Below are 56975 nucleotides of genomic sequence, written 5' to 3' on the forward strand. Positions count from 1 at the left end.
GGTCGACGCCGGTACCTTCGCGCAGCGCGTAGATCGAGCCGGCGACGTCGCCGTCGGAGATCAGCTTGATCCGCGCGCCGGCCTCCCGGATCTCCTGGATGATGCCCTCGTGCCGCGGCCGGTCCAGGATGACGACCGTCACGTCCTCGGGCGTGGAGCGCTTGGCCTTGGCGACGCGCTTGATGTTCACGGACACCGGCGCGTCGATGTCGACGAAGTCGGCCGCTTCCGGGCCGGTGACCAGCTTGTCCATGTAGAACACGGCGGAGGGGTCGAACATCGCGCCGCGCTCGGCGGCGGCGAGGACCGCGATCGCGTTCGGCATGCCCTTGGCGGTGAGCGTGGTGCCGTCGATCGGGTCGACCGCGATGTCCACCTCGGCGCCGGTGCCGTCGCCCACGCGCTCCCCGTTGAAGAGCATCGGGGCCTCGTCCTTCTCTCCCTCGCCGATGACGACCACGCCGTTCATCGAGACGGTGGAGACGAGGGTCCGCATGGCGCGCACCGCGGCACCGTCGGCGCCGTTCTTGTCGCCGCGACCGACCCAGCGGCCCGCGGCCATCGCCGCGGCTTCGGTCACCCGGACGAGCTCCAGGGCGAGGTTGCGGTCGGGGGCTTCGGAGGGAACGTCCAGCTCGGACGGCAAGTGATGATGCTCGGTCATCGGAGCGCACCTTTCTGATACGACGACGGCCGGATGAGGGTCCAAGGCCCGACTCTATCGCCGAGCAGACAAAATGAGCAGGGGACCCCACGGATGAGCGGGCCGGACACCTGCGACGATAGGGCGCGTGGCAGGTTCGAACGGCAAGCAGAAGACGGTCCGGGACATGATCCTCTCCCTGGGCCTCATCGGGATCGCGGCGGCGGTTATCTACGTCTTCGTCCCGCACGACGACCACGCTCCCGACGTCAAGAGGGTCGACTACCGCGTCGAGCTGCTCACGGCCCGCCGCGCCGCGTCCTACCCGGTGGCCGCGCCCGAGGGCCTGCCCGGCGGCTGGAGGGCGACCTCCGTCCGTTTCCAGGGCGACGAGAACGACGCCTGGCACCTGGGTTTCCAGGATCCCCACGGGGAGTACGTGGCGGTCGAGCAGTCCACTCAGAAGCGCTCGGTGTTCCTCCAGGAGGCCAGCCAGGGCGGGCACGCGTCCAGGACGACGCAGCGGATCGGCGGCCGCACCTGGACCCGGTACACCGGCGGCCGCTACGACGCGCTCGTGCTGGAGGGCACCAAGGGCTCGACGACGGTGGTGACCGGCACGGCGTCCTTCGCCCAGCTGACCACGATGGCCCAGGCACTGAAGACGGCGTGACCGCACGGGGCCGGCGGGCCCGGGCCGGACGCCCCGCACGTGGACGGCCGGGGCGCGGGGTGCGCCCGAGGGCCGACTCCGCGTCGCCGCGCGCGGCCCTACTCCGCGTGGCCGCGCTCCTCGCCGTCCGCCTCCTCGGCCAGTGCCGCGTCCAGCCGCGCCCGCGCCCCCTCCAGCCAGCGCCGGCACACCTTGGACAGCTCCTCGCCCCGCTCCCACAGCGCGAGGGACTCCTCCAGGCTGGTCCCGCCCGCCTCCAGACGCCGGACGACCTCGATCAGTTCGTCCCGCGCCTGCTCGTAGCCGAGCGCCTCGCCCGCCGGGGCCGTCCCGTTCACGTTGCTGGTCATGCGCCCACCCTATGCATCGGCTCGATCGGCATCGGGCCGATCGACGTCGGCTCGATCGACCCGTACGGAGAACTCCCCCTCGGCGACCCGCGCGCGCAGGGTCTCGTCCGGTGCCACCTCGGCCGGGTCGCGGACCACGTGGCCGTCGGACTTCTGCAGCACGGCGTACCCGCGGGCGAGGGTCGCGGCGGGGGAGAGGGCCACCACGCGCGCGTGCGTGTGCGCCAGCTCGGAGTCGGCGCGGTCCAGCAGGTGCCGCAGGGTGCGCCGGCCGCGGTCCGCCAGCGACGCCACGTGGTCCGCCCGCTCGTCGATCATGCGGTGCGGATCCTCCATGCACGGCCGGGACAGCGCGTGGGCCAGGCCCCGCTCCTCCCGCTCCACGTACGCCCGCACGCAGCGGCGGGCCCGGTCGCGCAACTGCCGTACCCGCTCGGCCTCCTCGCCGACGTCCGGTACGACCTTCTTTGCGGCGTCGGTCGGCGTGGAGGCGCGCAGGTCGGCGACGTAGTCGAGCAGCGGGGTGTCCGGCTCGTGGCCGATCGCGGACACCACCGGCGTACGGCAGGCGGCGACGGCGCGGATCAGCTGTTCGTCGGAGAACGGCAGCAGGTCCTCCACGCTGCCGCCGCCGCGCGCGACGATGATCACGTCCACCTCGGGGAGCGCGTCGAGCTCCTTCACGGCCTGCAGGACCTGCGGGACGGCGTGCACGCCCTGCACGGCGACATTGCGCACCTCGAAGCGGACGGCGGGCCAGCGGTGCCGGGCGTTCTCCAGCACGTCCCGCTCCGCGGCGGAGGCCCGGCCGCACACCAGCCCGACAAGCTGGGGCAGGAACGGCAGCGCCCGCTTCCGATCCGGCTCGAACAGCCCCTCCCCGGCGAGGGTCTTCTTCAGTTGCTCCAGCCGGGCCAGCAGCTCGCCGACCCCGACCGGCCTTATCTGGGCGGCGCGCAGCGACAGCTGCCCGCGCGGGGCGTACCACTCCGGCTTGGCGAGCACCACGACGCGGGCGCCCTCCCCGACGACGTCGGCGACCGCGTCGAACACCTGGCGGTAGCAGGTGACGCTGACCGAGATGTCGTACGAGGGGTCGCGCAGCGTCAGGAACACCACACCCGCGCCCGGCCGCCGCGACAGCTGGGTGATCTGGCCCTCCACCCACACGGCGCCGAGCCGGTCGATCCAGCCGCCGATCAGCCGCGAGACCTCGCCGACGGGCATGGGGGCTTCGGGGGACGTGGAGACAGCCATGACCGCGAGGGTAGCCGCCGCCACCGACAGCGCCGCCGCGCCCGGGCCGCCGCGCCCGGGCCACGCGTCCGGCGCGGGCGGTGATCGGGGCGGGGGTGTCGACGGGGGCGGGCGATCTTCGGCCCCCGTACCCGGCCTTACGATGGGTGGCATGACTGCTTCGCCTGGCCGCCGTGTCCTGCTCGCCGCCCCCCGTGGCTACTGCGCCGGTGTGGACCGCGCCGTGATCGCCGTCGAGAAAGCCCTGGAGCAGTACGGAGCTCCGATCTACGTCCGCCACGAGATCGTCCACAACAAGTACGTCGTGCAGACCCTGGAGAAGAAGGGTGCCGTCTTCGTCGAGCGGACGGAGGAGGTGCCGCCGGGCAACATCGTGATGTTCTCGGCGCACGGCGTGGCCCCCGTCGTCCACGAGGAGGCCGAGCGCGGCCGGCTCGCCACCATCGACGCGACCTGCCCGCTGGTGACCAAGGTCCACAAGGAGGCCGTCCGCTTCGCCAAGGAGGACTACGACATCCTCCTGATCGGGCACGAGGGCCACGAGGAGGTCATCGGCACCACCGGCGAGGCCCCCGAGCACATCCAGCTCGTCGACGGCCCCGGGGACGTCGCGGACGTCGAGGTGCGCGACCCCTCCAAGGTCGTCTGGCTGTCGCAGACCACGCTCTCGGTCGACGAGACCATGGAGACGGTGGACGCGCTGAAGGAGAAGTTCCCGCAGCTCATCTCCCCGCCCAGCGACGACATCTGCTACGCCACGCAGAACCGCCAGCTCGCCGTCAAGCAGATGGGCGCGCAGGCGGAGCTGGTGATCGTGGTCGGCTCCCGCAACTCCTCCAACTCCAAGCGGCTGGTCGAGGTCGCCAAGCTCGCGGGCTCCCGGCAGGCGTACCTCGTGGACTTCGCGGACGAGATCGAAGAGGCCTGGCTGGAGGGCGTGTCGACGGTCGGTGTGACCTCGGGCGCGTCGGTGCCGGACGTGCTGGTCGAGCAGGTGCTCGAGTGGCTCGGGCAGCGCGGCTTCGGGGACGTGGAGATCGTCAAGGCGGCCGAGGAGTCCATCACCTTCTCGCTGCCCAAGGAGCTGCGCCGGGACCTGCGCGACGAGGCGACGGCCCTGGTCGCGGAGCGCGGCGGGTCCGGTACGGCCGGGGCCTGAGCCCGCGCCGCCGGGGCGGGAGCGACCGGGCCCAGGCGTGACGTTCAGTCGTACGTCGTAACGTGGAGCCATGCAGATCTTCGGCGTGGACATCGGTGGATCCGGGATCAAGGGCGCCCCGGTGGACCTCGACAAGGGTGACCTGGCCCAGGAGCGCTTCAAGGTGCTCACCCCCCACCCGGCGACGCCCGACGGGGTGGCCGACGGGGTCAAGGAGGTCGTCGACCACTTCGGCTGGACGGGACCGGTCGGACTGACGTTCCCCGGTGTGGTCACCGGGGGCGCCACGGTCCGTACGGCGGCCAACGTCGACAAGAGCTGGGTGGACACCGACGCGCGCGCCCTGTTCGGTGAGCGGCTGGGCGGCCTGCCGGTGACGGTGGTCAACGACGCGGACGCGGCGGGCGTGGCGGAGATGAACTTCGGCGCCGGACGGGGCCGCCGGGGCACGGTCGTCCTGCTGACCTTCGGCACCGGGATCGGCAGCGCGGTCTTCGCCGACGGGGTCCTCGTCCCCAACACCGAGCTGGGCCACCTGGAGCTGGGCGGGCACGAGGCGGAGAAGCGCGCCTCCAGCAAGGCCAAGGAGGACCACGGCCTGACGTGGGAGCACTGGGCGCGCCGGGTGACGAAGTACCTGGCCCACGTCGAGATGCTGTTCTCCCCCGAGCTGTTCATCATCGGCGGCGGTGTCAGCCGCAAGTCGCAGAAGTTCCTCCACCTGATCGAGGGCATCAGGGCGGAGATCGTCCCCGCGCAGCTGCAGAACGACGCGGGGATCGTCGGCGCGGCGATGCGGGCGGCCAAGGAGAGCTGAGCGGAGCCGCAGCCGCCGGCTAGAGCGGGACGTGGGCGCGGCGGCGGGCGCGTACGAGGGCGACTCTGCGGACCAGGGCGATCACTCCGGCGATCAGTGTGCCCCCGTAGAGCCAGCCCGCCTGGGTGGCGAGCGCGGTGACCAGCCCCATGATCCTTCCGCCCAGGCCGTCGCCCTCGGCCACCGGCAGGAGGCCCACCGCGAAACCGATCGGCACCACGACGGGCGAGGTCAGCAGGTCCCCCCTGCGCACCCACGCCGCCGTCAGCACGCACACCGGCAGGAACAGCACGCCGTACGCCGTCAGCGAGCCGCCGAGGATCAGCCGGACCAGCCAGCCCAGGGCCACCATGACCGTCACGCAGAACAGCCCCCCGCCGAGCCCGGTCAGCCGCGGCTCGGGCAGACGCCGCAGGGGGGCCGCGCCCGGGGGCCGCGCTCCGGGGCGTGGCGACGCCCGCGGTCCCGGCCGAGCGGGACGGCCGCCTGCCGCCTGTTCCCTGTGCCCCTGGGCCCCCTGCGAGGGCAGCGGGGGCCTGCCGCGTCGCGGTCCGTGCTGCTGAGGTCGCATCCTGTGGTGCTCCATTGGACCAACCTAGGTCTGCTTATGTGTCGATTAGCCCATCAGACACGCCGTCGGGCCAGGCTTGGCCATGCGTTCGATCCGCCGCCGGAGCGGGTCCCGGCACGCCGTAGACTGGTGGATCGGCCCGCGCACCACCCAGAAGGACCCGGGCGCGCAGCCCACACCCCCTTCAGTCCTCATCCTCACGTACGGGAAGTCGCAACGTGTCGCTCACGATCGGAATCGTCGGTCTGCCGAACGTCGGCAAGTCGACCCTGTTCAACGCCCTGACCAAGAACGACGTGCTCGCGGCCAACTACCCGTTCGCCACGATCGAGCCGAACGTCGGAGTCGTGGGCGTTCCGGACGGCCGGCTCGCCAAGCTCGCCTCGATCTTCAAGTCGGAGCGGATCCTCCCGGCCACCGTCGACTTCGTCGACATCGCCGGCATCGTGCGCGGCGCCAGCGAGGGCGAGGGCCTGGGCAACAAGTTCCTCGCCCACATCCGCGAGTCCGACGCCATCTGCCAGGTCATCCGCGCCTTCAAGGACGAGAACGTCGTGCATGTCGACGGCGAGGTCTCGCCCACGAACGACATCGAGACGATCAACACCGAGCTGATCCTCGCCGACCTGCAGACCATCGAGAAGGTCCTGCCGCGCCTGCAGAAGGAGTCGCGGATCAAGAAGGACGTGGCGCCGAAGGTGAAGGCCGTCGAGGAGGCCAAGGAGATCCTGGAGAAGGGCGACACGCTCTTCGCGCACGGCCTCGTCCAGGGCAGCGAGCGCGCCGAGCTCCTCCACGACCTGCACCTGCTGACCACCAAGCCCTTCCTCTACGTCTTCAACGTCGACGAGGAGGAACTGGTCGACGAGGACTTCAAGAACGCACAGCGCACCCTGGTCGCCCCCGCCGAGGCGATCTTCCTCAACGCCAAGCTGGAGGCGGACCTCGCCGAGCTGGACGAGGAGGAGGCGCTGGAACTGCTCCAGTCCGTCGGCCAGGACGAGCCGGGCCTCGCCACCCTCGCCCGCGTCGGCTTCGACACTCTCGGCCTGCAGACCTACCTGACGGCCGGCCCCAAGGAGTCCCGCGCCTGGACCATCAAGAAGGGCGCCACCGCCCCCGAGGCCGCGGGGGTCATCCACACCGACTTCCAGAAGGGCTTCATCAAGGCGGAGGTCATCTCCTTCGACGACCTCGTCGCGACCGGCTCGGTCGCCGAGGCCCGCGCCAAGGGCAAGGCGCGGATGGAGGGCAAGGACTACGTGATGAAGGACGGGGACGTGGTGGAGTTCCGCTTCAACGTGTGACCGCTCTTCCGAGGGGCCGGGCTCTGGTGAGCCCGGCCCCTTCGCTTGCGCTTCCTCTCGTCCCCGTGTACCCGTCAGATGCCGGTCAGCCAGGCCACGGTGAACGGCGCCCCGGGGGTGCCCGGCCCCATCGGGCCGCCCTTGTCGAACTGGGAGCGGACGACCAGCAGGCGGCCGTGCCGGCGGGCCAGCGTGGTCGGGATCTGCAGCGCGGGGTCGGTGACCTGCCGCTCCCGCCGGGCCGTGGTGGCGTCCGGGCCGAGCCGCCAGCGGCTGACGGTGTCGACGGCGTTGTGGGCGGCCCACAGCGTGCCGTGCGCCAACTCCAGTCCGTCGCCGTGCTTCAGGTCGCCCCCGTGCAGGGCGACCCGGCGCACGACGCCGCTGGTCAAACCGATCCGGTACAGACCGCCGCCGGTCATGTCGACGACGAGCAGGTAACGGCCCGCCGGGTCGGCGACGATGCCGTTGAGGGTGAACGCCTCCGGCGCCCGCGGGTCTCTCACCGCGCCCAGGTCGAACCGTGCCGTCAGCGGCGCGCTTCCGCTGCGGGCGCGGGCGCGGGCCAGGTCGGCAGGCGTGACCGCGTAGACCACCGCGCGGGTGCTGTCGGTGAGGTAGGCGGTGCCGTCGGGGGCGATGGCCAGGTCGTTGACGAAGCGGGGCGCGTCGTCCGGCACCCGGAAGCGGGCGAGCAGGGCGCGGTCGCGCAGGTCGTAGACATCGACCCCGACGGTGGAGTCGATCACCCAGAGCCGGGCGGCTGCGTCGACCTTCAGACCGTTGGCGGTGTGGCGGCCGTCCGTGCCCGCCGGGAGGAAGACCTCGGCCGTACGTCGGCCGGGCGCGGCCCGGAGGACGGCGCCGGTGGCATACGAACCGACGTAGGCGTCGCCGGTGCGCGGGTCGAGGGCGATCCCCTCGGGGTACACGCGGTCCCCGGGGAGCGTGAAGGCGGTGGTGACGCGGGACGCCTCGGCCGCCCGCGCGGCGGGGACGGCCGTCGCGACGGCCAGGGTGGCCACGCTGGTCAGGAAGGTACGGCGGTGGATCGAACGGGACACGACAGGTGCCTCTCGGTTCGGCTACTCACTGACTGATGCATACGAACATAAATTAGAGCTCTAATGCTCGTCAATGAATTAATGGTCAGGTGAGGGCTCATCGAAGGGAGGCCGATATCATGCGGAGATGACGTCCATGCCCGCGTCCGAGCGCCTCGGCTCGCACATCAAGCGGGCCGAGCAGGCCCTCAACGCCACGAAGACCGCGGTTCTCAGGCCGGCGGGCCTGACTGTCGCGCAGTATGCGGCGCTGCTCCACCTCTCGGACAATCCGGGCATCTCCGCCGCGGCCCTTGCGCGGCTGTGCGGGGTCACCCCGCCGACCATGAACACGGTCCTGAAGAACCTCCAGGACCGCGCCCTGATCGAGCGCACCCCGCACGAATGGCACCGGAACGTCCTCGAGACCCGCCTCACGGACGAGGGCCGCGTCGTGATGGCCGACGCCGACGCGCGCGCGGTGCGGGTGGAACGCGCGCTCGCCGCCGAATTCACGGACGGGGAGCGCGAGACGCTGACCCGTCTGCTGGGACGCTGCGTGGGTCTGCTGGAGAAGGAGCGCTCCTGAGGCGGGGCGGCTCTGAGGCGGGGCGACTCAACGGTGAAGGCGCCCCCTGGGCCGGGCGGTGGCCGTGCGCCGTGAAGGGCCCCCGCTACGCGCGCGCCAGGCCCGACTTCAGGCCCGCCCCGCACAGCGGTACCACCGCCGACTTGGCGCCGAGGGCTCCCTCGCGGACCGCCGCCCAGCAGACCACGCCCGTGGACTCCACGTAGAGACCGCGGGAGGCGAGGTCGAGCTGGGCGTGGCGGATCCGGTCCTCGGTGACGGTCAGGAAGGTGCCGCCCGAGTCCCGTACCGCGCGCAGGATCTGGCGTGCCCGGGGCGGCCGGGGGATGGCGATGCCCTCGGCGTACGTCGGCGCCACCACCGTCGTCCCCGGCAGTTCCTCCGCGCCCTCCTCCCAGGCCTTCGCCAGCGGGGCGACCGCCGCCGACTGCACCGCCCACAGCGCCGGTCGGCGGTCCAGCAGCCCGGCGCCGTACAGCTCGGCGACCGCTAGGGCCGCGCCCAGCAGCAGCGTGCCGTTGCCCACCGGCAGTACGAGGACCTCGGGCAGGCGCCCGCCGAGGTCCTCCCACAGTTCGTGGACGTAGGTCTTGGTGCCGTGCAGGAAGTACGGGTTGTAGACGTGCGAGGCGTAGAAGGTGTCCGGCTCGTCGGCCGCGGCCCGCGCGGCCGCACCCGCCGCCTCGCGGTCGCCGTCGACCACCTCCAGCCGCGCCCCGTGGGCCCCGATCTGCTCCAGCTTCTTCGCGGAGGTGCCCAGCGGGACGTACACCGTGCACGGCAGCCGCCCCCGGGCGCAGTACGCGGCGATCGCGGTGCCCGCGTTGCCGCTGCTGTCCGCGACCACCCGGCGCGGCCCGGTGCGCAGCGCCAGTTCGGCCAGCAGCACCGCGCCGCGGTCCTTGAACGACAGCGTCGGCATCAGGTAGTCCAGCTTGGCCGAGACGCCGTCGGTGAGCGGCACGAGCGGGGTGCGGCCCTCGCCGAGGGACACCGTGGGCGAGGCCAGCGGCAGGGTCTCCGCGTACCGCCACAGTGAGTTCACCCGTCCGGTCAGGGACTTCAGCGGGGCCGGGGTGGGGACGAAGTCGAGTTCGAGGGGGCCGTGGCAGGAGGGACAGCACCAGGCGAGGGAGTCGCTCGGGATGCGGATGCCGTCGGTCGGGCAGTAACGGTCCGGCAAAGGTGTCATGAGCGCAGGTTAGAGCGGCACCACCGGTTCACCGGTCATTGCGGGCCGGGGGCTGCCCCGGGCCGCCGCCGGTCGTGTGCGTTCGCGCGCAGGGCAGGGACGGCCGTCACGTCGGGGGCCGTCACCTCGGGCCGAAGGGCGACCTGTCCGGGTACGGAGCCGGGTCCGTGACCCAGCCGGCCACCAGGACCAGCCCCGTCCCGCGGTTCACGGCGAGGAAGCCGAAGGGCCGGTCGAAGACCGCCCGGACGACCGTGGTGGTGTGCCGGAACTGGGGGATGCCCCCGGCGGCGGCAGCGACGGCCGTCACCGCGGCGGCCCGGAACCCGAGCGGGCCGAACCGGGCCACGACGGACTGCCCGGCCGAGCCGACGGCCAGCGGGAAGGCGCTCACGCCGGGGAAGTGGCCGCGCCCGGTGTCCTTGGCCGTGCTCAGGCCGAACAGTCGGTCCAGGTCCAGCAGATCGTGGTCCGCCCGCACCTCGAACCCGACCGTCCTGACGTCCAGCACGGGCGGCTGCGGCGCGGTGCAGTGCTCCTCCTCGACGCGCAGCCCGGGACCGGGGTTCCCGTGCGGCAGCCCGGTGCCGAGGACGAGCCGGTGCGCGCCGCCCAGCAGCCCGACGCCCGCCTCCAGAACCTGACCGCGCGTCATGCGCTCCTCGCCGAGCAGCAGATGGACGTCGATGCCGTTGTCGCCGGTCACCACGAGGCGGGTGACGGGCCCGGCGGGCGTGTCCGCCACGCCCACCCGCTCGACCCGGGGGCTCCTGCGGTGCAGGCCGGCCAGGGTGCGGTCCCGCCATGGCCCGGCATCGGGCCGCACCGGGACCTCGGAGAAGGGATGCTGCCAGTCGGTGCGCAGGGCCAGCGCGCTCGCCAGGACCATCTGGGTGTCCGGGGTCAGCGTGACCGGCATCCGGTCGACCAGCCCGCCGCTCAGCCGCCGCGCCCACGCGTCCAGGGCGTCCCTGTCGTCGTCCGGGTCGCCGGTGAGCACGCCGTGCGCCTGGGTCGGCAGGCCCGCGCGCCATTCCGGCCGCAGTTCCAGGGTGCGCTTCGTCCACAGCCCGAGGGCGGCGTCCAGTCCGCTCACACCGTCCGCCAGGACGAGCAACTCCCGTGCCCTGGCAGCCGCTTCCTCCGCGGGTGTGCCGAGGGCCTGCGCGAGTTCGGTCCGGGCGGCGCCCGCCGCGCCGTCCGCGAGGAACGCCAGCAGCGGCCAGACGCCGAGCGCCGAGAAGGCCGTACCCTCCGTGGCGCCGTGCGCCCAGCGGACCGTCAGCTCGCCCACGGCGCGCACCGCACCGCCCACGGCGCGCCCCGCATCGTCCAGGGCGCGCACTCCGCCACCCGCCGCCTGGGCCGTGCCGTCCGTCCCCCGGGCCGTGCCGTCGGCCGTTCCCATCCCGCCCCCAATGTCCGCTGCTTCGGATCACCGCAGGTGAAGGCTATCGTCGGCGCCGTCCCGGGGCACTACGATGCGCGCAGTTCGTGCCCCAGTTCCCCGACCGAAACGCGGTGCCCGTGACCCTGCCCCCGCCTCCCGGGCCCGCGCCGTCCCCGCAGCACCCACAGGGGCCGCCCGAGTCGCCCTACCGCCCCTGGGGGCAGGGCTACAGCCCGCAGTTGCGGCCCTGGCCCGTCGACGGGTTCGCCGTCGCCTCGCTCGTGTGCGGCATCCTCTGCTTCGTGCCCGGTGTGGGACTCGTCCTCGGGTTCGTCGCGCTGCGCCGGATCCGGCGGCGACGCGAGCGGGGGAGGGGCATGGCGATCACCGGGGCCGTGCTGTCCTGTGTCGGCCTCGCCCTGTGGGGCCTCGTGATCGCGACGGGCGGGGACGGACCGGACTTCGGACTCCGGGACGGAGCGGCCGGGGGCGCGGGGGCGGGTTCCCTGGTCAAGGGGGAGTGCTTCGACGTGCCCGGCGACTCGCTGAGCGGCGTGATGACCCACGACGTCGAGCGGGTGCCCTGCGGGAAGCGGCACGACGGCGAGGTCTTCGGCGTCCTGCGGATGACCGGCAGGTACTACCCGGGCCCCATCCAGCTGCGGATGACCGCCGAGGCCAAGTGCCCGGCCCTGCTGGACCGTTACGCCCTGGACCGCTGGGCCGTCCCGGCCGGTGTGCAGCCGTACCACCTCACCCCGACCCCGCGGGGCTGGGACCTCGGCGACCGCGGGATCGCCTGCGTCTTCGGCCACGCGGGCGTGGGCCTGACCGGCTCGCTGCGCAGCGACGCCACCACCCTCGACGCGGACCAGCTGGCGTTCCTGAAAGCCGCTCACGTCCTCGACCTGGCCCTCGACGCGCGGCCCGCGCGGGGCTCCGGCCGGGACCTGCCGGGTGCCCGGCGCTGGGCGGTGCGGGTGGCGGCCGCGCTCGGCCGGGAGGCCGGGCAGTTGCGCGCGCACCGGTGGCCCGCGGCCGCCGGGAAGCCGGTGGCCGGCCTGCGCGCCGATCTCGAACGTGCCGAGGACGCCTGGGCGTTGGCCGCCGCGTCCCCCGACGCCGGTACCTTCGCGGTGCGCCGCTCCCGCGCCTCGGCCCTGATCGACCCCTTCCGGTCCGTCACCGCGCGCAAGGCTCTGGGCCTTGCTGCCGTTCCGCCGACGCCCGGAGACGGCGCCGTCGACGCCGGCGGTGGCGGAACCGACCCCGCCTTCGAGGTGTGAGGGCGGCTATAGCGGGGAGAAAGTGCCTGCGTAAAGCCATCGGCCCCCACAAGTAATCACATCGAGTGATTTTCTGGCCTTTACTTGCCTCGCACAACCCACGGTTGCCAGGCTGTTGCTGTCTGTACAATCTGATGGGAGCGGCCAGTGACTTTCGGTGAGCAGCCGGCGTACCTGCGCGTCGCGGGTGATCTCCGCAAGAAGATCGTCGACGGTCAGCTGCCGCCGCACACTCGGCTGCCCTCCCAGGCCAGAATCCGCGAGGAGTACGGCGTCTCGGACACGGTCGCGCTGGAGGCGCGCAAGGTGCTGATGGCGGAGGGCCTGGTCGAGGGCCGCTCCGGCTCGGGGACCTATGTGCGCGAGCGGCCCGTGCCGCGCCGGGTCGCCCGCTCCGGCTTCCGCCCGGCCGGCGGTGCCACGCCGTTCCGGCAGGAGCAGACGGACGTCGAGGCGCGCGGCACCTGGGAGTCGAGCAGCGAGCAGACGGACGCGGGCGGCGCCATCGCCGAGCGGCTCGGCCTCAAGCCCGGAGACCGCGTGATGCGCACCAAGTACGTGTTCCGGGACGCCGGCGAGGCGATGATGCTCTCCACCTCCTGGGAGCCGCTCGCCGTCACCGGCCGGACGCCGGTGATGCTCCCCGAGGAGGGCCCGCTCGGCGGCATGGGGGTGGTCGAGCGGATGCGCGCCATCGACGTCATCGTGGACAACGTCACCGAGGAGGTCGGCGCCCGTCCCGGCCTCGCCGAGGAGCTGCTCGCCCTGGGGGGCGTTCCCGGTCATGTCGTCCTCGTCGTGCAGCGCACGTTCTACGCCTCCGGCCGCCCCGTCGAGACGGCGGACGTGGTCGTGCCCGCCGACCGCTACCGCGTGGCGTACCACCTGCCGGTGAAGTGACCCCGCCCGAACCGGCCCCAGCCCGTTGGGAGCGGCCGGGGACCCCGGGGAGTGACCGGTGACGTAACCGGGGCGTAGCGCTGCCCGTGGGGTGGTGCACGCCCCTGGGGCGGTCGTCCGGGCCGCCGCCGCGTCCGGCGCCCGCGCGGGGGCGCCGGGTTCCGGCCGTTCTCCCAGGTCGCCCCGTGGGTCGCCTGACGTCCCCGACCGGATGCGGCGGGCTCCGCCGACGGCGCGTTCGCCTCAGTGCGCCCCCTTGCTACTGGCTGGTTGCATACCTCTTTGTGAAAAGCCGGATTCGCTGCGTGAAGGTAAGGCGTAGGCTCGGGCATATGCGGATTGCGGTTTCCTTAGCGGGCGGGGCGCGGCGGCAGCCGGACACGGGAAGCGGAGGGGCGCGATGAACGACAGCACGGTCACTCTTCCCTGGCTCGTCATACGGCAGGACGACAACGGCAATCGCTACCGCGTCGGCCGGTACGCCACCCGCGCGGAGGCCCAGAGGATCGCGGACAGCCTCGACGACCGGGGCCACAAACAGCTGTACTGGGTCGAGCGCATCGGGCAGGCCGGCGGCACCGGGAGCGCCGCCGGCTGACCCCTTCGCCGGTTCCCACCGTGCTCCCGTAGGCTCCGGCGCATGACCCGACGGATCGTGGTGGTGGGTGCCGCCCTCCTGGACGACGGCCGCCTGCTCGCCGCGCGCCGCAGCGCGCCCCCGGACCTGGCGGGCCGCTGGGAGTTGCCCGGCGGCAAGGTGGAGCCGGGAGAGAAGCCCGAGGCCGCCCTCGTCCGCGAACTGCGCGAGGAACTCGGCGTCGACGCCGAGGCCGTGGAGCGTGTCCCCGGCAGCTGGCCGCTGCGCACCCCCTACGAGCTCCAGGTGTGGACGGCGCGCCTGTGCCCCGGCTCGGCCGCCCCCGAACCGCTCCAGGACCACGACGCGCTGCGTTGGCTCACCCCGGCCGAGATCTGGGACGTGCCCTGGCTGGACCAGGACGTTCCCGCGGTCCGGCAGGCCCTGGCCCACCTCGCGGACGGCTTCGCGGACCCGTGCGTGGATCCGTGCGTGGACGCCCCGGACGCGTGAACGCGACAGGTCTCGCCCGGACGCCGCACCGAGTCGTACGCCCGTACGCCGTCCGCCCCACTGTGCGCCGTCGCGAGGTACTGGGCCCCGGATATCGGGTATGTGCCCATTAACCCCATGAAACCGGACATGGGTGGGCTCACTGGCCTGGGAAGTGATCGGCGTGATCGACACCGAAGGTGACCGCGCCGAGTGGACCTTCGCCGCCGACCCCGGCGTGGTGCGTACTGCCCGCGCCGCCGTCCGCCGCCAGTTGCGCACCTGGGACCTCGACAGCGTCGGTGACACAGCGGCCCTGCTGGTCAGCGAACTGGTCACCAACTCCCTGCGCCACGCCACCGGTCCCATCGGCGTTCGGCTGGTGCGGCCAGCCGGACTGTCGAAGGTGCTGCTCGTCGAGGTCTCCGACACCCTGCCGGTTCCGCCCCGCGAACGCCCTGCCCGGCCCGACGACGAGAGCGGCCGCGGGCTGCAGTTGGTGGCCTCCTCCTCCCGTCGCTGGGGTACCCGTCCCGACGGGGCGGGCAAAACGGTCTGGTTCGAGTTGGCGCTACCGGGGTGAACAGGGCTGTCTGAGCCCGTAATCGCCGTCGAACGACCGGACACGGCCGGCGGTGGTTGTCCGTGCGCGTGATTCGACGGGGTGTTGCCTGGTTAGAAGACTGATGGTGTTGTCGCAGGCCGGACCGAAAAGCATCGGGATGGTCCTGTGATCGTGAACACCGTGTTGCGCGGCGCCGTAGTGCTGGATACTGCGGGCAGCCGCCCCCGGTGACCGGTGCCGGACGCGGTGAGCTGGAGGGGACGGTTCGCGTGAGCGAGATACCAGCGAAGGCCACGGAGTCCGAGGACCCGTCGGGCGGCGCGAGGGCGGCGGCCGCGGGCGGTTCCGCGGCCGGCGAGGCGGCGCGCGCGGACGCGATGTGGCAGAGCAGTCCGCCCGGCTCCATGTACGACTACATCAAGGTGGCCTCGTTCTCCATCGGCCCGGACGGCCTCATCGACCAGTGGAGCCTGCGCGCCGAACACCTCTTCGGCATCCCCGCGTCCCGCGCGGTCGGCATGGACCCCATCGAGGCCTTCGTCGACCCCGATCTGCGCGACCGCGGCCAGCGCAAGATGGCCGAGATCCTCGACGGACGGGAGTGGACCGGCGTGGTCCCCTTCCGCATGCCGGCCGATGGCGACAGTGATTACGAAGAGTGCGAAAGGGGCGAAGGCGGCGAAACGCACGGCGGACGAGGCGGACGGGGCGAGGAGGCCCTCGCCGAGGTCTACGTGATGCCGACGCGGACGGCCGAGGGCGAGAAGGCCGCCGTCTGCATCGTCGTCGACGTCCGTATCCTGCGCCGCATCGAGACCGACCTCGCCGCCTCTCAGGCGATATTCGGACAATCTCCGTTCGGGTTCCTGCTGATCGACGCCGAGTTGCGGGTCCGGCGCGCCAACCAGCGGTTCGCGTCCACCTTCGGCGGCACCGTGGACGACCACCGCGGCAAGGGGGTCCACGACTACCTGCCCCGGGGCGAGGCCGAGCGCGTCGCCGCCACCCTGCGCCGGGTGCTGGAGACCGGCGAGTCCATCACGGACATGCACGTCACGGGCTTCGTGCCGGACTCGGAGGAGCGCCGTCACTGGTCCATCAACCTCTACCGGGTGCACAGCGGCAGCGGCCGCCCCATCGGCATCGCCTGGCTCGGAACCGACATCACCGCCCGTCGCGCCGCCGCCCGCGAGGCCGCCGCCGCGCGGCGCAACCTCGCCCTGCTCAACGACGCCGGCGCCCGCATCGGCAACTCCCTCGATCTGGAGACCACCGCGCGCGAACTCCTCGACGTCGTCGTCCCCGGCTTCTGCGACCTCGCCACCGTCGACCTCTACCAGGGGCTGCTGGCCGGCGACGAGACGCCGCCCGGGCTCGCCGACGGCAGCGCCGAACTGCGCCGGGTCGCCTTCTCCAGCGCCGTCTCCGACGCCCCCTTCACCGGGGCCGGCGCGCCCGTCGCGGTGGGGGCCGTCCACCACTTCCCCTTCAACTCGCCCTGTGCGGACGCCCTGCGCACCGCCCGGCCGCAGAGCGTCCCCGGCGAGGACGGCGGCCTGGTGCAGTCCACGCTGGCCGTCCCGATGGTCGCCCACGACACCGTCGTAGGACTGGCGCAGTTCGCCCGCACCAAGGGCAGCGAGCCGTTCGGCGACCGCGACCGCGCCCTCGCCGTCGAACTCGCCGCGCGCGCCGCCGTCTGCATCGACAACGCCCGCCTGTACCGGCGCGAGCACGAGCGCGCCCTGATACTGCAACGGTCCCTGCTCCCGCCCGGCGACCCGGAGGCCTCCGGCCTCGACATCGCCTGCCGCTACCTGCCCGGCAACGCGGCCACCGGCCGGCCCAGCGAGGTCGGCGGCGACTGGTTCGACGTCATCGAACTGCCCGGCCACCGCACCGCGCTGGTCGTCGGCGACGTGATGGGCCGCGGTCTGCGGGCCGCCGTCGCGATGGGCGAACTCCGCACCGCGGTGCGGACGCTGGCGCTGCTCGACCTCGAACCGGCCGAGGTCCTGTCCCAGCTGGACGAGATCGCCCGCGGCCTCGGCGCCCCGGGCGGCGTGCAACAGGCGACCCGGGCCGCCCGCCGCCCCCGCGAGGCCGACCTCTCCGAGGTCTATCTGGCGACCTGCGTCTACGCGGTCTACGACTCGGTCACCAGGAGGTGCACCTTCGCCAACGCGGGCCACCTGCCGCCCGTCCTCGTCGAACCCGGCGAGGCGGCGCTGATGCTGGACGTGCCGCCGGGGATGCCGCTCGGCGTCGGCGGGGAGCCGTTCGAGGAGGTGGAGGTGGAACTGCCCGAAGGGGCCCTGCTCGCCCTCTACACCGACGGCCTGGTCGAGTCCCGCGACCACCCGCTGGACGAGGGGCTGCAGGCCTTCGTGGGCGCCCTCACCGACCCCTCGCGCCCCCTCGAGGACGTCTGCGACCAGGTCCTCAACACCCTCGACACCCACCACGGCGAGGACGACATCGCGCTGCTGATGGCCCGCGTCCAGGGTCTGCCCACCGAGTCCGTCGGCGACTGGACCCTGCCCCGCGAGCCGCGCAGCGTCGGCCGCGCCCGCGAGTACGCCCGCTCCCAGCTGCTCGCCTGGGACCTGGAGCCGCTGGTCGACACCACCGAACTCCTCGTCAGCGAGCTGGTCACCAACGCCCTGCGCTACGGCGAGGGCGAGATCAGACTCCGCCTGCTGCTGGACCGCACGCTGGTGTGCGAGGTGTGGGACTCCGGGCTCGTCCAGCCGCGCCGCCGCCGCGCCCGCGACACCGACGAGGGCGGCCGCGGCCTCCAGCTCGTCGGCCTGCTGAGCGCGGCCTGGGGCTCCCGCCGGACCCCGCGCGGCAAGACGGTCTGGTTCGAACTCCCGCTGCCCGACGGGGAGAACGGGCTGGCCGACCCCGCGGAGGCGCTGCTCAGCCTGTTCTGACGGCAGCCCGTGCCCCGGCGCAACCGCGGCCCCGCGGTTGATCGTCGTTCCCTGAAGCGACTGCGACTGCGACTGCGACTGCGAACGCGACTGCTACGGCGACGGCGACTGCGGCACGGGAGGGGACGGGCGTGGGCTCGGATGCGGACACGGGCACGGACAGGAACGCGGACACGGGCACGGACCGGAACGCGGACACGGGCACGGAGGAGCCGCAGGCCGGAGCGGAGCGGGAGGGCACCCCGTCCCGCCGGCGGCGGCGCCTCCGCCTGGCCCGGCGCCTCGCCCTCGCCGTCGTGCTCGCCGTGCTCCTGCCCCTCCTCGCCGCCGAGGCCGCCCTGCGGGTGAACTACACCGGCGACCCGGCCGAGGGGACGCGCACCCGGAGCCGGGACGCGATCTGGCTCGGGCACGCCTGGGTGGACGGGCGGAAGAAGGACGCCGACGTCGCCGCGCTCGCGCGGCGGCTGCGCGGGACCGGGATCCGCGACCTCTACGTGCACGCGGGCCCACTGGAGCACGACGGGACGCTGCCCGAATCCGCCTATCGCAACGCCCCTTGGCTCCTCCGCTCCGTGCACCGCGCGCTGCCCGGCGTCCGCGTGCAGGCCTGGCTCGGCGACAAGCTCGCCAGTGAGGGCCCGGACGGCCTGCGCCTGGAGCGGGCCGGGACCCGGGCGGCCGTGGTCCGCTCCACCCGGGAGGTCCTCTCCACGGGCTTCGACGGCGCCCACTTCGACCTGGAGCCCCTGCACTCGGGCGACCGCGACTACCTCTCCCTCCTCGGCGGCCTGCGCCGCGTCACCCGCGCCCACGACGCCCTCCTCTCGGTCGCCGCCCACCAGATCGACCCGCTGCCCGCCTTCCACTCCTTCTGGGGCACGACCACCGGCCACCCCAAGTGGTGGTCGCAGGCGTACTTCGGCGAGGTCGCCCGCCGCGTCGACCAGATCGCCGTCATGTCGTACGACACCATGCAGCCGCTGGAGAGCCTGTACGGCGGCTATGTCGCCCAGCAGACCAGCCTCGCCCTGGAGGTCACCCCGCACTCCACCGACCTGCTCATGGGCCTGCCCTTCTACCAAGAGAACCGCTTCGGCCACTGGGCGCACGCCGAGACCGTCCCGGCCGCCGTCCGGGGCGTACGCCTGGGCCTGTCCCGCACGGACGCCGACCGCGCCCGCTTCGGCGTCGCCCTGTACGTGGACTTCGCGGCCACGGAGGGCGACTGGAGGGCCTACGAGGAGGACTGGGTGCGGTGACCCGCAGGCGAAAGCACCTCACCGTCGCCGAACTCGCCCCGCTCGCCCGTGCCGCGTCCGGCCCGGGCCGCACGCTGCGCGCCGTCACCCGGCTGCGCGGCGGCTCCAGGAAGGGCGTGTACCGCCTGACCTTCGACGACTCGACCACGGCCGTCGCCTACGTCTGGTCCCCGGACGAGGACTACTGGGACCAGCCGGACAGCGATCCCGGAGACCCGTTCTCGCACGCCGGCGGCCTCGGCCTGTTCACGGCCGCGCACACCCGCCTGTCCGCCCTCGGCGTCCGCACGCCCCGCCTGCTCCACGTGGACACCACCGCGCACGCGGCCGTCGTCGAGGACGTCCCCGGCGGCAGCCTGGAGGAGGCGCTCGCCCGGGACCCGGACGCGGCCCGCCCCACCCTGGAGCGCCTGGCCGAGGCGCTGGAGGCCCTGCGCGACTGCACGGCAGCCGCCCACGGCAAGGTCGCGCTCGTCGACAACGGCGGCTCCTCGTACGGCGGTTCGTGTGCGCGGCTCGTCACCGACCGTGCGCTGGCCGACATCGCCGAGACCGCCGTACGAGACCGGAGGGTCGCCGGGGCCCGCGACGCGCTGGAGGAGGCCGTGCGCTCCCTGGCCGCCGAGGTCCGCCCGCGCACCCGGCACACCCTGGTCCACGGCGAACTCGGCCCGGACCACGTCCTCGTGGACGCCGGCGGCGCACCGGTGCTCATCGACATCGAGGGTCTCATGTACTTCGACGCCGAGTGGGAGCACGTGTTCCTGCGGTTCCGCTTCGGCCCGCACTACGACACGCTCCGCGCCCCCAACCTCGACGAGGCCCGCCTGCGTCTGTACCGGCTGGCCATGCACCTCGACCTCGTCGCCGGGCCCCTGCGGCTGCTCGACGGGGACTTCCCGGAGCCGGAGGTGATGCGGGCGATCGCGGAACACAATCTGGCGCGGGCGCTGGACCTGGTGGGAGCATGAGGCGTGCAGACGACGGCGGTTCTGGTGGCTCTGTTCGTGTCCGGTCTCGCGGCCATGGGCGTCGCGGCGATCAGGACCGGTTGGGTGCTGCCGTGGGACGCTTACAAGATCCTGCGCCCGAGGCTGTGGGGGTACGGCTGGCTGGTCGCCGCGGTCGGAGCGGCGCTGTTCATGTCTCCGGTGGCCTGCCCGGGCCTCGCGGACCGGTTCGCCGTGCTGCCCGTGATCGGCTGGGCCGTCTTTCTGGTGGGCCTGGTGATCCAGATGGCGGCCCGGGGTCCGGGCCGCCTCTGAACCGCCCTTACCTCGACCGCTTCCCGATCTTCGACCCCAGCCACACCAGCGGGTCGTACTTGCGGTCAACCGCCCGTTCCTTGAGCGGGATCAGCGCGTTGTCCGTGATTCTGATGCCCTCGGGACACACCTCCGTGCAGCACTTGGTGATGTTGCAGTAGCCGAGGCCGTGCGCGTCCTGGGCCGTGCGCTTGCGGTCCAGGCCGGTCTCCTCCGCCGCGTCCAGCGGGTGCATGTCCAGCTCCGCCACCCGCATCAGGAAGCGCGGGCCGGCGAACGCCGTCTTGTTCTCCTCGTGGTCGCGGACCACATGGCAGACGTCCTGGCACAGGAAGCACTCGATGCACTTGCGGAACTCCTGCGACCGGTCCACGTCCTCCTGGAACATGCGGTACTCGCCCGGTCCCAGGCCCTCGGGCGGCACGAAGGCCGGGACCTGACGCGCCTTGGCGTAGTTGAAGCCGACGTCGGTCACCAGGTCGCGGATCACCGGGAAGGCGCGCAGGGGCGTGACGGTGACGGTCTCGTCGCGGTCGAACACCGACATGCGGGTCATGCACAGCAGCCGGGGCCGTCCGTTGATCTCGGCGGAGCACGAACCGCACTTGCCCGCCTTGCAGTTCCAGCGCACGGCCAGGTCCGGCGCCTGAGTGGCCTGGAGCCGGTGGACGATGTCCAGCACCACCTCGCCGTCGTTGACCTCGACCGTGAAGTCCGCCAGGCCGCCGCCCTGCGCGTCGCCCCGCCACACCTTGAAGCGGGCCTCGTAGCTGCTCACTCGTAGAGCTCCTCTTCGGCGAGGTACTTGACCAGCTCCTCCTTCTCGAAGAGGGCGAGCAGGTCGGGGCGGACGGGTTCGGTGGTCTCCCGGTGCAGGGTGATCTGGCCGCGTACCGGGTCGGTGGCCGCCAGGCCGCCCGTGGGGTCGGCGAGCCGGCACAGCAGGTTGATGCGGCGCCAGGCGCGGTCCATGGCCGGGAAGTCCTCGCGGGTGTGCCCGCCGCGCGACTCCGTGCGTTCCAGCGCGGCCCGCGCCACGCACTCGCTGACGAGCAGCATGTTCCGCAGGTCCAGGGCGAGGTGCCAGCCCGGGTTGAACTGGCGGTGGCCCTCCACCCCGGCCCGCCGGGCCCGCGTCCGCAGCTCCGCCAGCTTCCGCAGCGCCTGCTCCATCTCCTCCTCCCGGCGGATGATGCCGACCAGGTCGTTCATGGTCTGCTGGAGCTCCTGGTGCAGGGTGTACGGGTTCTCCGGCGGCCCGCCGACAGGTTCCTCGCTCTCCGCCGAGAACGGCCGCAGCGCCTCCGCGGCCGCCGCGTCGACCTGGGTGTCGTCGACGGGCGGGCGGTCCGCCGCGACCCGGGCCGCGTGCTCCGCCGCGTGCCGGCCGGCCCGGCGCCCGAACACCAGCAGGTCGGACAGCGAGTTGCCGCCGAGCCGGTTCGAGCCGTGCATACCGCCGGCCGCCTCACCGGCCGCGTACAGCCCCGGCACCCCGCGCGCGGCGGCCGTGTCCGAGTCCACCGCGATGCCGCCCATCACGTAGTGGCAGGTCGGCCCGACCTCCATCGCCTCCGCCGTGATGTCGACGTCCGCGAGCTCCTTGAACTGGTGGTACATCGACGGCAGCCGGCGCCGGACGACCTCGGCGGGCATCCGCGTCGAGACGTCCAGGAAGACCCCGCCGTGCGGGGAGCCCCGGCCAGCCTTCACCTCGGAGTTGATCGCGCGGGCCACCTCGTCGCGGGGGAGCAGCTCGGGGGGACGGCGGTTGTGGTCCGGGTCGTCGTACCAGCGGTCCGCCTCCTCCTCCGACTCGGCGTACTTCTCCTTGAAGACGTCGGGGACGTAGTCGAACATGAACCGCTTGTCCTCGGAGTTGCGCAGCACCCCGCCGTCGCCGCGCACCGACTCGGTGACGAGGATGCCCTTCACCGACGGCGGCCAGACCATGCCGGTGGGATGGAACTGCACGAACTCCATGTTCAGCAGCGGCGCCCCGGCGAGCAGGGCGAGCGCGTGGCCGTCGCCGGTGTACTCCCACGAGTTCGACGTCACCTTGAACGACTTGCCGATGCCGCCGGTGGCGATCACCACGGCAGGGGCCTGGAGGACGAAGAAACGGCCGGTCTCCCGCTCGTAGGCGAAGACCCCGGACACCCGGCCCGTCTCGTCCTTGAGGACCCGGGTGACCGTGCACTCCTGGAAGACCCGCAGCCGGGACTCGTGGTCCCCGGTCTCCCGGTGGTCCTGCTGCTGGAGCGCGACGATCTTCTGCTGGAGGGTGCGGATCAGCTCCAGGCCCGTACGGTCGCCGACGTGCGCCAGACGCGGGTACTCGTGGCCGCCGAAGTTGCGCTGCGAGATCCGCCCGTCCTTGGTCCGGTCGAACAGCGCGCCCCAGGTCTCCAGCTCCCACACCCGCTCGGGCGCCTCCCGGGCGTGCAGCTCGGCCATCCGCCACTGGTTGAGGAACTTCCCGCCGCGCAGGGTGTCGCGGAAGTGGACCTGCCAGTTGTCGTGCTCGTTGACGTTGGCCATCGCCGCCGCGATGCCGCCCTCGGCCATCACCGTGTGCGCCTTGCCGAACAGCGACTTGCAGATCACCGCCGTCCGCGCCCCGCGCTCGCGCGCCTCGATCGCGGCGCGCAGTCCGGCGCCGCCCGCGCCGACCACGACGACGTCCCACTCCTGCCGATCCACCACGGACATCAGAAGGCCTCACTCACCGAAACTCGTCAGAAGAAGCGCGGATCGTCGAAGACGCCGGACGCGAGCAGATACACGTAGAAGTCGGCGACCGCCACGCTCAGCAGCGACGCCCAGGCGAGCTGCATGTGACGGGCGTTGAGCCGGCCGACGAACCGCCACATCCGGTAGCGCACCGGGTGCCGGGAGAAGTGCTTGAGCTTGCCGCCCACGATGTGCCGGCAGGAGTGACAGGAGAGGGTGTACAACCAGATCAGCACGATGTTGACCAGGAAGACCACCGTGCCGAGGCCCATGTGGCCCCACGCGTAGTGCTCGTCGCGGAAGGACAGCACGGTGTCGTAGGTCAGCACGCCGGCGACCAGGATCGCCGCGTAGAAGAAGTACCGGTGGACGTTCTGCAGGATCAGCGGGAAGCGCGTCTCGCCCGTGTACGTCCGGTGCGGCTCGGCGACCGCGCAGGCCGGCGGGGACGCCCAGAAGCCCCGGTAGTAGGCCTTGCGGTAGTAGTAGCAGGTCAGGCGGAAGCCCAGCGGGAAGATCAGAATGATGATCGCCGGGGAGAGCGCCCACCAGCTGCCGAAGAGATCCGCGTTGGGTCCCGCGTGCATGGTGGCGCAGTTGCTCGCCAGGCACGGCGAGTAGAACGGCGAGACGTACGGCGCCGCGTAGTAGTCCGCGTCGGCGAAGGCCCGCCAGGTCGAGTACACGATGAACGCGAGCAGGCCGGCCGCGGTGGCGGCGGGTGCCAGCCACCACCGGTCGGTCCTCAGGTGCGGGGCGTCGATCGCGGCGCGCGCCGGGGACCGGACGCCGCCGAGGTGCGGATGGGGGTCGGTGTCGGGGGGTTCCGTACCAGTGGCCAAGTCGAGGACTCCGGTCGGGTCAGGGGGCGTGGCGGTCGCGGGCGCCGAGTCCCTCGTCGTCCGTGTCCGTCCACAGGGAGATGTCGTAGGGCGCGTCGGAGATGGTGACGAGCGCGGGCCGCTTCGCCGTGGCGGGGCCTTCGGAGACCTCGCGCAGCAGGGCGACGCTCTCGCGCAGGTGGTCGGCGTCGGCGCGCACGCGGCGCATCTCCAGACCGCCGCCCAGCTGCTGTTCCAGTCGTCCCACCGACCGCAGCAGCTCGTCGAGGGTGCGCTGGACCGACGTCAGGTCGTCGTGCACGGACATGACGTGACCTCACTTCCACGGGCCGTCGGGGCCCAAGCGGCAACGTTCATGCGCCTGCGAGTGTTGCGCGTCACACCGCTCGGTGGGAAGGCATGTGCAGCGATTGGCGGATTGCACACCCCTCGCGCGCGCCCGCACGCGCTCTGCGTGCGCCGGGGGCGTGATTCCTCCGCACGGGTGAGCTTGCGGCCTCCCGTCGCCGTGTCGCCCTCGGCGGGCGAACCCTTTCCTCTTCAGTGGGGCCATAGATCTGATCAGCACCAAAATACCGCCAAACGTGATCAGAACCCACCCGTGACCACCGGCGGGAGCGGCTCTCCTCGGAGGTAGCACAGATGTCCCACGACGGTGTCGGACCCCGCGCTCTCACGCGCGCGCTCGCCTTCCTGACCGCTGGGGCCCTCGCGGTGCCCCTCCTCGCCGGCTGTGGCTCCGACGACAAGCCCAGCAAGCCGCTGGCCGGACAGGACATCGGGTCCGCCGCCCGGAACCTGGTCGCCGACGGAGGAACCCTGCGCTGGGCCGTGGACGCGGTGCCGCAGACGCTGAACACCTTCCAGGCGGACGCCGACGCGGGCACCACCCGGGTGGCCCAGGCCGTCCTGCCCACCATGTTCCGCCTCGACGCGAACGGGCGGCCGCAGCTCGACCCCGCGTATCTGGAGACCGCCCGGATCGTGGAGACCGAGCCCAAGCAGGTCGTCGTCTACCGGCTCAACCAGCAGGCGGTCTGGAGCGACGGCCGGGAGATCGGCGCCGCGGACTTCGCCGCCCAGTGGCGCGCCCTGTCCGGCAAGGACACCGCCTACTGGACCGCCCGCAACGCCGGGTACGACCGCATCGAGAAGGTCGAGCGCGGCGCCGGCGACCTGGAGGTCAAGGTCACCTTCAGCCGGCCCTACGCCGACTGGAGGTCGCTGTTCTCGCCGCTGTACCCGAAGGACGTCACCGGCACCCCGGACACCTTCAACGACGGGGCGCGAACGAAGCTCACGGTCACCGCCGGCCCGTTCACCGTCCAGCGGATCGACACCAAGAACAAGGACGTCGTCCTCGCCCGCAACCCGCGCTGGTGGGGCCGCCCGGCCAAGCTGTCCGGGATCGTGCTGCACGCCGTGCCCCGCGACCAGCGCGTGTCCGCGCTCGCCGCCGGCACGGTGGACGTCGCCGACGTCGACCCCGGCGACGCCGCCGGCATCGCCACCGCCGCAAGGGCCCGGGGCGGGTCCCCCCTGCCGGGCCCGGTCGGCGGCCGTACCGCCGTCCAGGCGCTGCACGAGGTGCGGCTGCGCAAGTCGCTGGAGCCCGCCTACACCCAGCTCGCCCTGAACGGCGCCGACGGCCCCCTCGCGGACGAGCGGGTGCGGCACGCGGTGGCGCGGGCCCTCGACCGCGGGCAGCTCGCCGGGCTGGTCCTGAAACCGCTGGGCCTGCCCGCCGTCCCGGTCGGCAGTCACCTCGCCCTGGCCGGCCAGGACGCCTACGCCGACAACAGCGACGCGCTCGGCGGGCAGGACACCGCCCAGGCGCGGGCGCTGCTCGCGGACGCCGGCTGGGTGCCCGGCCCGGTGAAGAAGGAGAAGAAGGGCGAGAAGGCGGCCGGAGCCACGGGCCGGCCCGCCGGGGAACGGTCCCAGGGCGGCGACGACGGCACGTACATCGTCGGCCGGAACGACAACGTCGAGGACCACAAGGCGGGCGACCCGGCCGACAGGAACAGGGACGGCGACCACAAGGACCGTGAGGCGCCCGCCCGGGACCGGCAGGGCCCCCTGGAGAGCGAGGACGGACACGCGGGGGAGGGCGGCGGCGCCCGGCAGCTCGCGCAGGACGGCCGGCAGTACGCCCAGGAGCACCTGAAGAGGGGCGGAGCGCCCGGCGCCTACGCCCCCCGTGGCACCGCCGTTCCTCGTGGCACCGCCGCCCCGGCGAGCCCCGCCCCCGGGCCGCTGGCCAAGAACGGCAAGCCGCTCACGCTCCGCTTCGTGCTCCCCTCCGGGCCGGGCTCCGGCACCCTGCGCAAGGTCGCCGACCGGATCTCCGCCATGCTCGACAAGGTCGGCATCGGCACCGAGATCACCAAGGTCCCGGACGAGAGCTACTTCAAGGACCACATCGCCGCCGGCCAGTACGACCTGGCGCTGTACTCGTGGCCCGCGTCCGCCTTCCCGGCGACCGACGCCCGCCCGATCTACGCCAAGCCGGTGCCGGCCGCCGACGGCTCCCTGAACGTCCAGCAGAACTACACCCGCGTCGGCACCGACCAGGTCGACCAGCTCTTCGACCAGGCCGTCGCCACCCTGGACGAGGACGAGATGCGCGCCCTGGTCCGCAGGGCCGACGCCCGCATCTGGGCGGCGGCCGGCTCCATCCCCCTCTACCAGCGCCCCCAGCTCGTCGCCGTCCGCGGGAACCTCGCCAACATCGGCGCCTTCGGCTTCCGGACCCCGGTCTACGAGGACATGGGCTTCCTGAAGAAGGGTGCCGTCCCGAAGGCCGGACCACCGGCCAAGAACTGAGGCGCCGGCCCCCGCGCCGGGGGTGTGCGGCGCACGCCGGGGGACCCCCGAGGGCCCCGGCCGGGCCCCCCGGCACGGGCCGCGAGGGCCGCCTCCGGCCGGGGCCCGTACCATGGGGTGAGGCCGTGGCATGTTCAGCCCGGCAGGGTCCGCGTAACACCGATGTACGCGCAGGCCTTCCTCACACTCCGGGAGTACGCCGCAATATGGCTGTGACTGCTACGCGTCACGACATCCGTAACGTCGCCATCGTCGCCCACGTCGACCACGGCAAGACGACCATCGTCGACGGCATGCTGAAGCAGGCCGGTGCCTTCGCCGCCCACCAGCTCGACTCGGTCGACGACCGCATGATGGACTCGAACGACCTGGAGCGTGAGAAGGGCATCACGATCCTCGCCAAGAACACGGCGGTGAAGTATCACCCCAAGGACGGCGGGGATCCCATCACGATCAACATCATCGACACCCCCGGCCACGCCGACTTCGGCGGCGAGGTCGAGCGCGGTCTGTCGATGGTCGACGGTGTCGTCCTGCTCGTGGACGCCTCCGAGGGCCCGCTGCCGCAGACCCGCTTCGTGCTGCGCAAGGCGCTCCAGCAGCGCCTGCCCGTCATCCTCTGCATCAACAAGACGGACCGCCCGGACTCCCGGATCGACGAGGTCGTCAACGAGACCTACGACCTCTTCCTCGACCTGGACGCCGACGAGGAGCAGATCGAGTTCCCGATCGTCTACGCCTGCGGCCGTGACGGCATCGCCTCGCTGACCAAGCCGGACAACGGCACCGTCCCGTCCGACTCCACCAGCCTGGAGCCGTTCTTCTCCACCATCCTGGAGCACATCCCGGCCCCGACCTACGAGGAGGAGGCCCCGCTCCAGGCCCACGTCACCAACCTGGACGCCGACAACTTCCTCGGCCGTATCGCGCTGCTCCGCGTCGAGCACGGCGAGCTGCGCAAGGGCCAGACGGTCGCGTGGATCAGGCGCGACGGCTCGATCAGCAATGTCCGCATCAGCGAGCTGATGATGACCGAGGCGCTCACCCGCAAGCCGGCCGAGAAGGCCGGCCCCGGTGACATCTGCGCCGTCGCCGGCATCCCCGACATCATGATCGGCGAGACCCTCGCCGACCCGGAGAACCCGGTCGCGCTGCCTCTGATCACGGTCGACGAGCCCGCGATCTCCATGACCATCGGCACCAACACCTCGCCGCTGGTCGGCCGCGGCGGCACCGGCAAGGGCGCCGACGCGAAGGCGGCCGTCAAGGACCGCAAGGTCACCGCCCGCCAGGTGAAGGACCGCCTGGACCGCGAGCTGATCGGCAACGTCTCGCTGCGCGTCCTCGAGACCGAGCGCCCGGACGCCTGGGAGGTCCAGGGCCGCGGCGAGCTGGCGCTGGCCATCCTCGTCGAGACCATGCGCCGCGAGGGCTACGAGCTGACCGTCGGCAAGCCGCAGGTCGTCACCAAGGACGTCGACGGCAAGGTCTACGAGCCGGTCGAGCGCATGACGATCGACGTGCCCGAGGAGCACATGGGCGCCGTGACCCAGCTGATGGGTGTGCGCAAGGGCCGTATGGACAACATGTCGAACCACGGCTCCGGCTGGGTCCGCATGGAGTTCGTGGTCCCCTCCCGTGGTCTGATCGGCTTCCGCACCGAGTTCCTGACCCAGACCCGCGGCACCGGCATCGGGCACTCCATCCACGAGGGCTTCGAGCCGTGGTTCGGCACGCTGCAGACCCGCAACAACGGCTCGCTGGTCGCCGACCGCGCGGGTGCGGTCACCGCGTTCGCGATGACCAACCTCCAGGAGCGCGGCGTGCTCTTCGTCGAGCCGGGCACCGAGGTGTACGAGGGCATGATCGTCGGTGAGAACTCCCGCTCCGACGACATGGACGTCAACATCACCAAGGAGAAGAAGCTCACCAACATGCGGTCGTCGACGGCCGACGTGGCCGAGTCGATCGTGCCGCCGCGCAAGCTCTCCCTGGAGCAGTCGCTGGAGTTCTGCCGGGACGACGAGTGCGTCGAGGTGACCCCGGAGGCGGTCCGCATCCGCAAGGTGAACCTGGACGCCCGCGAGCGCGCCCGCGCCGCGAGCCGCGCCAAGCACGGCTGACGCGCCGGCTTCGCACAAGCGACAGGGCCGGGCACCCCGCGGGGGCGGGGTGCCCGGCCCTCACGTTCCGCGTGATGTCGCGCTGCGTGACGAAAAAGCGAGGGTAGGGAAAACCCTTCACCTTGGCGCGGAATCGATCCGGAGCGGCTGGTTCGCACTACCCTGCTCGGCACATGCACCCAGAACACATCAACCGGAGGCTGGATTCAACAGCCTTTGTCCGGGAGGCCGTTGACGGGGGCGGGACGGCAGGTGCACGGTGCGCGTCGGAGCGTGGGCATGCCGAGGGAACCCCACATGGGACAACCGTAAACCGCAACAGGTTTTTTCCTGCCAGTCGTCCGCTATGCGGACACTCGGAACCGGCAGATGTGTAACAAGTCCGTTTCGCAGGGATCTTTCGCCAAACCCTTTGTCCGTTTTTCGGAAGAAGTAGGCGTCAGGTGTGATCGAACCGAGACCTAATGGGTGTGGTCGGCCGAATGGTCGATAGCAGATAGTTAGGCGCGTAGAGCTCGGATGAGCGCATCACCACTTTGCAGTGGGCGACGGCGAGCGTGCAGGGCACCTGACCTTCTCCGGACCTCGTGTCGGTGGAATGTCGTGTGCCCAGTCTTGCGGTGAACTAAAGGACTCATGAGGAGGAACCCATGCGCGGTGCCAAGAGTGCCAAGTGGGTGGCGATAGCCGCGGTTGTGGCGCTGGGAGCGACCGCCTGTGGTGGTGGCAGCGACAAGGGCAGCGAGGGGAAGGCTGCGGTCGACCCGAACGGCAAGTTCTCGATCGAGGTCGGCGAGCCGCAGAACCCGCTGCAGCCGGCGAACACCATGGAGTCCAACGGCAGCATCGTCACGCGTGCCCTGTTCACCGGCCTGGTGGACTACGACGCCAGCGGCAAGATCGTCATGATGAACGCCCAGTCGGTGGACACCCAGGACAGCAAGACCTTCACGGTCAAGCTGAAGCCGGGCTGGAAGTTCCACGACGGCACCCCGGTGACCGCCGAGTCCTACGTCAAGGCCTGGAACTGGGCCGCGAACCCGGCGAACAAGCAGACCAACAGCTTCTGGTTCGCGGACATCCAGGGCTACGACGAGGTCGCTCCCGCCAAGGGCAAGCCGAAGGCCACCGAGATGTCCGGCCTCAAGGTCGTCGACGACAACACCTTCACCATCACGCTCAGCAAGTCCCTGCCCTACTTCGTCTACAAGCTGGGCTACGAGGTCTTCTCGCCGCTGCCCGAGTCCTTCTACAAGGACCCGAAGGCCGCGGGCGAGCACCCGATCGGCAACGGCCCCTACAAGTTCGTCAGCTGGCAGCACAAGAAGCAGATCGAGGTCACCCGCTACGACGGCTACCAGGGTCCGAACAAGGCCAAGAACGGCGGCGTTCTCTTCAAGAACTACTCCAAGCTGGAGACCGCCTACCAGGACCTGAAGTCCGGCAACCTGGACGTGATGCGCCAGATCGCCCCGCGCGACCTGCCCGTCTACAAGGCCGACCTGGGCGACCGTGCGGTGGACCAGGCGTACTCGGGCATCCAGACCATCGCCGTGGCCTTCTACACCAAGCAGTGGAAGGGCATCGACCCCAAGGTCCTGCAGGGCCTGTCGATGGGAATCGACCGGGACACCATCACCAAGACCGTGCTGCAGGGCACCCGTGAGCCCGCCACCGGCTGGGTCGCCAAGGGCGTTCTCGGCTACCAGCCGAACGCCGCCGGCGACATCACCAAGTACGACCCGGCCAAGGCCAAGGAGCTCATCAAGGCCGGCGGCGGCGTCCCGGGCAACAAGATCTCCATCCAGTACAACGCCGACGGCGGTCACAAGGAGTGGGTGGAGGCCGTCTGCGGCTCCATCACCAAGGCCACCGGCGTGCAGTGCACGGGCGACTCCAAGGCCGACTTCCAGGCGGACCTCAACGCCCGCGACAACAAGGAAGTCAAGTCGCTCTACCGCTCCGGCTGGGTGCTCGACTACCCGTTCAACGCCAACTTCATCCGTGACCTGTACGGCAGCAAGTCCGACGGCAACCAGGGCGGCTTCTCCAGCAAGGAGATCGACGGCCTGATCGCCAAGGCCGACGCCGCCAAGTCGCTGGACGAGTCGGAGAAGCTGTACCAGGAGATCGAGAAGAAGCTCCCGAACTACATGCCGAGCATCCCGCTCTGGTACTACAAGGTCAACGCGGGCTTCTCGGAGAAGGTCACCGGCGTGAAGTACGCCCAGGACGGCGACCCGATCCTGACCGGCGTTCAGGTCAAGAAGTAACCGCTGACGATCAGCGAACGCCGTGCCGCCCCGGTTCCCGGGTGCGGCACGGCGTCGGCCGGACAGGCCGGGGGGCCCTTTTCGCCGGTGTACGTACGAAAAACCGACTCGGGGGAGTCGTTCGTACGCGGCGAAGGGGGCCCTTGCTGTGACTGACATGGAGGCACCATGGGGCGCTATGTCGCACGACGACTGCTCCAGATGATCCCGGTCTTCATCGGGACCACCCTGCTGATTTTCTTGATGGTCTACGCCCTGCCCGGCGATCCCGTGCGAGGGCTCTTCGGTGACAAGGGCACCAGCCCGGCCGTTCTGGCCTCGCTGCGGCACCAGTACGGCCTCGACAAGCCCGTCCTGGTCCAGTACTGGGACTACATGCAGAACATCGTTCTGCACTTCGACTTCGGGACGCAGGTCGCCAGCGGCCGCCCGGTCACCGACATCCTCGGTGAGGCCTTCCCGGTGACGCTGCGCCTGGCCGGCCTGGCCTTCGTCATCGAGGCCGTCCTCGGCATCGTGCTCGGTGTCCTCTCGGGCATGCGCGCGGGCAAGGCCGTCGACACCGTCATCCTCTTCGTGACGCTCCTGCTGATCTCGGTGCCGGTCTTCGTGCTCGGCTACATCCTGCAGACGGTGTTCGCCTTCCAGCTCGACCTGCTGGAACCCTCGGTGAACGACGACACCCAGATCAGCCAGCTGATGCTGCCGGCCATCGTGCTGGCCAGCGCCTCGCTGGCCTACGTGGCCCGGCTGACCCGCACCTCCGTCGCGGAGAACCTGCGGGCCGACTACATGCGCACGGCCATCGCCAAGGGCCTGCCGCGCCGCCGCGTGGTCGGCGTGCACCTGATGCGCAACTCGCTCATCCCCGTCGTCACTTTCCTGGGCACCGACCTCGGCGCCCTGATGGGCGGCGCGATCGTGACCGAGAGCATCTTCAACATCCACGGCGTCGGCGGCACGATCGCCGATTCGATCGTGCGTCGCGAGGGCACCACGCTGGTCGGCCTGGTCACCATCCTCGTCCTCGTCTACCTCGTCACCAGCCTGATCGTCGACCTGCTCTACGCGGTCCTGGACCCGAGGATCCGTTATGCCTGAGCTGACCACTTCCGCCGACGAGGCCGCGACGGCGGTCCCGAGTGCCGCCGCGGGCGCCAAGCTGCCCGAGCCCAAGCCGGAGAAGACCCGCAGCCTGTGGGGCGACGCCTGGCGGGACCTGCGCAGCAACTGGGTGTTCGTCGTCTCCGCGGTGCTGATCCTGCTGCTGCTGGTGATGGCCGCCTGGCCCAGTCTGTTCACCAGCGCCGATCCGAACAACAAGGACCTGGCCGCCCACTACCTGCAGCACCCGCACTACGGCAACGTCTTCGCGGCCGACTGGCTGGGCTACGACGCCCAGGGCCGCAGCGTGTTCGCCCGCGCCATCTACGGCACCCGCGCCTCGCTGCTCGTCGGCGCCGGCACCACCCTGGTGGTGACGATCCTCGGCGGTCTGATCGGCATGCTCGCCGGCTACTTCGGCGGCTGGCTCGACGCCATCCTGTCGCGTGTGACGGACATGTTCTTCGGCATCCCGTTCCTGCTCGGCACGATGGTGATGCTGAACTCCTTCACCGAGCGCTCGATTCCGGTCGTGATCGGCGCCCTGGCCTTCCTGGGCTGGACGCAGACGGCCCGCGTGATGCGCGGCTCGGTCATCACCGTGAAGTCGACGGACTACGTGCAGGCCGCCAAGGCACTGGGCGCGGGCACGAACCGCATCCTCTTCCGCCACGTGCTGCCCAACGCGGTGGCCCCGGTGATCGTCGTCGCCACCATCTCGCTCGGCGTCTACATCGGCGCCGAGGCGACGCTGTCGTTCCTCGGTCTCGGCCTGAACGGCGTGTCGTGGGGCAACGACATCTCCGACGGCGGCAACTCGATCCGGGTCGCGCAGTACATCATGCTCTACCCGTCGATCATGCTCAGCATCACGGTGCTGGCGTTCATCATGCTCGGTGAGGCCGTACGCAACGCCCTCGACCCGAAAACGCGCTGAGGGAGGCGTACGTGACCACCATCGAAGAAGTCGCTCCTGTGCCGTCGCCCCGCGACGCCGGGGCGGACGGCGGGCCACTGCTCGAAGTCCGCGACCTGCACGTCGAGTTCCACACCCGTGACGGGATCGTCCGGGCCGTCAACGGTGTCAACTACAGCGTGAACGCGGGGGAGACGCTCGCCGTGCTCGGCGAGTCCGGCTCCGGCAAGTCCGTCACCGCGCAGGCCGTCATGGGCATCCTCGACATGCCGCCGGCGAAGATCCCCCAGGGCCAGATCCTCTTCCGCGGCCAGGACATGCTCACCATGTCCCCCGAGGAGCGCCGCAAGATCCGCGGCCGCCGGATCGCCATGATCTTCCAGGACGCGCTCAGCTCGCTGAACCCGGTGCTGACCGTGGGCTACCAGCTCGGCGAGATGTTCCGGGTCCACCAGGGCCTGTCCAAGAAGGAGGCCAAGGCCAGGGCCATCGAGCTCATGGACCGGGTGAAGATCCCGGCGGCCGCGGCCCGCGTCAACGACTACCCGCACCAGTTCTCGGGCGGTATGCGCCAGCGCATCATGATCGCGATGGCGCTCGCCCTGGAACCGGACCTGATCATCGCCGACGAGCCCACCACCGCGCTCGACGTGACGGTCCAGGCCCAGGTGATGGACCTGCTCGCGGAGCTCCAGCGCGAGTTCAACATGGGCCTGATCCTCATCACCCACGACCTGGGAGTCGTCGCCGACGTCGCGGACAAGATCGCGGTGATGTACGCCGGCCGGATCGTGGAGCGTGCCCCGGTCCACGAGCTGTACAAGCGCCCGGCGCACCCGTACACGCGGGGTCTGCTGGACTCGATCCCGCGCCTGGACCAGAAGGGCCAGGAGTTGTACGCGATCAAGGGTCTGCCGCCCAACCTGCTGCGCATCCCGACGGGTTGCGCCTTCAACCCCCGCTGTCCGATGGCCCAGGACATCTGCCGCACGGAGGTCCCGGCTCTGCTGCCGGTCACGGAGCAGGACGGCACCGAGCTGGTGGGCCGTGCCTCGGCGTGCCACTTCCGGAAGGAGACGCTCCATGGCTGAGCTGAGCAAGAAGGACGTGCCGGCCGACGCCACGCCGAACGTCTCCGACGTGGACGTCGTCGACGCGCACTCCGAGGCGGAGGCGGTCGCCGCCATCGAGGCCCCCGTGGAGCGCGGCGAGCCCATCCTGCAGGTGCGCAACCTGGTCAAGCACTTCCCGCTGACCCAGGGCATCCTGTTCAAGAAGCACATCGGCGCGGTCAAGGCCGTCGACGGCATCTCCTTCGACCTGTACCAGGGCGAGACCCTGGGCATCGTGGGAGAGTCCGGCTGCGGCAAGTCGACGGTGGCCAAGCTCCTGATGAACCTGGAGCGGGCGACCGCCGGCGAGATCTTCTACAAGGGCCAGGACATCACCACGCTGTCCGGACGCGCCCTGAAGGCCGTGCGCCGCAACATCCAGATGGTCTTCCAGGACCCGTACACCTCGCTCAACCCGCGGATGACGGTGGGCGACATCATCGGCGAGCCCTTCGACATCCACCCCGAGGTGGCCCCCAAGGGCGACCGGCGCCGCAAGGTGCAGGAGCTGCTGGACGTCGTCGGTCTCAACCCGGAGTACATCAACCGCTACCCGCACCAGTTCTCCGGCGGTCAGCGGCAGCGCATCGGCATCGCCCGCGGCCTCGCGCTCAACCCCGAGGTCATCATCTGCGACGAGCCGGTGTCCGCGCTGGACGTGTCGGTCCAGGCGCAGGTCATCAACCTGATGGAGCGACTGCAGGACGAGTTCAACCTGTCCTACATCTTCATCGCGCACGACCTGTCCATCGTCCGGCACATCTCCGACCGCGTGGGCGTGATGTACCTCGGCAAGATGGCCGAGATCGGCACCGACGAGCAGATCTACGACCACCCGACGCACCCCTACACCCAGGCGCTGCTGTCGGCGGTCCCGGTCCCGGACCCGGAGGCCCGCGAGCACCGCGAGCGGATCATCCTCACCGGCGACGTGCCCTCCCCGGCCAACCCGCCCTCGGGCTGCCGCTTCCGCACCCGCTGCTGGAAAGCCCAGGACAAGTGCGCCGAGGAGGTCCCGCTGCTCGCGATCCCCGAGCGTTTCAAGGGCGAGGACACCCCGGCGGCCCACGAGTCGGCCTGCCACTTCGCCGAGGAGAAGGACGTCGTCCACGCGGCCTGACCCGCGCCTCCTCGCGGTGACCACCCCGGTTCCCGGCACCTGATCCAGGTGCCGGGAACCGGCGTTTTCCGGGCTTTCACGCGGGCCTCGGCAGGCCGAACGGCCGCGCTCCTGCCGGGTAGTCCATCCGGCTGGTGTCCGGCGCCGACCCGCGAGGCGCGGGGGCGATGTGACGTTCATGTGCTGATATGTGCGGGACCTCTCCGCGCCCCGGCGCAGGCGGCACAGCGCACTCTCGAGGAGGCACCCCATGCGCGGAGCCCGGCACGCCCGATGGACCGCGTGCGCGGTGGCCGCGGTGCTCGCGCCCGCCGCCTGCGGGACCGGTGTCGGTGTCGGCGGCGGCGCCGGAGTGCTCACCTCGTCCTGGGGCGACCCGCAGAACCCGCTGGAGCCCGCCAACACCAACGAGGTGCAGGGCGGCAAGGTCCTCGACATGATCTTCCGCGGGCTGAAGCGGTACGACCCGAGGACCGGCAAGGCCGAGAACATGCTCGCCGAGAGGATCGAGACCCGCGACTCGCGGAACTTCACCATCACCGTCAAGGACGGCTGGAAGTTCAGCAACGGCGAGCCGGTCACCGCCCGCTCCTTCGTCGACGCCTGGAACTACGGCGCGAGCCTGCGGAACAACCAGAAGAACGCGTACTTCTTCGGCTACATCGAGGGCTACGGCAAGGTCCACCCCGACCGCGGCGCGCAGCGCGCCGACACCCTCTCCGGGCTGAAGGTCACCGGCCCGAGGACCTTCACCGTCCGGCTGGGCCAGAAGTTCTCCACCTTCCCGGACACCCTCGGCTACCCGGCCTTCGCCCCGCTCCCCAGGGCGTTCTTCACCGACCACGCGGCCTGGCTGAGCAAGCCGGTCGGCAACGGGCCGTACCGGATCGAGTCGTACACCAAGGGCTCCGCGATGGCCCTGCGCAAGTGGGACGCCTACCCCGGCGAAGACAAGGCCCGCAACGACGGTGTGACCCTCATGGTCTACACCGACAGCAACACCGCGTACACCGACGTGCTGGCCGGCAATCTCGACCTCGTCGACGACGTGCCCGCCACCCAGCTCAAGAACGTCAGGACCGACCTGGACGGCCGCTACATCAACACCCCGGCCGGGATTCTCCAGACGCTGGCCTTCCCCTACTACGACAAGAGGTGGGACACCGGCGGGGCGCGGAAGGTGCGCACGGGCCTGTCCATGGCCATCAACCGCAGGCAGATCACCGAGACCCTCTTCCGCAACACCCGTACCCCGGCCACCGACTGGACCTCGCCGGTGCTCGGAGCGGACGGCGGCTACAAGGCCGGTCTGTGCGGAAGCGCCTGCGACTACGACCCCGCGCGGGCCAGGCAGCTGATCCGGGAGGGCGGCGGCATCCCCGGCGGCCAGGTGAAGATCACGTACAACGCCGACACGGGCTCGCACAAGCAGTGGGTGGACGCCGTGTGCAACTCCATCAACAACGCCCTCGGCAACGACACGGCCTGCGTGGGCAATCCGATCGGCACCTTCGCCGACTTCCGCAACCAGATCGGCCGGCACAAGATGGCGGGCCCGTTCCGGGCCGGCTGGCAGATGGACTACCCGCTCATCCAGAACTTCCTCCAGCCGCTGTACTACACGGGCGCCTCCTCCAACGACGGCCAGTGGTCGAACAAGGACTTCGACCGCCTCGTCGACCGGGCCAACGCCGAGACCGACCGGGCGAAGGCCGTCCGGCTCTTCCAGCAGGCCGAGGGTGTGGTCCGGGACAACATGGCGGCGATCCCGCTCTGGTACCAGAACGGCAGCGCGGGCTACTCGCAGCGACTGTCGAACGTGGCGCTCAACCCCTTCAGCGTCCCGGTCTACGACGAGATCAAGGTCGGCTGAGCGGCCGTGGGACGCTATGTGATCAGGCGCCTGCTGCAGATGATCCCGGTGTTCGTCGGGGCGACGCTGCTCATCTTCGTGATGGTGAACGTGATGGGCGACCCCGTCGCGGGCCTGTGCGGCGAGCGGCAGTGCGACCCGGCGACAGCCGCCCAGCTGAGGCGGGAGTTCGGCCTCGACCGGCCGCTGTGGCAGCAGTACGCGACCTACATGGGGAACGTCTTCACCGGCGATTTCGGGACGGCCTTCAACGGCCAGCCGGTGACCGAGCTGATGGCGGCCTCGTTCCCCGTCACCGTCCGGCTGACCGTGGTCGCGATCCTCTTCGAGATCGTCATCGGCATCGTCCTGGGCGTCCTCACCGGGCTGCGGCGCGGGACGCCCCTCGACACCAGCGTCCTCGTCCTCACCCTCGTGGTCATCTCCGTCCCCACCTTCGTCACCGGGCTGCTGCTCCAGCTCCTGCTCGGCGTCCAGTGGGGCTGGATCAAACCGTCGGTCTCCCCGCAGGCGACGTTCGGCGAGCTGATCGTGCCCGGCCTGGTCCTCGCCTCCGTCTCCCTGGCGTACGTGACCCGGCTGACCCGCACCTCCCTCGCGGAGAACCGCCGGTCGGACTACGTCCGCACGGCGATCGCCAAGGGCCTGCCACGGCGCCGGGTCGTGGGCCGGCACCTGCTGCGCAACTCGCTCATCCCCGTCGTCACCTTCATCGGCGCCGACATCGGCGCGCTGATGGGCGGCGCGATCGTCACCGAGCGCATCTTCAACATCCACGGCGTGGGCTACCAGCTCTACCAGGGCATCCTCCGCCAGAACACCCAGACCGTGGTCGGCTTCGTGACGGTCCTCGTCCTGGTCTTCCTGATCGCCAACCTCCTCGTCGACCTGCTCTACGCCGTACTCGACCCGAGGATCCGCTATGCCTGAGCAGCCCCACCCGTCCGAGGGCGCCATCGCCGGGACCGGCATGGGCGGCGCGATGGACCTCGCGGCCGGCGAGGCGACGACCCTGGAGGGGCCCCCGCGGGGCCGGGGCGGGCCGGAACGGCGGGGCAGGCCGCGCAGCCTGTGGTCCGACGCCTGGCACGACCTGCGCCGCAACCCGGTCTTCGTCGTGTCGGCGCTGGTGATCTGCTTCCTGGTCGTCATCTCCCTGTGGCCGTCCCTGATCGCCCCCGGCAACCCCCTCCAGTGCGATCTGGCCAAGGCGCAGGAGGGCTCCCGGCCCGGCCATCCGTTCGGCTTCGACGGCCAGGGCTGCGACGTGTACACCCGCACCGTCCACGGCGCCCGGGCGTCCGTCACGGTCGGCATGTGCGCCACGCTCGGTGTCACGCTCCTCGGGTCGGTGCTGGGCGGCCTCGCGGGCTTCTTCGGCGGGGCCTGGGACGGGTTCCTGTCCCGGGCGACCGACGTCTTCTTCGCGATCCCGGTCGTCCTCGGCGGCCTGGTGCTGCTGTCGGTGGTGAGCAGCAACACCGTCTGGCCCGTGATCGGCTTCATGGTGCTGCTCGGCTGGCCGCAGATCTCCCGCATCGCGCGCGGCTCGGTCATCACCGCCCGGCAGCAGGACTACGTCCAGGCCGCCCGCGCCCTGGGCGCCTCACCCGCCCGCATCCTGCTGCGGCACATCGCGCCCAACGCGGTGGCACCGGTGATCGTGGTGGCGACCATCGCGCTCGGCACGTACATCGCCCTCGAGGCGACCCTGTCGTACCTGGGAGTCGGGCTGAAGCCGCCGAGCGTGTCCTGGGGCATCGACATCTCCGCCGCCTCGCCCTACGTCCGCAACGCCCCGCACGCGCTGCTGTGGCCCTCCGGCGCGCTGGCGGTGACCGTGCTCGCGTTCATCATGCTCGGCGACGCGGTGCGCGACGCCCTCGACCCGAAGCTGAGGTGAGCCGCCGTGCTGCTCGAAGTGCGGGACCTGCACGTGGAGTTCCGGACCCGGGACGGCGTCGCGCACGCCGTCAACGGGGTCTCCTACCAGGTGGACGCCGGCGAGACGCTCGCCGTGCTCGGGGAGTCCGGCTCGGGCAAGTCCGTGACGGCGCAGGCCGTCATGGGCATCCTCGACACCCCGCCGGGGCGGATCACCGGGGGCGAGATCCTCTTCCAGGGCCGGGACCTGCTGCGGCTGAAGGAGGAGGAGCGGCGCCGGATCCGGGGCGCGCGGATGGCGATGATCTTCCAGGACGCGCTGTCCGCCCTCAACCCCGTGCTCACCGTGGGCGACCAGCTCGCCGAGATGTTCGTCGTGCACCGCGGGATGTCCCGCGGGGACGCGCGGGCGCGGGCCGTGGAGCTGATGGACCGGGTGCGCATCCCGGCCGCCGCCCAGCGGGTGCGCGACTACCCGCACCAGTTCTCCGGCGGTATGCGCCAGCGCATCATGATCGCCATGGCGCTGGCGCTGGAGCCGGAGCTGATCATCGCCGACGAGCCGACCACCGCACTCGACGTGACCGTGCAGGCCCAGGTGATGGACCTGCTCGCGGAGTTGCGGCGCGAGTACCGCATGGGGCTCGTCCTGATCACCCACGACCTGGGCGTGGTCGCCGACGTCGCCGACCGGATCGCGGTGATGTACGCGGGCCGGATCGTGGAGTCGGCGCCGGTCCACGACCTCTACAAGGCGCCCGCCCATCCCTACACGCGGGGCCTGCTGGACTCCGTCCCGCGCCTGGACCTCAAGGGGCGGGAGCTGTACGCCATCAAGGGCCTGCCGCCCAGCCTCACGCACATCCCGCCCGGGTGCGCCTTCCATCCGCGCTGCCCGATGGCCCGGGACGTGTGCCGCACGGACGTGCCGCCGCTGTACCCGGTGGACGAGGGCGGGGCCGCGGCCGGGACGCGAGGGAGCGCCTGCCACTTCTGGAGGGAGTGCCTGCATGGCTGAGCCGATCCTGGAGGTGAGCGGGCTGGTCAAGCACTATCCGCTGACCCGGGGCATCCTCTTCAAGAAGCAGGTCGGCGCGGTCCGGGCGGTCGACGGCGTCGACTTCGAGCTGGGCCGGGGGGAGACCCTCGGCATCGTCGGGGAGTCCGGCTGCGGCAAGTCCACGGTGGCCCGTCTGCTGTGCAACCTGGAGCGGCCGACGGCCGGTTCGGTCAGGTTCCGGGGCGAGGACATCACCCGGCTGTCGGGCCGGGCACTGAAGGCGGTGCGGCGCAACATCCAGATGGTGTTCCAGGACCCGTACACCTCCCTCAACCCGCGGATGACGGTGGGCGACATCGTCCAGGAGCCGTTCGAGATCCATCCCGAGACCGCCCCGAAGGGCGACCGGCGGCGCCGGGTCCGGGAGTTGCTGGACGTCGTCGGTCTCAACCCCGAGCACGTCGACCGCTACCCGCACCAGTTCTCCGGTGGTCAGCGCCAGCGCATCGGCATCGCCCGGGGGCTGGCGCTGCGCCCCGAGATCATCGTCGCCGACGAGCCGGTCTCCGCGCTGGACGTGTCGGTGCAGGCGCAGGTGGTCAACCTGATGGAGCGGCTGCAGGCCGAGTTCGACCTCTCCTACGTCTTCATCGCGCACGACCTGTCGATCGTGCGGCACATCTCGGACCGGGTCGCCGTCATGTACCTGGGGCGGATCGTGGAGACCGGCACCGACACCGAGATCTACGACCATCCCACGCACCCCTACACCCAGGCGCTGCTCTCGGCGGTCCCCGTGCCCGACCCGGAGGCCCGGGAGCGCCGCGAGCGGATCATCCTCACCGGCGACGTGCCGTCCCCGGCCGACATCCCCTCCGGCTGCCGCTTCCGCACCCGCTGCTGGAAGGCGCGGGAGCGGTGCGCGACGGAGGTGCCGGCGCTGGCGGTGCCCGCCTGGTTCCGGCCCGCCGGCGGGCCCGCGGCGCACGACTCGGCCTGCCATTTCGCCGAGGAGAGGCAGGTGGTGCCGCCCGAGGAACCCCCGCCGGAGCACGGCCTGGTGACCGTGTAGCCCGTACAAAGCACCATCAACTGCGTTAACACGCAGGCAACTTCATGGAAGCGGCACCGATATACGGACGCGTCAGGCTGAACAGCGTACGGCCGTGCGGGTGCCGTGAACGGGCCGGGGCGCACCAAGTCGCCCCGGCCCGTTGCCGTGCGCCCGCGCTCAGGCGAGGCCCAGCGAACGCTTCAGGAAGTCCACCTGGAGCAGCAGCAGGTTCTCCGCGACCTGTTCCTGCGGGGTCATGTGGGTGACGCCGGACAGCGGGAGCACCTCGTGCGGGCGGCCGGCGGCCAGCAGGGCGGAGGACAGGCGCAGGGTGTGGGCGACCACCACGTTGTCGTCGGCCAGGCCGTGCACGATCATCAGCGGACGGTGCGGCTCGGCGGGCTCGGCCAGGCCTTCGTCGGTGACCAGGGAACTCCTGGCGTACGACTCCGGATGCGCGGCCGGGTCGCCCAGGTACCGCTCCGTGTAGTGGGTGTCGTAGAGCCGCCAGTCGGTGACCGGGGCGCCCGCGATGCCCGCGTGGAAGACGTCGGGACGGCGCAGCACGGCCAGGCCCGCCAGGTAGCCGCCGTAGGACCAGCCGCGGATCGCCACCCGGGACAGGTCGAGCGGGTGGGTCCGCGCGAGGTCCCGCAGGGCCTCGACCTGGTCGTCCAGGCTGAGCGTGAAGTCGTGGTGGACCGCCTTCTCCCAGGCGGGGGAGCGGCCGGGAGTGCCGCGGCCGTCCGCGACGACCACCGCGAAACCCTGGTCGGCGAACCACTGGGAGGTCAGGTGCGCGTTGTGCGCGGCGACCACGCGGGGGCCGTGCGGGCCGCCGTAGGGATCCATCAGGACCGGCAGGGGAGTGTCACCGTGGTAGTCCGTAGGCATAAGCACGGCGCACGGGATTCGGCGTGCGCCCCCCTGAGTGAGGGTCACACGCGGGGACAAACCGGGATCTTCGGCATGGGAGGCGATGGTCGCCGTCTGCTTGCCGTCCTGGAGCACCCGGACCCGGGCGCCCGGCCGGTCGAGCGTGGCGGAGACCAGTACGGTCACGCTCCCGGCGCGTACCGCCGCGTGCACGCCGGGCTCCTGGGAGACCCGCTCCCAGCCGAGCTCGTTGACCCGGTAGACGTGCACCTCGCCGGTTTCCTCGGCGGCCGCCTCCTCGCCCGCCGAGGCCGAGACCAGTACGTCGTCGTCCGCCACGTCGAGGACCGCCCGGATGTGCAACTGCGGCCCGGTCAGCGGGCGTTCGCCGACCACCAGGCGCCGCGCGCCGCCCTCGTCGGCGATCCGCACGAGCCGGCCGGACGGGGTCCAGCTGGGCACCCCAGGGAAAAGATCCAGCCATGTTGGATCTTCGTCGGCGTGCACCATCCGGGTCGCCCCCGAGTCCGGGTCCACGGCCAGATACAACTGGCTGCGCTGGTCCCGCGCCTGCACCAGCAGCAGCGGCGCACCCGCCGCTGACCAGTGCGCACGGGCGAGATACGGGTAGCGGGCGCGGTCCCAGAGGACCTCCGTGCGCGTCCCGTCCAGGCCGAGCACGAACAGCCGCACCTCCGCGTTGCCGGTGCCCGCCGCCGGGTACGCGACCCGCCGCGGCTCGCTCTCCGGGTGCGCCGGATCGGAGATCCACCACCGCCGTACCGGCGTGTCGTCCACCCGCGCCACCAGCAGCCGGTCCGACTCCGGAGCCCACCAGAACCCCCGCGACCGGTCCATCTCCTCGGCCGCGATGAACTCGGCCAGCCCGTAGGAGACCTCGCCCTCGCCCTCCGCCGGCTCAGGCTCGGCGAGCGCCCGGTCGCCCTCGCCCTCGGCGCCCACCACCCGCAGGGCGCCCCCGGCGACGTAGGCGACATGCCGCCCGTCGGGGGCCGGGCGGGGGTCGATCACGGGCCCGGGGACCGGGAGTTCACGTGCCGTGCCGGCCCGCAGCTCCGCCGTGAAAAGCCGCCCTGACAAGGCGAAGGACGCCAACTCCACGGCCGTGTCGGTGGCATAGCCCACGATCCCGGCACCACCCTCGCGGCTGCGCTCCCGGCGCGCCCGCTCCTGCTGCGACAGGTGCTCCGAGGTACCGCCGAGAAGGGCCCGCGGGTCGGCGGCCACCCGCTCCCGGCCGTCCGCCAGATCGAGCACCCACAGGGAATGCGCCCGGTCCGTGCCGGAGTTCGATCGCAGGAACGCGACGCGGGACGCGTCGGGCGCCACGGTGAACGCGCGCGGCGCGCCGAGCGTGAACCGCTGGGTCCGCGCGTGCCGTCGGGGGAAGGAGACAGGCTCGGTCGTCATGCCACGACCATATTGGCCATGCGCCCCCTTGTGCGGCCGTGCGCCGATCGATGCGCACGTACGGATAGTTATGATCACTAGCGCATAGTGGGTATGAACCTGCTGCTCCCTGTGTGGATTTATCTGCCCCCATAGTCCGAACCCCCCGTGTCCTGGGATCTTTGGAGGTGAGCCGCCGTGGCACTCTCGATTTCGGCGGTGGTGCTGCTGGCGATCATCGTCTTCCTGTTGATCAAGAAGTCGGGATTGAAAGCCGGTCACGCCATCGTGTGCATGCTCCTCGGCTTCTACCTCGCCTCCTCGACGGTCGCTCCCACGATCAGCGAGCTGACCACGAACATCGCGGGGATGATCGGCAGCCTCAAGTTCTGACCACGTCGCCCACCGCGCACCCCCGCGCCGGCGGCGGCGCCGTCCGGGCGGACGCCTCGTAGGCTGGACCCCATGACGGAACTGCCCGCCCGGCGTCTGCTCCTGGTGCACGCGCACCCGGACGACGAGTCGATCAACAACGGCGTGACCATGGCCCGCTACGCGGCCGAGGGCGCCCGGGTGACCCTGGTCACCTGCACCCTCGGCGAGCGGGGGGAGGTCATCCCGCCCGGGCTGCGGCGGCTGAGCGGTGCCGCGCTCGGCGCGCACCGCCGGCAGGAGCTCGACGCCGCCCTGCGCGAGCTGGGCGTCGGCGACGTCCGGCTGCTCGGCGGCGCCGGGCGGTACCGGGACTCCGGGATGATGGGCCTCGCCGACAACGACGACCCGGGCTGCCTGTGGCAGGCCGACATCGACGCGGCCGCCGAGCACCTCGTCGCGGTGATCCGCGAGGTACGCCCCCAGGTCCTCGTCACCTACGACGACCACGGCGGCTACGGCCACCCCGACCACATCAAGGCGCACCGCGTCGCCATGCGCGCCGCCGACCTGGCCGCCGACGCCGCCGTGCGGCCCGATCTCGGCGAGCCCTGGCGGATCGCCAAGGTCTACTGGAACCGGATGCCGCGCTCCGTCGCCGACGCCGCCTTCGCCCGGCTCCAGGACGACCTGTCCGGCCTCCCCTTCGCCAAGCCGGCCTCCGTCGACGACCTTCCCGGCGTCGTGGACGACGAGCGGATCACCACCGAGATCGACGGCGGCGCCGGGTACACCGCCGCCAAGGCCGCCGCGATGCGCGCGCACGCCACGCAGATCGAGGTCGCCGAGCCGTACTTCGCGCTCTCCAACGAGCTCGCGCAGCCCCTCTTCGGGACCGAGTACTACGAGTTGGTGCGCGGCGGGCGCGCCGGGGAGCGGGAGACCGACCTGTTCGCGGGGATCGAGGAGGCGTCGTGAACCCGGCAGACCGCGGCGGCCCCCTGCTGGCCCAGCCGCTGAGGCCGCCCTCCGCCGGGCGCTTCGCCGCCTACCTGGGACTCTTCGTGCTCGGCGCGGTGGTCGCCGTCGCCGGGGCGCTGGTGCAGCCCGCCTGGTTCCCCGGCGGGCTGCTGCTCGCCCTCGCCGGTGCCGCCGGGCTCTTCCTGGGCGGGGCGCGGGCCGTGCGCAGCCGGGCCGGGGCGGTGGCGCCCGCCGCGGGCTGGATGGTCGCCGTGGTCCTTCTCACCGCCAGCCGGCCCGAGGGGGACTTCCTCTTCGCCGCGGGCGGCGGCTCCTATCTCTTCCTGCTCGGCGGCATGGCACTTGCTGTGATCTGCGCCACCTTGGGTCCGGGCCGGCAACCGGACGGCGCCGACGTCCGACATGGCAAGTGACGTCCTACTTCTGCCCGGCTTGCGCGTGCGGGTCCGGTGCGGGTTTCCCCGGCGGTCAGGGGATACAGGCCAGAAGTGGCCAGTATGGTGGTGCGCGCCGCCGAGCCGCTCGAGCAAAGTGAGGTCGTGTCGGGCGGCGGAGCCAACCGGGAGAACCTGCCTTGAGTCGTGAAACTGACACTCCGTCCTCCGGGCCCAACGGGCGCGGCGGAGCCGCCTACCCCTCGGGGACCCCGCCGTACGGCACGCCCATGGTCTCCGACAACGGTGCGGACGCGGGCCGTTCGGCCGCGCAGCCGGAGGAACGCAAGACCGAGACGACGCTGACGACCCGGATCCGGATCAACATCCCCGGGTCTCGGCCCATCCCGCCCGTCGTCATGCGCAAGCCCGTCGCCGGGTCCGGCTCCGGGGCCGAGAACGCGGCCGAGGACAGCGGCGTCGAAGCGCAGGCACCGGCCGCCGCGCCGTCCCCCGCTCCCCAGGAGCCGGCCGCCGAGCCACCGGCCGCGGCCGACGAGAAGCCGACCAGCGACTGGTTCGCGCCCCGCAAGTCCGGCCCCGCCAAGAGCGGGCCGGGCGGCGGCTCCACCAACGGCGCGGGGCTGCCCGGCGGTTCGGGCGCGCCTCCGACCGGTTCCGGCAGCGGTCCGGGCGCGTCCGGCTCCGGCACGGCCGGTGCGGGCGCTCCGGGCGCCGGCGCCCGCCCGGGCGGCGTCGTCGGCTCCATGAGCGTGCCGGGCGGCTCCCGGCCCGGCGGCGGGCCGCGTCCAGGCTCCACCGGCGGCGCCGGGCTGCCCGGGGCCACCGGCGGTCCCGTCGCGCCGGGCCACGGCGGCGGCACCGGCTCCTTCGACGTGACCGAGGCGCTGGCGGCGGGCCCGCGGGGCGGCGGCTCCCGCCCCGGCGGCGAGCCGCGCCGCGACGACCTGCCGTACTTCACGGAGGGCCAGAGCGCGTCGACGGGCCCGAACGGGCAGAGCGGTCGGAGCGGCCCGAACGGGCAGGGCGGCTACGGCGGCCCGGGCGACACCGGCGGTTTCCCCCGGCCCGGCGGCCCGGCCGGTGCGCAGGGTCCCGCGGGCCCCACCGCCGGTCCGGTCACCGGGGACGGCCCCCGGGTGCCACCCCTAGGCGGTCACCCGGCCGGACCGGGCGGCGCCCCCGGCGCGCACCCCGGCCACCCGGGCGGCGGACTGAGCGACGACACCGCGATCCTCACCCCGCAGCAGCCGGCCCCCGAGCCGGGCACGCCCGGCTACGGCAACCGGCCCGACAACGTCTCCGGGCACACCGTCACCAGCGGCATCCCCGTCGTGCCGGCCGGCCTGAACACGCCGTTCCGGCCGGGCCCCGGCGGTGACGGCTCGCTGTCGCACACGCCCCCGAGGCTGCCCGAGCCGCTCGCGCCGAACGCCCCCGCCGCCTCGAACAAGAAGGCGCCCAAGAAGAAGGGCCGCAACAAGGTGGCGCTGGTCGGCGGCGGCCTCGTCGCCCTCGCCGGTCTCGCCTACGGCGCCGGCCTGCTGATGAACCACTCCGACGTGCCCAAGGGCACCACCGTGCTCGGCGTCGACATCGGCGGCGGCACCCGTGACGACGCGGTCAAGAAGCTCGACGACGCCTTCGGCGATCGGGTCAAGACACCGCTGAAGCTGTCGGTCGAGGGCAGGACCCTCACCCTGAAGCCGGACCAGGCCGGCCTCCAGTTCGACACCCAGGCCACGGCCAGCGCGGCGGCGAAGAGCGACTACAACCCGGTCTCCGTGATCGGCTCGCTCTTCGGCGGCGAGCGCGTCGTCGACCCGGTCATGCCGGTCGACGAGGAGAAGCTCCAGGTGGCCCTGCAGAACGCCTCGGGCGGCGCAGTCTCCTCGGACGGCACCATCAAGTTCGAGTCCGGCAAGGCCGTCCCCGTCTACGGCAGGACGGGGAAGGGCGTCGACGTCGCCGGGTCGACCAAGACCGTCGAGCAGGCGTACCGCACCGCGGTGGAGTCGGGGCCGGGCACACCGGTGCAGCTGCCCACCACCATGCGCCGGCCGACGGTCTCCAACGCCGAGGTCGACCGGATGATGAAGCAGTTCGCGCGGCCGGCGATGTCCGCGAAGGTCACCCTGAAGACCCCCGACGGGGCACACGTCGTGGCGTTCAGCCCGCAGAAGTCCCTGTGGAAGTTCCTCGGGGTCAAGGCCGTGAACGGCAAGCTCGTCGAGTACTACGACCAGGCGGCGCTGAAGGAGCTCTACGGCAGCACCTTCGACGGGGTCCTGGTCACCCGGGGCACCGGCCAGAAGACGGCCGTCACCGTCCAGGACGTGATCAGCGCGCTGCGCCCGGCCCTGCTGAGCACCACCAATCGGGTGGGCGTCATCCAGACGAACCCCAGTTAGCGGACGAACCCCAGCCAGAGGTCCTGTCCGGCGGATCGTGCCGGAATCGCGGGGCTGAGGAGACACCGTTGCCGGGAGCCGGCCTGATCCGCCGGACAGGCCCTGGCGAGCGCACGGTACGAGGAGGGCACCCGGTCCGGCACGGACACCGGGTGCCCTCCTCGTACCGGCCGCACCTGTCACCCGTCCCGTATGACATCTGTCATCCACCGTTCAGGACCCCCGACACTGCCCGGTGCCCCGGCCCGACGGCCACGATGGGGAGCATGACAACGACAGCGGAGAGCACCGCCACGGACACGGTGGCGGGGTTCGACCAGGTGACCAAGAGCTACGGGGACGTACGGGCCGTGGACGGTCTGACCCTCGCCCTGCACCCGGGGGAGACCGTGGCGCTGCTCGGTCCGAACGGCGCCGGCAAGTCCACCACCCTCGATCTGCTGCTCGGCCTCAAGCAGGCCGACGGCGGCACGGTCACCGTCTTCGGCGCCGGCCCGCGCGAGGCGATCGTCGCCGGGCGGGTGGGCGCCATGCTCCAGAGCGGCGGGCTGATGGAGGAGGTCACCGTCGCCGAACTGGTCAAGCTCGGCTGCGACCTGCACCCCCGCCGGTACCGGGTCGAGGACGTGATGGCCCGCGCCGGAATCTCCCAGATCGCCGACCGCAAGGTCAACAAGCTCTCCGGCGGCCAGGCCCAGCGCGTCCGCTTCGCCCTCGCCACGGCCGGCGACAGCGACCTGATCGTCCTGGACGAGCCGACCACCGGCATGGACGTCTCCGCCCGCCAGGCCTTCTGGACCACCATGCGCGAGCAGGCCGACCAGGGCCGCACGGTGCTCTTCGCCACGCACTACCTGGAGGAGGCGGACGCGATCGCCGACCGGGTGCTCGTGCTCCATCGCGGACGGCTGCTGGCCGACGGCACCGCCGCCGAGATCAAGGCGAAGGCCGGCGCCCGCCGCGTCTCCTTCGACCTGGCGGACCCCGTCGACGAGGCGGCCCTGCGCGGCCTGCCGTTCCTGACCTCGATCGACGTGTCGGGCCGGACCGTCCGCATCCAGTCCGCCGACGCCGACGCGACCGTGCACGCCCTGTACGGGCTCGGCGTCTACCCCCGCAATCTCGAAGTCGCCGGGCTCGGGCTCGAGCAGGCGTTCGTCGCCATCACCGAGGCCGAGGAGGCCAGGCAGCCGTGACCAGTCTGATCAAGCTGGAACTCGCCCGCGCCCTGCGCAACCGCAAGTTCCTGTTCTTCTCCGTGCTCTACCCCTCGCTGCTGTTCCTGATCGTCGCCGGCAAGGCGGACAGCGCCGCCAAGGTCGACGGCACCGGGCTGACCCTGCCGACGTACATGATGGTCTCCATGGCCTCCTTCGGCGCCCTGACCGCCGTGCTCATGGGCAACAGCGAGCGCATCGCCAAGGAGCGGGAGAGCGGCTGGGTACGGCAGTTGCGGCTGACCAGCCTGCCGGGGCGCGGCTACGTGCTCGCCAAGACCGCGAGCGCGGCCGTGGTCAGCCTGCCGTCCATCGTGGTCGTCTTCGTCGTCGCGGCCGGCGTGAAGCACGTCCGCCTCGACGCCTGGCAGTGGCTCGCCCTCACCGGCGCCATCTGGGCCGGCAGCCTCGTCTTCGCCGCGCTGGGCGTGGCCCTCGGCTACCTCGCAAGTGGGGACGCGGTCCGCCCGATCACGATGATCGTCTACTTCGGCCTCTCGCTGCTGGGCGGCCTGTGGATGCCGGCCACCACCTTCCCCGCCTGGCTCCAGGACATCGCCAAGTGGCTTCCCACGCACGCGTACGCTGCCCTCGGGCAGGCCATCGAGCAGAGCCGGGCCCCGCACGCCCAGGACATCGCCATCCTCGCCGTCTTCTTCGCCCTGTTCGCGGGCGGCGCGGCGTGGCTGTACCGGAAGGACACGCTGAAGGCGTGAGCGCCATGACGGACGACCTGCGGTCCGGCGAAGCCCGGGCGGAGCGGCTCATGCGCATGGGGGAATCGCCCCGGACCGGGGGCGAGGCCCTGCGCAAGCTCGTGTGGATCCTGCCCTGGCTGATCTTCCTCAGCTCGCCGGTGCAGGACCTTGTCTCCCGCGCCCATACGACCGGCGCCACCGTGGCCGGCTGGGCGGGGCTGCTGGCCTTCGCCGGGATCTACCTGACGCTGGTGTTCAGGAACATGGGCCGGCAGTTCTCCGAGCCGGTCGTGGCCTGTCTGGTCGCCGTGCTCGGCACGCTCGCCGTCGTCCTGTGCCTCACCCTCGGCGGACACTGGATCGGTCTCTTCGTGTACGTGTCGGTGACCTGCGGCGTGGTCTTCCCGCTGCGCACCGCCTACTGGACGATCCCGCTGACCACCGTCGCCATGCTGCTCATGGGTCTGCGCACCGGTGCGCGCGACGGATGGACCCTGATCCTGGTGCTGCTCGTCGGCTTCGCGATGACCGGCGTACGGCAACTGGTGCGCACCACGGTCGAACTGCGCAAGGCCCGCGCCACCGTCGCCCAGCTCGCCGCCAACGAGGAGCGCCTGCGGCTCGCCCGCGACCTGCACGACCTGCTCGGCCACTCGCTCTCCCTGATCACGCTGAAGAGCGAGCTGGCCGGCCGGATGCTCCCCGCCCACCCGGAGAAGGCCGCCCAGCAGATCGCCGACATCGAACAGGTCAGCCGGCAGGCCCTCGTCGACGTGCGCGAGGCCGTCACCGGCTACCGGCGCCCCCGGCTGTCCGCCGAACTCGCGGGCGCCCGGGTCGCGTTGACGGCGGCCGGGGTCACCGCCGAACTGCCCGCCGAACCCGACCTCGACGGCGTGCCCGAGGAGAGCGAGTCCGCCCTCGCCTGGGCGCTGCGCGAGGCGGTCACCAACGTCGTACGGCACAGCGGCGCCCGGCGCTGCGCGGTGGAGGTGGTGCGGCGGCAGACGCTGGACGGGCCGATGCTCGAACTGTCCGTGGAGGACAACGGATCGGGCGGCTCCGGCAGCGGACCCGGCAACGGTCTGACCGGCCTGACCGAACGCCTCGCCAAGGCCGGCGGGACACTGGAGGCGGGCCGGTCCCGGCACGGCTTCCGGCTCGTCGCCCGCACGCCCGCCACGGCCGCCGTGGACGTAGGATCCCCGGCATGAGCAGCACGATCAAGGTCCTCCTCGCCGAGGACCAGTCGATGGTCCGCGAGGCACTGGCCGCCCTGCTCGGCCTGGAGGACGACATCGAGGTCGTCGCCCAGGTGGCGCGCGGGGACGAGGTCCTGGCGGCGGCGCGCGCGAACGACGTCGACGTGGCCCTGCTCGACATCGAGATGCCCGGCCGCACCGGCATCGAGGCGGCCGCCGTGCTGCACCGCGAACTCCCCGCCCTCAAGCTGGTCGTCCTCACCACCTTCGGCCGCCCCGGCTACCTGCGCAGGGCCATGGAGGCCGGCGCCGACGCCTTCCTGGTGAAGGACGCCCCCGCCGCCCAACTGGCCGAGGCGGTACGGAAGGTGCTCGCCGGGGAGCGGGTCATCGACCCCACCCTGGCCGCCGCGGCCCTCGCCGAGGGCGCCAACCCGCTGACCGACCGCGAACGCGAGGTGCTGCGCGCCGCGGCCGACGGCTCCACCAACGCCGAACTGGCTGCGACCCTCCACCTCTCCCAGGGCACGGTCCGCAACTACCTCTCGACAGCCATCCAGAAACTGGCGGTACGCAACAGAACCGAAGCCGCCCGCACCGCCAGAGAAAAGGGCTGGCTGTAACCCCCGAGGAGCACCCTCAGAGGGCGCGCCGAGAACTCCGGCCCCCACCAGCCAACCCAGGGGCGCGGGGGAACTGCGCGACCAGCCACTCCCTCACCCGCACCCCCCACCCGGCCGCACCCCCACGGCGTACAGGCACCAGGAGCCCCGCCGACAAGGCACCCCCGATTCAGTTGAGCCGGGCCCGCGCAGCCCGCGCCTGCTCCCGCACCCGCCGAGCCGCGGTCTCGTCCACCGCGGCCACCAGCTCCGCGTACGCCTCCAGCTCCACGGCCCCGCCGACGAACTCCCCGCGCTGCACCAGAACCTGAGCCCGCTCGTACCGCAGCCGCGCCGGGTGCGAGGGCAGCAGCAGGGACAGCTCCACCGCCCACAGCGCCACGTCCGACCGCTCGGGGCGGGCCGCGGCCCACGCGCGGATGTTGTTGAGGATCCGCAGCACGACGTCCAGCGGCGTCGCGGGCACGAGCATCGACGGGTGCAGCGGCGCCCCCGTCGCCCCGACGACCAGCAGCTCGGCGTCCGCCCCCGTGAGCACCCGCCCGCCGTCGAACGGATCGGCGAGCACCTGCTCCTCCGCCGTCCCGAACCCGACCACGAAGTGCCCGGGCAGCGCGACCCCGTACACCGGAGCCCCCGCGCGGCGCGCGACCTCCATCCACACCACCGACAGCAGGATCGGCAGGCCGCGTCGCCGCCGCAGCACCTCGTGCAGCAGCGAGGACTCCAGCCGCCGGTAGTCCGCGCCGGAGCCGCGGAACTCGCAGCACTCGCCGAGCAGCTCGCACAGCGCCTGGGCCCATGCGCGCGGTCCGCCCGGCCGGTACGGCAGCCGCCCCGCCAGCCGGTCCAGCTCGATCTGTGCCGCGTCCATGCCCGCCTCGTCCAGCGTGCCGTCGGCCTCCGCGCCCAGCAGCAGGCAGAGCAGCGAGAGATCGGGCCGCTCGGCCCGCGCCTCCTCGGCGAACCGGCGCCGCAGCTGCGCGGACCGGTCGGGCGGCGGGGGACAGGGAGGTCGCATGACCGGCTCGTACCCTTTCCCGGTGATCGTCACGAGCCGCGGGCGCCGGGCGTCCCCGGCTCCGGGTCCGGCTCGCGGTAGTGGTGGTAGGCGTGGTGCGCGGCGAAGCCCATCCCGGCGTACAGCGCCCGCGCCCCCGCGTTGTCGGTCTCGACCTGCAGCCACGCCGCCGACGCGCCCTCGTCCAGCGCCTGCCGGGCCAGCGCGGCCATCACGGTCGTGGCCAGCCCGCGCCGCCGCTGCGCCGGGTCCACCTCGACGGCGGCGAAGGAGGCCCAGCGCCCGTCCACGACGCACCGCCCGATCGCGGCCGGCGCCCGGCCGGGCGCGCCGGGAACCGTCGCGAACCACACCGAGGGCCCGCTGCCCAGCACCTTCAGGGCCACCTCGCTCACCCCCTTGCGCCGGTAACGTGCAAGCCACGCCTCGTCGGCCGTGCGGGACAGCACGACCCCGGAGCCCGGGTCCCGGTCGGCGACCGGTGCCGTCGCCCCGATCCACAGCTCGGCGGTCACCTCGCGCACCCAGCCCCGCCGCTCCAGCTCCACGCACAGCTGTTCCTGCGCGCCCTCGGCGCCGGTCGCGGTCTGGACGTACGCGGGCAGCCCGCGCTCGCCATACCAGCGTCGTACGGCGGAGAGGGCCTCGTCGAGCGGAAGGCCGGGGTCACCGAGCGGCAGCACCGAATTGGCCCGCCGCGTGAACCCGCCGGCGGCCCGCAGCTCCCACTCCCCGAGCCGCTCGCTCTCCACCGGCCGCCACGCCCGGGCGGCGACCCGCGCCAGCTCTTCGTACGAGGCCGCGGGGCCCCGGCGGCGGGCCGGCGCGGCGGGCACGACCTTGCCCGCCACCAGCGAGGATTCCGCGATGCGGACGGTTTCGCCGCTCTTCCGTGTGATCAGCAGCACACCGTCGTCCCATGATGCGAGAACCCCTACCGTGTCGGTGAACTTCTCACCCGGCGCTCCAGGTTCGCTCAAGCGCCGTACGGAGACTCGTTTTCCCACGTCAGAAGCGGTGATACGGACCTCGAGGCGTCCTGATGCAGAGATTTCCACGGGTCGGTTCACCCCTCCTGTTCGGATCATGCCCAGGAACGGAGATACTAGGGGCGGGCATCGACGACGCCGCGCTCCCGCGCGCCAGGCGGCGGAGCCTGTGGAGGCCCGCCAGCGCCCTATCGAGGAGGAACGACAGCGTGACCTACGTCATCGCGCAGCCTTGTGTCGACGTCAAGGACAAGGCGTGCATCGAGGAGTGCCCGGTCGACTGCATCTACGAGGGCCAGCGGTCCTTGTACATCCACCCGGACGAATGCGTCGACTGCGGAGCTTGTGAGCCGGTCTGCCCGGTCGAGGCGATCTTCTACGAGGACGACACTCCCGAGGAGTGGAAGGACTACTACAAGGCCAACGTCGAGTTCTTCGACGAGCTCGGCTCCCCCGGCGGCGCCAGCAAGCTCGGGCTGATCGAACGCGACCACCCCTTGATCGCCGCGCTGCCGCCGCAGGGCGAGTAACGCCCGGCGGCCCCACCGCGCCGCCTCGGTCCCGTGCGGCCTGATCGCCCCGAGCGTTCGGACCGCCGCACGGGGCCGGGGCGTTTGCCGTAGCAGAAAGTGAGCCCGATCCCGTGTCCGCAGTCTCCGATCGTCTTCCCACCTTCCCCTGGGACAAGCTGGAGCCGTACAAGAAGACGGCCGCGGCCCACCCGGACGGCATCGTCGACCTTTCCGTCGGCACCCCGGTCGATCCGGTCCCCGAGCTGATCCAGAAGGCGCTCGTCGCCGCGGCCGACTCGCCGGGCTACCCGACCGTGTGGGGCACGCCCGAGCTGCGGGACGCGATCACCGGCTGGGTCGGGCGCCGCCTCGGGGCCCGGGGCGTCACCCACCGCCACGTGCTGCCGATCGTCGGCTCCAAGGAACTGGTCGCCTGGCTCCCCACCCAGCTGGGCCTGGGCCCCGACGACCGGGTGGCCTTCCCGCGTCTGGCCTACCCGACCTACGAGGTCGGCGCCCGCCTGGCCCGCGCCGGGTACGAGGTCTACGACGACCCGACGCGGCTCGACCCCGAGGGCCTGAAGCTGCTGTGGCTGAACTCCCCGTCGAACCCGACGGGCCAGGTTCTCGGCAAGGAGGAGCTCACCCGGATCGTGGCGTGGGCCCGCGAGCACGGCGTGCTGCTCTTCTCCGACGAGTGCTACCTGGAGCTGGGCTGGGAGGCGGACCCGGTCTCGGTCCTGCACCCGGACGTGAACGGCGGCTCCTACGACGGCATCGTCGCGGTCCACTCCCTCTCCAAGCGCTCCAACCTCGCCGGCTACCGCGCCGCCTTCCTGGCCGGCGACCCGGCGGTCCTCGGGCCCCTGCTGGAGATCCGCAAGCACGGCGGCATGATGACCTCGGCGCCCACCCAGGCGGCGGCCGTGGCGGCGCTCGGCGACGACACCCACGTCCGCGAGCAGCGGGAGCGGTACGCGGCCCGCCGCACGGTCCTGCGCGAGGCCCTGCTGGGCCACGGCTTCCGAATCGAGCACAGCGAGGCGAGCCTCTATCTCTGGGCCACCCGCGACGAGTCCTGCTGGCAGACGGTCGCGCACCTCGCCGAACGCGGCATCCTGGTCGCCCCGGGCGACTTCTACGGCGAAGCGGGCGCCCGGTTCGTCCGCGTAGCCCTGACAGCCACAGACGAACGCGTCGCGGCAGCAGCAACCCGTCTGTCGGCCTGACCCCACAGTCCACCGCCCCCCCGCCACAGCCCCCTGCCCCCTGCCCCCTGCCCCCTGCCGTGGGCAGTCGTTCCGCAGGGCGGAACGGGTGGGCACGGCCTGCAGCGCCGGGCACTGGTCACCCCACCCCGGCTCCGCCGACGTAAGCACGTCCAGCGCCGGGCTCCGGTCACCCCACCCCGGCCCCCCGCCGAGGGAAGCCCGTCCGCGGCGCCGGGCACCGGGAAGGCGACGGGGCCCAGGGACGACCCCTGGACCCCGTCACCGCACCCCACCGGTCATCAGCCCAGCGGCAGCCCCTTCACGGGCAGCGGCTGCCCCGGCACCCCCTTGCCCACGGAGTCCGTCGGCAGCCCTCCCTTGGTGGCCGTCCCGGCCGTGTCCCCCAGCAGCCCACCGGCCGCCCCGGTGGCCTCCCCGGCGGTCTTCCGCGTCACCGGCGTCGCCTGCTTCACGACCTTGCCGCCGGTCTTGCCCGCGGCCGGCACCGCCTGCTTGAGCGCCTTGCCGCCGCTGTCGCCCGCGACCCCGGCGACGTGCTGCGCGGCGCTGTCCGCGGTGTTGCCGACGCTCGCCCCGTCCAGGGCGGTCAGCCCACCCAGGTTCGGGGCGGCGGGCAGTTCGGGGGCCGCACTGGCGGAGCCGGCCGCACCGACCCCGGCAGCCGCTCCCGCAGCGACGAGCAGCGCGGCACGGGCGATCCGGCGGGTCAGGGGGAGGGACATATTGCTCCTTCGACGGGAGGAAAAGATGAAGTGTCCAGCCGCGCCGGGCAGTTCGTCCCGACCGGGCTCGGACGCAGTGACTACCGCTCGAAGTCCGCGAAGGTTGCGGCGAGCCAACGTAAAGAGTTGGCAATGCGTCGCATTATCGGCTGCCCTCAAAAGGGGACAAAGGGCGTCCGGTGCGAAAGTCTGCCGAATCCTTACCGCCCTTTGTCCCCAAGGGATTCCGACCCCAGGGACGTGAGCGCGCGAAAACCCGCGCACCACCCCGCCCGGCCCTGTCCCGCGTAACCCTGGAGGGTGAGGATCCGCACTACTGCGCAGTGACGATCCGGACCGCGCCCGCGCCCCGCTCGGGCCCGCCGGCGCCCTGCGTGCCGCTCTCGCGCCACCGGCTGTCGGTGAGCCCGGCGGTCCACACCCGCCCGGCGTAGGAAACCCGTTCGATGTGCAGCGCGGAGGCGTTGGCCACCGCCCAGTGCGCCAGCTGCCAGCCCCGCTCCCGCGAGCTGTGTCCGGCCGTGGAGCCGACTCCGGGGGACACCGGCAGGGTCACGGTCCGTCCGGCCCCTCCGGAGGCCGCGCTCGGCGTCGGCGTGGGCGACGGCGCGCCGCCCACCTCGGCACCGGCCTCCTGCACCACGTCCCGCCCGAAGTCCCGCATCAGCGCGGCCCGTACCGCGTCCGAACCGGTGGTCCGGGTCGCGCCCGGGCGGCCGGTACAGGTCAGCGTGCCCGCCGCGCGCCCGGTGAGGGCGGCGGCGAGCAGGGTGGCGTCCGGCTCGTGCTTGGCGTACGCCTGCGGGAAGCCGCTGCGCTGCACGCGCTGCGCGGCCACGGTGAGCGGCAGCCGCGTGTAGCCGGGGACCTTGGCCAGATGCTCGTAGAAGACACCCGACGCGTACGTCGGGTCCATGATCTCGTTCGGCGTTCCCCAGCCCTGCGAGGGCCGCTGCTGGAACAGGCCCAGCGAGTCCCGGTCGCCGTGCCGGATGTTGCGCAGCCCGGACTCCTGCAGGGCGGTGGCCAGCGCGATCGCCACGGCCCGCTCCGGCATGCCGCGTCCGGTGCCGACGGCCGAGATCGTCGCCGCGTTCACCGCCTGCTCCGGCGTGAACTGGTACGACGCGCCGTCGCCCTTGCCCGAGACGACCTTGCAGCCCGGAGTCCCGGTGCCACC

52 protein-coding genes (2 of these 52 running past the window's edge) are annotated in these 56975 nt (G+C 72.1%); 36 read left to right on the plus strand and 16 right to left on the minus strand.

The features are described 5' to 3' along the window. Nucleotides 1–664, minus strand: the 5' portion of a protein-coding gene (glpX, locus tag ACF1A5_RS02730; protein WP_356191858.1) for a class II fructose-bisphosphatase. Its footprint begins 371 nt before the window's first position; 664 of the gene's 1035 nt are visible here — the first part of the coding sequence; it begins with the start codon at nt 662–664; the stop codon falls past the left edge of the window. A 127-nt stretch (nt 665–791) separates the two neighbouring features. On the opposite strand from glpX, the gene ACF1A5_RS02735 reads away from it, so the two are divergent. Next, on the plus strand, nt 792–1316 hold the full coding sequence (locus tag ACF1A5_RS02735) for a DUF4245 domain-containing protein (protein ID WP_392190990.1): 525 nt from the start codon (nt 792–794) through the stop codon (nt 1314–1316). A gap of 98 nt (nt 1317–1414) precedes the next feature. Here ACF1A5_RS02735 and ACF1A5_RS02740 read toward each other — a convergent pair whose 3' ends face one another. Next, the gene (locus ACF1A5_RS02740; protein ID WP_392190991.1) at nt 1415–1666 is read right to left on the minus strand and encodes an exodeoxyribonuclease VII small subunit; all 252 of its coding nucleotides are present in this window, start codon (nt 1664–1666) and stop codon (nt 1415–1417) included. A 9-nt stretch (nt 1667–1675) separates the two neighbouring features. Next, nucleotides 1676–2923, minus strand: coding sequence for an exodeoxyribonuclease VII large subunit (xseA, locus tag ACF1A5_RS02745; protein ID WP_392190992.1), 1248 nt, complete (start codon nt 2921–2923; stop codon nt 1676–1678). Between the two features lie 142 nt (nt 2924–3065). Between xseA and ACF1A5_RS02750 the strand changes: the two genes are divergently transcribed. Both ACF1A5_RS02750 and ppgK read left to right on the plus strand, forming a co-directional pair. Then, nucleotides 3066–4082: a 4-hydroxy-3-methylbut-2-enyl diphosphate reductase gene (locus ACF1A5_RS02750; protein WP_392190993.1), complete on the plus strand. Its 1017-nt coding sequence runs from the start codon at nt 3066–3068 to the stop codon at nt 4080–4082. Between the two features lie 70 nt (nt 4083–4152). After that, the gene (gene ppgK, locus ACF1A5_RS02755) at nt 4153–4899 is read left to right on the plus strand and encodes a polyphosphate--glucose phosphotransferase (RefSeq protein ID WP_392190994.1); all 747 of its coding nucleotides are present in this window, start codon (nt 4153–4155) and stop codon (nt 4897–4899) included. A 19-nt stretch (nt 4900–4918) separates the two neighbouring features. On the opposite strand, the gene ACF1A5_RS02760 is transcribed toward ppgK, so the two are convergent. Next, the gene (locus ACF1A5_RS02760; protein WP_392190995.1) at nt 4919–5485 is read right to left on the minus strand and encodes a DUF6542 domain-containing protein; all 567 of its coding nucleotides are present in this window, start codon (nt 5483–5485) and stop codon (nt 4919–4921) included. 203 nt (nt 5486–5688) lie between these two features. On the opposite strand from ACF1A5_RS02760, the gene ychF reads away from it, so the two are divergent. Beyond that, a complete protein-coding gene (gene ychF, locus ACF1A5_RS02765; protein ID WP_392190996.1) occupies nt 5689–6777 on the plus strand; it encodes a redox-regulated ATPase YchF in 1089 nt (362 codons plus the stop codon). A 74-nt stretch (nt 6778–6851) separates the two neighbouring features. Here ychF and ACF1A5_RS02770 read toward each other — a convergent pair whose 3' ends face one another. Further along, nucleotides 6852–7841: an SMP-30/gluconolactonase/LRE family protein gene (locus ACF1A5_RS02770; protein WP_392190997.1), complete on the minus strand. Its 990-nt coding sequence runs from the start codon at nt 7839–7841 to the stop codon at nt 6852–6854. Nucleotides 7842–7968: 127 nt separating this feature from the next. Between ACF1A5_RS02770 and ACF1A5_RS02775 the strand changes: the two genes are divergently transcribed. Next, complete coding sequence (locus tag ACF1A5_RS02775; protein WP_392190998.1) at nt 7969–8409, plus strand: MarR family winged helix-turn-helix transcriptional regulator; 441 nt, start codon at nt 7969–7971, stop codon at nt 8407–8409. Between the two features lie 85 nt (nt 8410–8494). Here ACF1A5_RS02775 and ACF1A5_RS02780 read toward each other — a convergent pair whose 3' ends face one another. Further along, on the minus strand, nt 8495–9601 hold the full coding sequence (locus ACF1A5_RS02780) for a pyridoxal-phosphate dependent enzyme (protein ID WP_392190999.1): 1107 nt from the start codon (nt 9599–9601) through the stop codon (nt 8495–8497). A 121-nt stretch (nt 9602–9722) separates the two neighbouring features. Beyond that, complete coding sequence (locus ACF1A5_RS02785) at nt 9723–11009, minus strand: serpin family protein (protein ID WP_392191000.1); 1287 nt, start codon at nt 11007–11009, stop codon at nt 9723–9725. A gap of 119 nt (nt 11010–11128) precedes the next feature. On the opposite strand from ACF1A5_RS02785, the gene ACF1A5_RS02790 reads away from it, so the two are divergent. From ACF1A5_RS02790 to ACF1A5_RS02830, 9 genes are all read left to right on the plus strand, one after another. After that, nucleotides 11129–12277 carry a DUF4190 domain-containing protein gene (locus ACF1A5_RS02790; protein ID WP_392191001.1) on the plus strand — a complete coding sequence of 383 codons (1149 nt, stop codon included), beginning with the start codon at nt 11129–11131 and terminating at the stop codon, nt 12275–12277. Between the two features lie 147 nt (nt 12278–12424). Next, nucleotides 12425–13177: a GntR family transcriptional regulator gene (locus ACF1A5_RS02795; protein ID WP_392191002.1), complete on the plus strand. Its 753-nt coding sequence runs from the start codon at nt 12425–12427 to the stop codon at nt 13175–13177. Between the two features lie 400 nt (nt 13178–13577). Beyond that, nucleotides 13578–13775 (plus strand): SPOR domain-containing protein, encoded by a 198-nt coding sequence (locus tag ACF1A5_RS02800; RefSeq protein WP_392191003.1) that lies wholly within the window; start codon nt 13578–13580, stop codon nt 13773–13775. A 42-nt stretch (nt 13776–13817) separates the two neighbouring features. Next, entirely contained in the window at nt 13818–14267 is a 450-nt protein-coding gene (locus ACF1A5_RS02805) for a (deoxy)nucleoside triphosphate pyrophosphohydrolase (RefSeq protein WP_392191004.1), read from the plus strand. A gap of 133 nt (nt 14268–14400) precedes the next feature. After that, nucleotides 14401–14829, plus strand: coding sequence for an ATP-binding protein (locus ACF1A5_RS02810; RefSeq protein WP_392191005.1), 429 nt, complete (start codon nt 14401–14403; stop codon nt 14827–14829). A 251-nt stretch (nt 14830–15080) separates the two neighbouring features. Then, nucleotides 15081–17747: a SpoIIE family protein phosphatase gene (locus ACF1A5_RS02815; protein WP_392191006.1), complete on the plus strand. Its 2667-nt coding sequence runs from the start codon at nt 15081–15083 to the stop codon at nt 17745–17747. A 131-nt stretch (nt 17748–17878) separates the two neighbouring features. Next, entirely contained in the window at nt 17879–19009 is a 1131-nt protein-coding gene (locus ACF1A5_RS02820) for a hypothetical protein (protein ID WP_392191007.1), read from the plus strand. Further along, on the plus strand, nt 19006–19980 hold the full coding sequence (locus tag ACF1A5_RS02825; protein WP_392191008.1) for a phosphotransferase family protein: 975 nt from the start codon (nt 19006–19008) through the stop codon (nt 19978–19980). Before ACF1A5_RS02820 ends, ACF1A5_RS02825 begins: the two co-directional genes overlap by 4 nt. Nucleotides 19981–19983: 3 nt before the next feature. After that, the gene (locus ACF1A5_RS02830; protein WP_392191009.1) at nt 19984–20274 is read left to right on the plus strand and encodes a hypothetical protein; all 291 of its coding nucleotides are present in this window, start codon (nt 19984–19986) and stop codon (nt 20272–20274) included. Nucleotides 20275–20281: 7 nt separating this feature from the next. Here the strand turns inward: ACF1A5_RS02830 and ACF1A5_RS02835 are convergent, their stop codons facing one another. From ACF1A5_RS02835 to ACF1A5_RS02850, 4 genes are read right to left on the minus strand one after another with little or no spacing between them, the layout of a single operon-like run. Then, complete coding sequence (locus tag ACF1A5_RS02835; protein WP_392191010.1) at nt 20282–21052, minus strand: succinate dehydrogenase/fumarate reductase iron-sulfur subunit; 771 nt, start codon at nt 21050–21052, stop codon at nt 20282–20284. Continuing rightward, entirely contained in the window at nt 21049–22986 is a 1938-nt protein-coding gene (locus tag ACF1A5_RS02840) for a fumarate reductase/succinate dehydrogenase flavoprotein subunit (RefSeq protein ID WP_392191011.1), read from the minus strand. The genes ACF1A5_RS02835 and ACF1A5_RS02840 overlap by 4 nt, the downstream gene beginning before the upstream one ends. 26 nt (nt 22987–23012) lie before the next feature. Then, on the minus strand, nt 23013–23849 hold the full coding sequence (locus tag ACF1A5_RS02845) for a hypothetical protein (protein ID WP_392191012.1): 837 nt from the start codon (nt 23847–23849) through the stop codon (nt 23013–23015). Between the two features lie 19 nt (nt 23850–23868). Beyond that, on the minus strand, nt 23869–24156 hold the full coding sequence (locus tag ACF1A5_RS02850; protein ID WP_392191013.1) for a hypothetical protein: 288 nt from the start codon (nt 24154–24156) through the stop codon (nt 23869–23871). 335 nt (nt 24157–24491) lie between these two features. On the opposite strand from ACF1A5_RS02850, the gene ACF1A5_RS02855 reads away from it, so the two are divergent. From ACF1A5_RS02855 to ACF1A5_RS02910, 12 genes are all read left to right on the plus strand, one after another. Next, nucleotides 24492–26675, plus strand: coding sequence for an ABC transporter family substrate-binding protein (locus ACF1A5_RS02855; protein ID WP_392191014.1), 2184 nt, complete (start codon nt 24492–24494; stop codon nt 26673–26675). A gap of 206 nt (nt 26676–26881) precedes the next feature. After that, complete coding sequence (typA, locus tag ACF1A5_RS02860; RefSeq protein WP_392191015.1) at nt 26882–28798, plus strand: translational GTPase TypA; 1917 nt, start codon at nt 26882–26884, stop codon at nt 28796–28798. Nucleotides 28799–29448: 650 nt separating this feature from the next. After that, the gene (locus ACF1A5_RS02865) at nt 29449–31071 is read left to right on the plus strand and encodes an ABC transporter substrate-binding protein (RefSeq protein WP_392191016.1); all 1623 of its coding nucleotides are present in this window, start codon (nt 29449–29451) and stop codon (nt 31069–31071) included. A gap of 168 nt (nt 31072–31239) precedes the next feature. Beyond that, nucleotides 31240–32172: an ABC transporter permease gene (locus ACF1A5_RS02870; protein ID WP_392191017.1), complete on the plus strand. Its 933-nt coding sequence runs from the start codon at nt 31240–31242 to the stop codon at nt 32170–32172. Continuing rightward, nucleotides 32165–33112, plus strand: coding sequence for an ABC transporter permease (locus ACF1A5_RS02875; RefSeq protein ID WP_392191018.1), 948 nt, complete (start codon nt 32165–32167; stop codon nt 33110–33112). The genes ACF1A5_RS02870 and ACF1A5_RS02875 overlap by 8 nt, the downstream gene beginning before the upstream one ends. An 11-nt stretch (nt 33113–33123) precedes the next feature. Further along, on the plus strand, nt 33124–34182 hold the full coding sequence (locus ACF1A5_RS02880) for an ABC transporter ATP-binding protein (protein ID WP_392191019.1): 1059 nt from the start codon (nt 33124–33126) through the stop codon (nt 34180–34182). Next, the gene (locus ACF1A5_RS02885) at nt 34175–35323 is read left to right on the plus strand and encodes an ABC transporter ATP-binding protein (protein WP_392191020.1); all 1149 of its coding nucleotides are present in this window, start codon (nt 34175–34177) and stop codon (nt 35321–35323) included. The genes ACF1A5_RS02880 and ACF1A5_RS02885 overlap by 8 nt, the downstream gene beginning before the upstream one ends. Nucleotides 35324–35573: 250 nt before the next feature. Beyond that, a complete protein-coding gene (locus ACF1A5_RS02890; RefSeq protein WP_392191021.1) occupies nt 35574–37196 on the plus strand; it encodes an ABC transporter substrate-binding protein in 1623 nt (540 codons plus the stop codon). Between the two features lie 6 nt (nt 37197–37202). Beyond that, the gene (locus ACF1A5_RS02895) at nt 37203–38126 is read left to right on the plus strand and encodes an ABC transporter permease (protein ID WP_392191022.1); all 924 of its coding nucleotides are present in this window, start codon (nt 37203–37205) and stop codon (nt 38124–38126) included. Continuing rightward, the gene (locus tag ACF1A5_RS02900) at nt 38119–39099 is read left to right on the plus strand and encodes an ABC transporter permease (RefSeq protein WP_392191023.1); all 981 of its coding nucleotides are present in this window, start codon (nt 38119–38121) and stop codon (nt 39097–39099) included. Before ACF1A5_RS02895 ends, ACF1A5_RS02900 begins: the two co-directional genes overlap by 8 nt. Nucleotides 39100–39105: 6 nt before the next feature. Beyond that, nucleotides 39106–40098, plus strand: a complete 993-nt coding sequence (locus tag ACF1A5_RS02905) for an ABC transporter ATP-binding protein (protein ID WP_392191024.1) — start codon at nt 39106–39108, stop codon at nt 40096–40098. Further along, nucleotides 40091–41152 carry an ABC transporter ATP-binding protein gene (locus ACF1A5_RS02910; RefSeq protein ID WP_392191025.1) on the plus strand — a complete coding sequence of 354 codons (1062 nt, stop codon included), beginning with the start codon at nt 40091–40093 and terminating at the stop codon, nt 41150–41152. The genes ACF1A5_RS02905 and ACF1A5_RS02910 overlap by 8 nt, the downstream gene beginning before the upstream one ends. A 159-nt stretch (nt 41153–41311) precedes the next feature. On the opposite strand, the gene ACF1A5_RS02915 is transcribed toward ACF1A5_RS02910, so the two are convergent. Beyond that, complete coding sequence (locus tag ACF1A5_RS02915) at nt 41312–43441, minus strand: prolyl oligopeptidase family serine peptidase (RefSeq protein ID WP_392191026.1); 2130 nt, start codon at nt 43439–43441, stop codon at nt 41312–41314. 177 nt (nt 43442–43618) lie between these two features. Between ACF1A5_RS02915 and ACF1A5_RS02920 the strand changes: the two genes are divergently transcribed. The 8 genes from ACF1A5_RS02920 (at nt 43619) to ACF1A5_RS02955 (ending at nt 51319) form a co-directional block, all read left to right on the plus strand. Continuing rightward, a complete protein-coding gene (locus tag ACF1A5_RS02920) occupies nt 43619–43813 on the plus strand; it encodes a hypothetical protein (protein ID WP_356191760.1) in 195 nt (64 codons plus the stop codon). A 72-nt stretch (nt 43814–43885) separates the two neighbouring features. Beyond that, nucleotides 43886–44770, plus strand: coding sequence for an N-acetyl-1-D-myo-inositol-2-amino-2-deoxy-alpha-D-glucopyranoside deacetylase (mshB, locus tag ACF1A5_RS02925; RefSeq protein ID WP_392191027.1), 885 nt, complete (start codon nt 43886–43888; stop codon nt 44768–44770). Beyond that, a complete protein-coding gene (locus ACF1A5_RS02930) occupies nt 44767–45186 on the plus strand; it encodes a DUF6113 family protein (RefSeq protein ID WP_392191028.1) in 420 nt (139 codons plus the stop codon). Before mshB ends, ACF1A5_RS02930 begins: the two co-directional genes overlap by 4 nt. Before the next feature lie 161 nt (nt 45187–45347). Beyond that, a complete protein-coding gene (locus tag ACF1A5_RS02935) occupies nt 45348–47579 on the plus strand; it encodes a hypothetical protein (RefSeq protein ID WP_392191029.1) in 2232 nt (743 codons plus the stop codon). Between the two features lie 266 nt (nt 47580–47845). Next, complete coding sequence (locus ACF1A5_RS02940) at nt 47846–48775, plus strand: ABC transporter ATP-binding protein (protein WP_392191030.1); 930 nt, start codon at nt 47846–47848, stop codon at nt 48773–48775. Then, a complete protein-coding gene (locus ACF1A5_RS02945; protein ID WP_392191031.1) occupies nt 48772–49512 on the plus strand; it encodes an ABC transporter permease in 741 nt (246 codons plus the stop codon). The genes ACF1A5_RS02940 and ACF1A5_RS02945 overlap by 4 nt, the downstream gene beginning before the upstream one ends. A gap of 5 nt (nt 49513–49517) precedes the next feature. Beyond that, on the plus strand, nt 49518–50708 hold the full coding sequence (locus ACF1A5_RS02950) for a sensor histidine kinase (RefSeq protein WP_392191205.1): 1191 nt from the start codon (nt 49518–49520) through the stop codon (nt 50706–50708). Further along, on the plus strand, nt 50705–51319 hold the full coding sequence (locus tag ACF1A5_RS02955; RefSeq protein ID WP_392191032.1) for a response regulator transcription factor: 615 nt from the start codon (nt 50705–50707) through the stop codon (nt 51317–51319). Before ACF1A5_RS02950 ends, ACF1A5_RS02955 begins: the two co-directional genes overlap by 4 nt. 169 nt (nt 51320–51488) lie before the next feature. Here ACF1A5_RS02955 and ACF1A5_RS02960 read toward each other — a convergent pair whose 3' ends face one another. Continuing rightward, nucleotides 51489–52340 (minus strand): tetratricopeptide repeat protein, encoded by an 852-nt coding sequence (locus ACF1A5_RS02960; RefSeq protein ID WP_392191033.1) that lies wholly within the window; start codon nt 52338–52340, stop codon nt 51489–51491. A 29-nt stretch (nt 52341–52369) separates the two neighbouring features. Next, nucleotides 52370–53398 (minus strand): GNAT family N-acetyltransferase, encoded by a 1029-nt coding sequence (locus ACF1A5_RS02965; protein WP_392191034.1) that lies wholly within the window; start codon nt 53396–53398, stop codon nt 52370–52372. A gap of 140 nt (nt 53399–53538) precedes the next feature. Between ACF1A5_RS02965 and fdxA the strand changes: the two genes are divergently transcribed. Both fdxA and ACF1A5_RS02975 read left to right on the plus strand, forming a co-directional pair. Beyond that, nucleotides 53539–53859 carry a ferredoxin gene (gene fdxA, locus ACF1A5_RS02970; protein WP_355935930.1) on the plus strand — a complete coding sequence of 107 codons (321 nt, stop codon included), beginning with the start codon at nt 53539–53541 and terminating at the stop codon, nt 53857–53859. A gap of 113 nt (nt 53860–53972) precedes the next feature. After that, entirely contained in the window at nt 53973–55070 is a 1098-nt protein-coding gene (locus ACF1A5_RS02975; RefSeq protein ID WP_392191035.1) for a bifunctional succinyldiaminopimelate transaminase/glutamate-prephenate aminotransferase, read from the plus strand. A 281-nt stretch (nt 55071–55351) separates the two neighbouring features. On the opposite strand, the gene ACF1A5_RS02980 is transcribed toward ACF1A5_RS02975, so the two are convergent. Continuing rightward, nucleotides 55352–55795 (minus strand): ATP-binding protein, encoded by a 444-nt coding sequence (locus ACF1A5_RS02980; protein ID WP_392191036.1) that lies wholly within the window; start codon nt 55793–55795, stop codon nt 55352–55354. A 313-nt stretch (nt 55796–56108) separates the two neighbouring features. Next, on the minus strand, nt 56109–56975 hold the 3' portion of the coding sequence (locus ACF1A5_RS02985; RefSeq protein WP_392191037.1) for a heavy metal transporter. 111 nt of this gene lie beyond the right edge of the window; 867 of the gene's 978 nt are visible here — the last part of the coding sequence; its start codon lies beyond the right edge, outside the window; it ends in the stop codon at nt 56109–56111.

This window comes from Streptomyces sp. NPDC014864 (genome assembly GCF_043081525.1).
Taxonomy (GTDB): Bacteria; Actinomycetota; Actinomycetes; order Streptomycetales; family Streptomycetaceae; genus Streptomyces.

Bases quoted from the DNA above. Each gene is read 5' to 3' on its own strand.
- ACF1A5_RS02890 (WP_392191021.1), top strand. From the start codon at position 35,574: ATGCGCGGAGCCCGGCACGCCCGATGGACCGCGTGCGCGGTGGCCGCG.
- ACF1A5_RS02760 (WP_392190995.1), bottom strand. From the start codon at position 5,485: ATGGAGCACCACAGGATGCGACCTCAGCAGCACGGACCGCGACGCGGC.
- ACF1A5_RS02940 (WP_392191030.1), top strand. From the start codon at position 47,846: ATGACAACGACAGCGGAGAGCACCGCCACGGACACGGTGGCGGGGTTC.
- ACF1A5_RS02855 (WP_392191014.1), top strand. From the start codon at position 24,492: ATGTCCCACGACGGTGTCGGACCCCGCGCTCTCACGCGCGCGCTCGCC.
- ACF1A5_RS02840 (WP_392191011.1), bottom strand. From the start codon at position 22,986: ATGTCCGTGGTGGATCGGCAGGAGTGGGACGTCGTCGTGGTCGGCGCG.
- ACF1A5_RS02885 (WP_392191020.1), top strand. From the start codon at position 34,175: ATGGCTGAGCTGAGCAAGAAGGACGTGCCGGCCGACGCCACGCCGAAC.
- ACF1A5_RS02780 (WP_392190999.1), bottom strand. From the start codon at position 9,601: ATGACACCTTTGCCGGACCGTTACTGCCCGACCGACGGCATCCGCATC.
- ACF1A5_RS02955 (WP_392191032.1), top strand. From the start codon at position 50,705: ATGAGCAGCACGATCAAGGTCCTCCTCGCCGAGGACCAGTCGATGGTC.
- mshB (WP_392191027.1), top strand. From the start codon at position 43,886: ATGACGGAACTGCCCGCCCGGCGTCTGCTCCTGGTGCACGCGCACCCG.
- ACF1A5_RS02750 (WP_392190993.1), top strand. From the start codon at position 3,066: ATGGGTGGCATGACTGCTTCGCCTGGCCGCCGTGTCCTGCTCGCCGCC.
- typA (WP_392191015.1), top strand. From the start codon at position 26,882: ATGGCTGTGACTGCTACGCGTCACGACATCCGTAACGTCGCCATCGTC.
- ACF1A5_RS02910 (WP_392191025.1), top strand. From the start codon at position 40,091: ATGGCTGAGCCGATCCTGGAGGTGAGCGGGCTGGTCAAGCACTATCCG.
- ACF1A5_RS02870 (WP_392191017.1), top strand. From the start codon at position 31,240: ATGGGGCGCTATGTCGCACGACGACTGCTCCAGATGATCCCGGTCTTC.
- xseA (WP_392190992.1), bottom strand. From the start codon at position 2,923: ATGGCTGTCTCCACGTCCCCCGAAGCCCCCATGCCCGTCGGCGAGGTC.
- ACF1A5_RS02960 (WP_392191033.1), bottom strand. From the start codon at position 52,340: ATGCGACCTCCCTGTCCCCCGCCGCCCGACCGGTCCGCGCAGCTGCGG.
- ACF1A5_RS02850 (WP_392191013.1), bottom strand. From the start codon at position 24,156: ATGTCCGTGCACGACGACCTGACGTCGGTCCAGCGCACCCTCGACGAG.
- ACF1A5_RS02865 (WP_392191016.1), top strand. From the start codon at position 29,449: ATGCGCGGTGCCAAGAGTGCCAAGTGGGTGGCGATAGCCGCGGTTGTG.
- ACF1A5_RS02775 (WP_392190998.1), top strand. From the start codon at position 7,969: ATGACGTCCATGCCCGCGTCCGAGCGCCTCGGCTCGCACATCAAGCGG.
- ACF1A5_RS02785 (WP_392191000.1), bottom strand. From the start codon at position 11,009: ATGGGAACGGCCGACGGCACGGCCCGGGGGACGGACGGCACGGCCCAG.
- ACF1A5_RS02915 (WP_392191026.1), bottom strand. From the start codon at position 43,441: ATGACGACCGAGCCTGTCTCCTTCCCCCGACGGCACGCGCGGACCCAG.
- ACF1A5_RS02740 (WP_392190991.1), bottom strand. From the start codon at position 1,666: ATGACCAGCAACGTGAACGGGACGGCCCCGGCGGGCGAGGCGCTCGGC.
- ppgK (WP_392190994.1), top strand. From the start codon at position 4,153: ATGCAGATCTTCGGCGTGGACATCGGTGGATCCGGGATCAAGGGCGCC.
- ACF1A5_RS02950 (WP_392191205.1), top strand. From the start codon at position 49,518: ATGACGGACGACCTGCGGTCCGGCGAAGCCCGGGCGGAGCGGCTCATG.
- ACF1A5_RS02980 (WP_392191036.1), bottom strand. From the start codon at position 55,795: ATGTCCCTCCCCCTGACCCGCCGGATCGCCCGTGCCGCGCTGCTCGTC.
- ACF1A5_RS02900 (WP_392191023.1), top strand. From the start codon at position 38,119: ATGCCTGAGCAGCCCCACCCGTCCGAGGGCGCCATCGCCGGGACCGGC.
- ACF1A5_RS02805 (WP_392191004.1), top strand. From the start codon at position 13,818: ATGACCCGACGGATCGTGGTGGTGGGTGCCGCCCTCCTGGACGACGGC.
- ACF1A5_RS02800 (WP_392191003.1), top strand. From the start codon at position 13,578: ATGAACGACAGCACGGTCACTCTTCCCTGGCTCGTCATACGGCAGGAC.
- ACF1A5_RS02875 (WP_392191018.1), top strand. From the start codon at position 32,165: ATGCCTGAGCTGACCACTTCCGCCGACGAGGCCGCGACGGCGGTCCCG.